This window comes from Rhodoferax sp. (genome assembly GCF_028689305.1).
GTDB lineage: Bacteria > Pseudomonadota > Gammaproteobacteria > Burkholderiales > Burkholderiaceae_C > Rhodoferax.
In genome coordinates this window covers 1-41,592 of record NZ_JAQTWM010000005.1, presented here as the reverse complement: position 1 = coordinate 41,592, position 41,592 = coordinate 1, and the positions used below count along the sequence as shown (strand labels likewise).

Here is a 41,592-nt window from a genome sequence, read left to right as displayed (position 1 = left end):
TGGCCGTGACACTGGCCTCCACCACGCCGACGGTCTGTACTGTGAGTGGCACCACATTGACATTGGTGGCAGCGGGAACCTGTACTCTCACGGCCGATCAGGCAGGTAATACGGGCTATGCTGCTGCACCCCAAGTGGTTCGCAGCTTCACCGTGGCTGCGGCACCCGTCGTCGTGGCACCTTCTGCCACCAACGGTAAAGTGCTCTACAACACAGCGTTTAACGGCAGCAGTTGCGCCAGCTGCCACTCCACCATGCCTTCGTTGAACTTGAGCAAGGTGTTGAAAGGGGCCAATTCCCCCAGCACCATTCTCAATGCCATCAATCAAAATAAGGGAGGCATGGGGGTGCTGGCCGGCAAACTCACCACACAAAACCTGGACGACATCGCCGCTTATCTGGCGCAGCCCACGCTGTAACGCACTGAATCAGCAAAATCCGAAAGCCCATCCTCGTGATGGGCTTTTTTAATGCGCAAGGGTCAGCGTTTCAGGCCGCCAGCGCTGCCTCAATATCCCGGGTCAAGCTCTTCGGTGCATCGGTGGGGGCATAACGTCTGATCACAGCCCCATTGCGTCCCACCAGAAACTTGGTGAAGTTCCACTTGATCGACTTGCTGCCCAACAGGCCAGGCGCTTCATTGGCCAACCAGCGGTACAGGGGATGCGCCTGTTCACCGTTGACATCAATCTTGGCCATCATGGGAAAAGTCACGCCATAGTTGCGTTGGCAAAAACCGGCGATCTCAGTATTGCTGCCGGCATCCTGGGCACCAAACTGGTTGCATGGAAACCCCAGAACCACCAATCCCCGGTCAGCATAACTTTCATGGAGCTGCTCCAGACCAGCGAATTGCGGGGTGAAACCGCAGGCACTGGCGGTGTTGACAATCAGCAGCACCTTGCCCTTGAACTGTTTCAGCGCGACGTTCTTACCGTCAATCGACAACGCTTCAAAGTCTTCCATAGTGGTCATGACAAACCTTTCGATTGGAATTCAGGCTGGCATCAGCCGTGTGATTTATCGTTGCGGGCAATCGCCAGCAAGCGCTCCACCTCCGCACCATGCTGTCGACAATTGCGCGCATGCCACTGTCTGATCAAAAACATGAAGCCAGCAATCGTCAAGCCAAACAGGGTGATAGCGCCAAAAGTCGGCAAGCCAAGCCCGGTGGACAAACTATAGAGTGCCCCCAGCACCAGAATACAGGCCTGTTCATTAAAATTCTGAACGGCAATCGAACGCCCTGCACCCATCAGGTTATGACCGCGGTGTTGCAGCAAGGCGTTCATCGGCACCACCAGAAAGCCGCCCAGCGCCCCCAGCAGAACCAGAAACGGTGCAGCCACCCACACATTGGTAATGAAAATCAGCAGAATAATCAGCAGGCCCATGCCAATGCCCAGGGTCATCACGCGTGGCCCATCTTCGAGCCGCATGCGCATCGACGCCACCACGGCGCCCACCGCCATACCGATGGCCACCACCCCCTGCAAGGCCGAGGCCTGCGTCACGCTGTAACCCAGCGCTGCTGCCGCCCAAGCCAGCACAATAAAACGCAAGTTGCCCGCCACACCCCAGATCAGGGTGGTGGCGGCCAGGGATATCTGACCCAATTTGTCACGCCACAGGCGCCCGTTGCACGACCAGAAATCGGGCAGCAGTGACGCCATGTTTTTCGGCAGCGGGCGCATCAGCACACCGGTCAGAGGAATATTCGTGTTGAACCAGGCTGCCAGCAGATAGACAAAAATCAGCACCGAAATGGCAGCTTCGGCCGGGTTATTGATACCGGTATTGAGGAAGGGCACATCCAGTGCCAGCAGCTTGTTCGCCAAGTGGGGGGCCACCAACTGCCCCCCCAGCAACACCCCCAGAATGATCGAACCAATCGTCAGCCCTTCAATCCAGCCGTTGGCCCTGACCAATTGGGAGGCCGGCAACAACTCGGTCAGGATGCCGTATTTTGCTGGCGAATAAGCCGCCGCCCCCAACCCCACCACAGCATAGGCCAGCAACGGGTGGGTGCCAAACAGCATGAACAGGCAGCCGCCCACCTTGATGAAATTGCTGATCAGCATGACACGCCCCTTGGGCATGGAATCGGCCAAGGCACCGACAAAAGGCGCCAGCACCACGTAGAACAGCGCAAACATCGGCACCAAGGCCGCTTGTTGCCACTGCGCAGCGTGGCTTGAGCGCAACAGCTGCACGGCAGCCACAAACAGGGCGTTGTCGGCCAGCGAGCTGAAAAACTGCGCCGCCATGATGGTAAAGAAGCCGCGTTTCATGTAGAGCAGATACACCCGGGGAAGGGGTGCTGGTGATTGTGATGTGTCTCCAAACAGTGCCGGGTTATAGCACGTCGCGGCAATGTCAAAATCGCACTTCCTCAATGCCCTGATTCACCATGCCACGTCCGATCCTTGCCACCATCCATCCTGCCGCACTGCAACATAACCTGTCCCGTTGCCGTCTGGCTGCGCCAGATGCCAAAGCCTGGGCGGTGGTAAAGGCCAATGCCTATGGGCACGGCATCGAGCGGGCTTATGCCGGGTTGTGCGGTGCTGACGGTTTTGCCTTGCTCGACCTGGAAGAGGCCCAGCGGGTACGCGATCTAGGCTGGCGCGGCCCCATTTTGCTGCTTGAAGGGGTGTTCGAGCCCCGTGACCTGGAGTTGTGCTCGCGTCTGAACCTGTGGCACACGGTGCATTGTGATGAACAAATCGACATGCTGGCCGCGCACAAGACCAATGTGCCACACCGGGTGTTCCTGAAAATGAACTCGGGTATGAACCGGCTGGGCTTCACGCCGGAGCGTTACCGCACCGCCTGGGCACGTTTAAATGCACTGCCACAAGTGGATGAAATTTCTCTGATGACGCACTTCAGCGACGCCGACGGTGCCCGTGGTGTGGCCTACCAGATGCAGGCTTTCAGCCGTGCCACCCTTGACTTGCCCGGCGAGCGCAGTCTGAGCAACAGCGCCGCCACCTTGCGCAACAGTGCGCCAACCAGCGACGCTGCGCTGTCGCCAGAAGATGTTGTCACCTCTGACTGGATTCGTCCCGGCATCGTGCTGTACGGCAGCGCACCCGATTACCCACAACACACCCGCACCGACTGGGGCTTGCAGCCTAGCATGACACTATCGTCAAAAATCATAGCAACACAGTCAATCAATACGCGGGATAGCGTTGGATATGGCTCTACATTTGTGGCAGAAAAGCCAATGCGCATCGGGGTCGTGGCGTGTGGTTACGCTGACGGTTACCCCCGCGTTTGCCCGACCGGCACGCCGATTCTGGTGGCGGGTGTGCGCACCCGGTTGGTCGGACGTGTCAGCATGGACATGATCGCTGTCGACCTGAGTGTGCTGGACGACGCCGGTGTCGCTGTGGGCATGGGCAGCGAAGTCACCTTGTGGGGGCGTGCCAGCCAGGGCACCGTGCTGGACATTGACGAAGTCGCCCATGCCGCCGGCACACTGGGCTACGAACTGATGTGTGCACTGGCTGCACGTGTGCCGGTTGTCACCGAGGCATGTTGACCTACCTCCCGATTCCCTTGCATCTGGTCCGCAACGGCCAGGTGCTGCCAGTGGATGCCTGGACACCTGATGGCAGGCTGTTGCTGCGCCGCGGCCAGCGCCTGGCATCGGAGGCGCTACGTGAGATGCTCAGCGCCCACCACGCCAGCATGACCGAAACCGATGCCCAGGCCTGGCAGAGAAGCCGCGAACGACACCTGCTGGCCTTGCGACTGGCCGGAAAGCCGCTGGCCGAGATCGCCCACATGCCCATGCCCGATGTCATCCTGGACACCGATTACCTCGAAGGTCACCAAGTGGACGGCGGCTGGCTGGATTTGCAGGACATCCTGCGCAGCCTGCTTTATCAGGGGGCACAGGCCACCTTGCCGCTGCCCCGGATTGAAGGCCTGGTACAAAAAGCCTTGTCGCTGCTGCGCCAGGACCCTGACGAAGGCCTGTTTGTCCTGTTTCAGGCCCTGCCTGATCTGAACATGGGTTATTGCGCCACCCATGCGCTGTTGTGTGGCGTCATCAGTACCCTCGCCGCAGAACGGTTGGCACAGGCTGAAGACAGTGCGCCCATGCTGCTACGCTCGGCTCTGGTCATGAACATCGGCATGGCCCAGCCACAAGACAATCTGGCGCGCCAGCGCACACCGCCCAACCCGATGCAACGCCAGATCATTGCCACCCATCCACCCACCAGCGCCGACATCTTGCGTGGTTTTGGCATGCAGGACGAAGCCCTCCTGGCACTTGTGCACTGGCACCACGCGCCACACGCCGCCGCCTTGCCGGCCACCCAACAAACCGGGCTGCACCTCCTTAGTCTGGCCGACAGCCTGGTCGCCAAAATGGCGCCCCGGGTGTCCCGCCCCGCCATGACACCGCTGGGTGCCGCCAAATCATTGGTGTTGTCGTCCTGCGCCGACACCAGCACACTGCGTCCGGCCATGGCCGCGGTACTGGGGTTTTACCCGCCGGGCAGTTATGTGGAGCTGGCCAACGCAGAGACCGCCGTGGTCATCAAGCGGGGCGCACGCGCCACCACCCCTCATGTGGCCAGCATCATGAGCGCCAGCGGCATGCCACTGAGCAAATACATCTACCGCGACACCCGGGATGCCCGGTGGGCCGTCAAGAAACCGTTGGAGAGGAGCGTGAACATTCACGTCAACCTGGACAAGATACGCCACCTGCGTCAGCAGCACGGGGTTTGAACCATTCCAGCACCAGCATCAGCAACACGCCCAGTGCCAGTGCCACCCCAAGCCAGGGCCAGGGCAAGTAGGCGAACTTGAACAAACCGGCCAACCACGGCACATACAAAGAGAACCCCAACAACAACAAAGCTGCAGCGCACACGAGCCACAACGTGTGATTGGGCACCCGCAGACTTTGCAGCAACGAGCCCCTGCACGCACGATTGGCCAGAATGAGCGCCAGATTGCCGGCCACCAGCATGGCAAAGGCAAACGCCCGGGCGGCGCCTTCACTCAAGTGGCCCAAGCACCACCAGGTCGCCAGCAGCACCAGCGCCAGCGATCCCAGACCCTGCGCCAGCGCCCACGCCAGGGTCTCGCCACCCAATAGCGGCGTGTTCACGTTGCGCGGCTGGCGCTGCATCAGACCGGGTTCGTCCGGCTCGTTCTCAAAAACCATCGAACAGGCCGGGTCAATCACCAACTCCAGGAAAGCAATGTGCAGTGGAAACAGCATGGTCGGCCAGCCCAGCAGAACCGGCAGCAAAGCCATACCGGCAATCGGGACATGCACCGCCAGAATGTAGGACATGGATTTGCGCAAGTTGTCAAAAATGCGCCGTCCCAGTCGCACGGCATGTACCAGTGCGGCAAAGTTGTCATTGAGCAGCACCACCGAGGCGGCTTCACGCGCCACATCGGTCCCACGTTCGCCCATGGCGACGCCAACATGCGCGGCCTTCAGTGCCGGGGCATCGTTGACACCGTCGCCGGTCATGGCCACCACTTCACCATTGGCCTTGAGTGCCTGCACGATGCGCAATTTCTGCGTTGGCGCGATACGTGCACACACGCTCACAGTGGTCATGCGCTGCTGCAGTTGCACATCGCCCAGTTGCGACATGGCCTCCCCCGTCAACAGCCATGCCCCGGCCTCGTCGGGTTTCCGGAAAGGCTCGGAGTCCCGGTGCAGCCTGGCCTGGCGCGCAATGGCAGTGGCCGTCGCGGGGTAGTCCCCGGTGATCATCACCACCCGGATACCGGCCGCATGCGCCTGCGCCACTGCATCGGGAATCTCAGGGCGCAGCGGGTCGGCCAGCCCCAGCAGGCCGACAAAGTCGAACTCGAAATCATGCTCAATGGCCGGCCAATCCACCCCCTCAAACCGCGCCTGTGCCACCCCAAGCACACGCAGACCCTGCGCCGCCATGTCATCCACTGCAGCCGCCACACGCGCCTGAGCGGCAGCATCCATGTGACACAAATCCACAATAGCCTCAGGCGCCCCCTTGGCCGCCACCACATGCGCCGACCCGTCCACCGCCTTCCAGACATGTGACATCGCCCGGAGTTCCTGGGTCAGTCCATATTGCTGCAGCAAGGTCCAGTCACGATGCAGGTGCTCGGTGTCTCGCAAAAAATGCTGACCCAGACGATGAAACGCCTTTTCCATCGGGTCAAACGGGGTACTCACACTGGCCAGGATCGAAAACTCCACCAAGGTATGAAAGGTCTCGGGAAGTTCAGTGGTGGTGGCGTAGTCAACAGCCATGCTGCAGCCCTGCACTTGGCCATCTGGCTGAGCAGCCACTGACGAAGCGGGAGCTTCGGCATACAGTCGCACCACCGTCATGCGGTTTTCTGTCAGCGTGCCGGTCTTGTCCACACACAACACGCTGGTCGCCCCGAGCGTCTCAATGGCGGCAATACGGCGCGTCAACACTTGGTGTTTTGACAACCGCCAGGCGCCAAGGGCAGGAATCACGGTCAGAACCACACTGAATTCCTGCGGCAGCAAGGCCATCGCCAGCGCAATGCCCGCCAGCAAAGCCCCTAGCCAATCACCACGCTGCAAACCAAAAGCCACCACCAGCATCACGCTGGCCACCACCGCCACCACCGCCAGCACCTGTACCAGTTGTGCGGTCTGCCGACGCAACGGCGAAGGTTCAGCTGTCAAACTATCCAGCGCAGCCCCGATACGGCCAATTTCGCTATGAACTCCGGTTGCCAACACACGTGCCATGGCCTGGCCACGTACCAGCAGCGTGCCGGAAAACAGTGTGGACTTCACTGACTGCGACGGGTGGTCATCTGAGCTGGCCGCCATTGACATGACCACCTTGTCCACCGGATGCGGTTCACCCGTCAGCAAAGATTCATCCAGCTGAACGTCCGTACCACGGATCAATAGTGCATCAGCGGCCACCCGGTCCCCTTCGGCAAGCAGCAAGATGTCACCCCGCACCACGTCACGGCCGGCAATACGCACCGGCTTGCCGTCACGCACCACCAGCGCGCGTGGACTGGTCAGATCACGCAGGGATGCCAGCGCATGCTCCGTCTTGCCTTCCTGGTACAAAGTGAGCGCCAGCACCACCAGCACCAAGCCCATCAGGATCAAGCCTTCCTGCAGATCACCCAGCAGAAAGTACAACACACCGGCCCCCAACAACAGGGCAAACATGGGGTCTGACAGGGTCTCCCTCGTAATGGCCCGCCAGCCCCGCTGCCGATCGGAGGGCAACACGTTGGGGCCATCTTGCTGCAGGCGCTGAGCCACCTGGGCCGTACTCAGCCCCGCTGGGTCCGTGGGGGCCACATCAGAAGATGCCGGAATCACAGTTGTTGGAGAGGTCATATGTGCTGCCTGTAACAAATAGGACCGGTGTGCCAATCTGCACAGCCGTAAGCATTGAGTCAGTTGTTGCGAAATTTGTGACTATTGGTAACTTTTGTTATGGCAAACCCCTACTTTCAATCAGCCTTAAGACATTTAATATTTATCAGCATTCAACCAACAAGGAGACTTTGATGCCACTTTCATCCTTCACCAAACTCCGGCTTACGCAAATGGCCAAAGCAAGCTGTGTCGTTGCAGCCTTGGCCGCTGGCTTCGCCAACACGGCATTGGCTCAAGAAAAACACCGCATGACCCTGGCTGAACAAATGATCCAGGACATGAAGGACGGCAAGGTCGGCCCGGCCGGCGCTGACGATCACGTTGTTCAGGAGCTGATTATCAAACGCAGCATCCCCATCACCTACAAATACATCAATACCCTGATGAACACACCCAATGCCTTTGGCCCGGGTGTGGCGTGTACCACCTGCCACAACTCCACTGACCCCAGCAAGAGTTACCGCGGCCTGGATCTGTCGACCTGCAAGGGCATGATTGAAGGCTCCACAGAAAAACCCAAACGCAAACTCTTCACGCCAGGAACCGACCCCAAGCGCGACGTTCTGGTCCGCCGACTGCGCAACAACCGCATGCCTCTGGGCCAGGGATTTGAACACTCCACCTTCACCCCCAACCACATGCTGGTGAAAAACTGGATTGCCGACGGTGCGAAGAACGACGACCATTTCAACAAGAATGTCTTGCCTTTGTTCAAGACACCCAATGCCTTCGGTCCTGATACACCGGCCTGCACGGCCTGCCACATGTCCAACCAGGAACCTCCAAGCTTCCACGAACTGAACCTGAGTACCCATGCGGGCATTCTGCTTGGTGCAGATTCGGTGGCCAAGGGTGTGGACAAAGCCACCAAGGTGATTGTGCCCGGCGATCCGGAAAAGAGCTTTGTCTGGCAGCATTTGTCAGAAGACCGTATGCCCCCCGGCATCAGTCCATCCGAGCCACGTGACCATCCAAACACCACCATCCTGAGTGCGTGGATCAAGCAAGGAGCCAAGTGCGATTGATGGCAACCGACATCCGTTTGTCTCGGCGCCACCTGTTGGTGGCATTCTCCGCAGGTGGGCTCTTGCCCACCTTTTCTGTTTCTGCGGCCACTCGGACGCCCAGCGTATTGCGACGCTGGGCCAGCGGCAACAGCACGCTGGCACCGTTGGCCCTGCTGAATGAGCAGATTTTCTTCAACGGCGACAAAACCCTGGGCCGCATTGCACCGGACAGTGCCGCCCCAGTGTGGAATGTGCCCCACCATCTGAGCAGCAACGCGGTGTACCGACCACGCGCAGCCGGGCAGTCGGTGATCAGTGGAGGTCAACGTGAACTGGGCGCCTGGCAGATGGCTGACGGCCAACCACGTTGGGTACACAAAGCCATTTTGCAGGTCGGCACACCTTTTGTGGACGCTGACCGGACCTACGTAGGTGATGGCCACTGGTTGTTGGCACTGAGCAACCAGTCCGGCGCCATCGACTGGCGCTTTACCCCGGACACGGACGATTGCACGGCCTCCTACGCACCCACCGTGGCTGGCGAGACAGTGTTCTTTGGACCCGGCGATGGCAAGTTGTACGCGGTAAACGTTGCCGATGGCAAGCTCAAATGGAAGCTTGATGAAAGCAAAAACTGGCAATACATCCGTCAGATGTATGTCACGGGAAACGTGTTGGTGGCGGGCACCTACACTGAGCTGCTGTATGGTATTCACGTTGACACCGGCAAAATCAAGTGGACCTTCAAGGCCGGCAACTTCATCAATTCACATCACGTGGCAGGCGACACCGCTTACCTGTGGTCCCCCACCGGCTGGATCTATGCCATTGACGTGGACACCGGTGCCGTACGCTGGCGCCATCAGACCACCCGCTACGGCAACAGCACCGCCAACTGGGGCCCAATGATGGCTGAGATCGTCACGTCTGAGAATAAGGTGTACTGCCTGGACATGAACCAGATGCTGCATGTGCTTGACGCCGACAGTGGTCGAGAGCTGCTGCGCATTCCTTTTGAACACGACCTGCGCCCAACGGTAAGCCCCCTCAAGGATTCCCGCGCCGTCATGGCCACCGAATCGGGCGAGATTCAATTGGTACGTTGGTAGACACCAACTCAAGGTGCATTGGCATGGCGGGACGTTGATCTGTAATTTTATACAGTAACATCCCGGTCATGGCCAAAGAAAAAACCCACTACGTCTGCTCTGATTGTGGCGGCATCAGCCCCAAATGGCAGGGCAAATGTCCGCATTGCAACGCTTGGAACACACTGGTTGAAGCGGTGCCGGAAAACGTCGGCCCCACCAAAAACCGCTTCACCTCCCTGGCCAAAACGGCCGAACTCACCGTACTGGGAGACATTGAAGCCGTAGACATGGCACGAACCCCCACCGGGCACGAAGAACTGGATCGAGTCCTCGGCGGCGGCATGGTCGAAGGTGGCGTTGTGCTGATCGGCGGTGACCCGGGCATTGGTAAATCCACTCTGCTACTGCAGGCACTGGACTCGCTGCAACGCAGTGGCCAAAGCACTTTGTATGTCACCGGTGAAGAAAGTGGCGCACAAGTGGCGTTGCGGGCGCGCCGGCTGGGGTTGGAAGGCTCACAGGTGAAGGTGTTGGCCGAGATCGGGTTGGAAAGAATCCTGGCCACACTGGAGAACCAGCGCCCCCACATCGCGGTGATTGACTCAATCCAGACTGTCTATTCCGAGCAGCTGACATCTGCCCCGGGCTCGGTGGCGCAGGTGCGTGAATGCGCCGCCCATCTGACGCGGGCCGCCAAGGCCAGTGGTGTTTGCGTGGTGCTGGTAGGCCACGTGACCAAAGAAGGCGCGCTGGCGGGCCCGCGCGTGCTGGAGCACATGGTGGACACCGTGCTGTACTTTGAGGGCGACACACATTCGAGTTTTCGGCTGGTGCGCGCCATCAAGAACCGCTTTGGTGCAGTCAATGAAATCGGCGTGTTTGCCATGACCGAAAAAGGTCTCAAAGGAGTGAGCAACCCGAGTGCGATATTTTTAAGCCAGCATACCGAGCCGGTGCCGGGTAGCTGTGTGATGGTCACGCTGGAAGGCACGCGCCCCATGCTGGTGGAAATTCAGGCACTGGTGGACAGCGGTGGTCCGTCACCCCGGCGTCTGAGTGTGGGCCTGGACAAAGATCGGCTGGCCATGCTGCTGGCCGTGTTGCACCGCCATGCCGGCGTGGCGTGTATGGATCAGGACGTGTTTGTGAACGCGGTGGGTGGCGTGCGTATTTCCGAGCCGGCAGCCGATTTGGCAGTCATGCTGGCTATCACCTCCAGCTTACGTGGCAAACCCCTGCCCAAAGGTTTTTTTGCCTTTGGTGAAGTGGGACTCGCCGGCGAGGTACGGCCAGCTCCACGCGGTCAGGAACGCCTGAAAGAAGCGGCCAAACTGGGTTTCAGCGTGGCCGTGGTGCCCAAGGCAAATGTGCCGAAAAACCCGAAGACCAAAGATTTTGACGGCCTCACGATCCACGCAGTGGAACGGGTTGAGCAGGCCATGGAAGTGGTCCGTGGACTAGGTCAATAACGGATCACCGTGGTGCCTGAATTCCTGACAGTGTCTCCCACAGACAGCCCAGGGTCATTGGCAAATTCGAAGCTGGCTATCTGGCCATCGGTATAAGTCACTGTGACCGTCCAGACCTTGCGGGCATTCATGTTTTCCTGGATTTTTTTCCCGGCATAGGCGCCACCAACTGCACCGGCAACAGTCGCCAGATCTTTGCCGAAACCACCGCCCACCTGATGCCCCAATACCGCGCCAGCCACACCCCCGGCGATCATGCCAACAGCATTGCTGTCACCCGCCTTTTCCGCAACTGTCACAGCGGTCACACGACCACAGTCGATACAGGCCACCTGTGTTGGCCGCGTGCTGTAACTCCCTCTGGCGGCGTTTGTCGCCAGCGCCTTGTCATAAACGGACTGTGCATCACGACGACATTGCAGTCGGGCCTCGGCCGAGGACTCATCAGCACAAAGTTTTTTGTCAGCCTCAAAACGTGCCCTGGCCGCTTCCAAACTGTCATCCGCACGTGGGACGGACGACCAGGTGGTTTGTGCCTGGCTACCCAAACTCAGGTATCCCAGCAATACGACCCCCATCAACCGTGGGACTCGCTTGCCTGGAATGGAAATGGTGGTCATGAAATTCTCCGCGAAGTGATCAGGCGGCCTGGAGCCGATGGATTGAGGATACTGCGAACCTCCCTGGTCTGCGCACCCATTCATCGGGATGCGTCTACCTCTTAAGGATCTCTTAATTTTCAAGGCCACAGCGACTTAACATCATCCGAACCTCGATCGAGGTTAAGAATCACTTAATCTTGCGCCAATACATTAGCCACACCTGTATGACAACGGAGTTGCTTCATGACGCATTTTTCCCTCACGCTCAAGACCTTGTTGGCTTTGCTGATGGCAGCGAGTATGGTCCACAGCGCTCAGGCAGATGACCATGGCGATTCCTGGTGGAGCTGGGGCAAAAAAAGTCACAGCGAATACAAGGCCTCAGGCCACAGTGATCGCAACGGCGACAGCCGCGCCGGTATGGCCTCGACGCCGCCCAAATACCGGGAAGAATGTGCTGCGTGCCATGTCGCCTATCCGGCGGGCTTTTTGCCAGCTGGTTCATGGCAACGCATGATGAGTCATTTGAACAAACATTACGGCACAGACGCCTCTCTGGATGACGTATCACTCCGTGAAATCACCGCCTACCTGACCAGCCAGTCCGGCACCTACAAGCGGGTCAGCGAGATGCCGGTCGATGACCGCATTACCAGCACTTATTGGTTTCAACGCAAGCATGGTGAAAAACATGTCCCGGCAGGCACCTGGAGTCGCCCATCCATTGGCAGCCCCTCCAAATGTGAAGCTTGTCATCAAAACGCCCCGCAAGGTGTATTTGACGAACATGACGTTCGCATTCCCCGCTAGAAGATGACTGAAACCAAGACACGGATTCTGGTTTGGGATACGCCCACGCGGGTATTCCACTGGATGTTCGCGCTTTGCTTCGCCGGCGCCTATGCCACATCAGAAAGTGAACGGCTGATCGGTGTACACACCACGCTGGGCTACACCATGGCGGGCCTGGTGATGTTTCGGTTGATATGGGGATTGATTGGCCCCCGCTATGCACGTTTTACCAGTTTTCTTCGGGGGCCAGAGACCATCGCGCATTACGTCAACGCCCTATGGTCCGGTAAGTCTGAACACCCCGTGGGTCACAACCCACTAGGGGCCATTTCGATCACGCTGATGTTGTTGTCAAGCCCTATCATCGTGTACACGGGCTGGGTGTACTTCCATGGAGGTTCGCACATCATCAAGGAAGTGCATGAGAGCGCCGCCGGTCTCATGTTGGCCATCATCAGCGTCCATGTAGCCGGCGTGCTGCTAGCCTGTGTGGTACAGGGTGAAAACTTGATCGCCTCCATGATTCATGGCTACAAAACGGGTTCACCTACCGCAGCGATTCGCTGGACCTGGTGGCCCATCGCCGCATTGGTGCTAGGGTCAGTGCTGGGATTTTGGTGGCTGCAATGGCAAAGTCCGCCGAGCGCAGCGCCAACCAGACAGGATGGCAAAAGCCAGCGTCACCATGGTGAACACGAACGCCACGGCAAATTATCCAAACACAGCGGGTACAACGGGCATGATGACGGCGATTAACATCACTGCCACGAACCACAAAGGGACAAATCATGCGAATTTTGTTGGCTGAAGACGATCCCATGCTGGGTGATGGTTTGCGCGCCGGGTTGCGCCAGCAGGGCTTTCAGGTCGATTGGGTGCGCGACGGCATGGCTGCAGAGCGTGAGATTACCAGTGGCGACTATCAGGCCGCCGTACTGGATCTAGGGCTACCCCACAAAGACGGTATGGATGTGCTGCAAGCACTGCGCAGCCGCAAAGTGAACACCCCCGTGTTGGTACTAACGGCACGTGATGCCATACCGGATCGCATCAAGGGGCTGGATCTGGGCGCTGACGATTACGTGCTCAAACCCGTTGACCTGTACGAATTGGGTGCCCGTTTGCGCTCGCTGGTTCGCCGCTCACACGGCCAAACACAGGACGTCCTGACATGCGGCGCCGTACAGATGAACCCTGCCGCCCGGCAAGTGACCCTGGATGGGCAGCCCGTGCTCCTGTCGACCCGTGAATTTGACCTGCTCCACGCCCTGCTGCTGAACGTGGGGAGGGTATTGTCGCGCGAGCAACTGGAGCAACAGTTGTACAGCTGGGGGCATGAGGTCGAAAGCAACGCGGTCGAAGTCCACATTCATCATTTGCGCAAGAAACTACGCGCCGACCTCATCCAGACCGTGCGCGGCATTGGCTACACCATGCTGCGGCCTGATGCCTGATCACCATGCACCTACGCCCTTCACTCAAATCCTTGCAGGCACGCCTGCTGGCGCTGCTGTTGCTGCTGGTGACACTGATCTGGGGCGGCGCCGCTGCGCTGACCTGGGTGGAGGCCAGCCATGAACTGGATGAATTGCTGGACGGGCACCTGGCGCAGTCTGCCGCGTTGTTGATCGTGCAGCAGACCGGCCATGGCACCGAAAACACGGCCGGCCAAGATCAAAACCACCATGAGGACAAGGTGGAAGATGCCCCTTCATTGCACAAATATGCGCCACGTGTGGCCTTCCAGGTGTTTCATGAAGGCAAGCTGACCATGCGTTCAGCCAACGCTGGCGACACCCCCATGGCCACCCAGGATCGAGGCTTTTCCACCATCACACTGCCCAATCGCAAGCAATGGCGGGTTTTTGCGACGCAAGGCAACGAAGGGGATGTGCAAGTCTTTGTCGGCGAGCAAGTCGATTCACGCGACTCCATCCTGTGGGCGGTGCTCAAAGGGGTGCTGCTGCCGCTGATGTATGCCCTGCCACTGCTGGCCGTGGTGGGCTGGTTAGCCGTTCGTCAAGGCCTGGCTCCGCTGCGACTGCTCAGCCGGGCACTGTCACAGCGCCAGCCACAGGCGCTGGAACCGGTGGTGCTGACTGATGTGCCGTCCGAGATTGAGCCAGTCGTCCACTCACTCAATGCGCTCTTTGAACGTATCCAGACCATGATGGCCTCCGAGCGGCGCTTCACGGCCGATGCTGCGCATGAGCTACGCACGCCGATCGCGGCCATTCGCACCCAGGCGCAAGTGGCACTGGCCGCCGGCACCGACATCGAGGCACGGGAACATGCCCTGCAGTACACCCTTGCCGGATGTGATCGGGCCACCCATCTGGTAGCGCAATTGTTGACCCTGTCGCGGCTGGAATCATCCAGCGCCGACGCCCCCACCGGACAAGTGGATGTGAGTGCAGTGGCGCAGCGCGTGGCGGCTGATCTGGCGCTGGCGGCATTGGGCCGCGGGCAGGAGTTGACACTGGAAGCGCCCGCCCCCTGCTGGATTACTGCGGATGACACGCTGACCGGTGTGTTGATTCGCAACCTGCTAGACAACGCCATGCGTTACAGCCCCAAGGGAGCCAGGGTAAGTCTGTCTGTCACCTGCACAGACACACAGGTTGTACTCCAGGTGGACGACAGTGGGCCGGGCTTGACGGATACCGAAATCGCCCACCTTGGCGAACGCTTCTTCCGCGTGCTGGGGACCGAGCAAACCGGCAGTGGGCTGGGCTGGTCGATTGTGCGGCGTATTGCGGCGGTATACCAGGCGCAAATCCATGTCCGCCGATCAGAACCGCTCGGTGGTCTGTGCGTGGTCGTGCGCTGGCCGGCTTGCGGCTCGACTTGACCCCGTTCTGATTGCGCTGGGCACGCGACCCAGCCAGAACCGGTTACCCCTCCTTACCAATCGCTACAGACAGTCACGACACATCAGCACAGACTGATGTTCGTGTCTTCGTTCGTTTGCTGTCTACACGAAAGGTTCACCATGCTTCCTCATCTTCGCTACACAACCGGCATTGTTGCCTGTACCTTGGGCTTGAGCCTGGGTGTACAAGCCCAGACCGCTCCACCCGCCGGGCGCCTGCTGGCTTCCAACTGTTTTCAGTGCCATGGCACCAATGGCAAAGGGCCCGGATTCGACCAGCTGGCCGGTAAATCTGCGTCTGAAATCTACAAAGACCTGAAGGAGTTCCAGTCGGGCAAGGAAGGCAACGGCATCATGGCGCGCCACGCCATGGGCTACACCGACGCCCAGCTGCTTTCGCTCTCCAGCTGGCTCTCGACCCAGCGCTAACCCCTTCACCATCAGGAGCACCACCATGGATAGACGTTACTTCCTGTCAAAAAGCGGCCTTTTGTTGGCTGCAGCCAGCCCACTGGCCTGGGCGTCGGATGATGAAAACACATCCAGAAAGAAAAAAGACCGTCACCACGACGATACCAAACCAACACCCCAACCGCCTCCAGGCGGGACTGTCAAATCACGGGTGATCGTGATCGGGGGTGGCATGGGTGGGGCCACCGTGGCCAAATACCTGCGTTTGTGGGGTGATGGCATTGCCGTCACGCTGGTGGAGCGCAACAGCAGCTACATCTCCAACATCATGAGTTCCATGGTGCTCACCGGCCAACGGACCATGTCCAGCCTGACCTACAACTACAGCAAACTGCTGTCCGCCTACGGTGTCCAGGTGGTCACGGACGACGTGGTCGAAATTGACCCGGTGGGCGTCAAGGTCCGCCTGGGCTCTGGCACGATCCTGAGTGCTGACCGCATTGTGCTGGCGCCCGGTGTCGACTTTGACACGGTGCCCGGTTTGGGAACCTCGGACCGCATGCCTCACGCCTGGAAAGCAGGCACCCAGACCACCTTGCTGGCCAGTCAGTTGGCCGCCATGACCGATGGGGCACCCGTGGTGCTGGCCATCCCCAAGGCGCCCTACCGCTGCCCACCCGGGCCTTATGAACGTGCCTGCCTGATCGGCGACTGGCTCAAAACGCGCAAACCCAAGTCCAGACTCACGGTGTTGGATGCCAACCCCGCCATCCTGACTGAAGCCGACAACTTTACCCAGGCTTTTGCATTGCACGGCATCACCTATGTGCCCAATGCCAGCATCACCAGCGTGGACCCGGCCACCATGAGTGTCTTCACCAGCGTAGGCGATTTCAGAAACAACGGTGTCGTCAACTTGATCCCAGGCCAGCGCGCGGGCGGTCTGGTGGCGGCCACCGGCCTCAACAACGCCACCATGCTGCCTGGGGATACAACGTACCGTTTTGCAGGCGTCGACCAACTGACTTATGCCAGCACCGTGTCTGGCGCCGGCAAGGTGCACATCATTGGTGACGCCAGTGCCACTGGCCAACCCAAGGCGGGTCACATTGCCAACCAGGAGGCCAAAATCTGCGCCGATGCCATCGTCCGCTCACTGGCAGGCTTGCAGCCAGACCCGGCACCGGTCACCAATTCAGCCTGCTACTCGACCATCACCATGACCCAGGCATCATGGCTGACTGCTGTGTTTCAGTACAACGCCAGTACCCATGCCATGGCCGCCACCACAGCCGGCTCCGGTGCGTCAACGGGTTGGAGCGCCGAAAACTTCAAGGAAATGAACACTTGGTTCAACGCCTTGATGGCCGACAGCTTCGCCTGACTTTCAGGCCCGTTCGCGGGGCTAGCCGAGTTGAAGCTGGCCCCGTAAAATGTCGGTTTTGACCTTCAGCGCAACGCTGACTTTTAAGGAACAACCGATGACCCCCCTGCCCCCAGCCCTGTCTGATCGCGATGGAAAAATCTGGATGGATGGCCAGATGGTGGATTGGCGCGATGCCAAGATTCACGTGCTGACCCATACCCTGCACTACGGCTGTGGCGTATTTGAAGGGGTTCGTGCCTACAAAACGGCTGATGGCACCGCTATTTTTCGGCTCGAAGAACACACCCAACGGCTCCTGAACAGCGCCAAGATCCTGCGTATGAAAATCCCGTTCACCCAGGAACAAATCATGCAGGCACAGATTGAGGTGGTGCGCGCCAACAAGCTGGAATCGTGCTACCTGCGGCCTTTGAGCTGGATCGGCAGCCAGAAACTGGGCGTCAGCCCCAAGGGCAATCCGATTCACCTGATGGTGGCGGCCTGGGCCTGGGGCGCTTATCTGGGTGACGAAGGCATGGCTCGCGGCATTCGCGTCAAGATTTCCAGCTACACCCGGCACCACGTCAACATCACCATGACGCAGGCCAAGGCCGTCAGCAACTACACCAACTCGATTCTGGCCAACATGGAGGCCCTGGACGATGGTTACGACGAAGCCATGCTGCTGGATGCCAATGGCTTTGTCTCTGAGGGTTCTGGCGAAAACGTGTTTGTGGTGAAAGATGGTGTGGTCTACACCCCGGACCTGTCAGCAGGCGCGCTCAATGGCATCACCCGCAATACGGTACTGCACATTTGCAAGGATCTGGGGCTGGAAGTGGTGCAAAAGCGCATCACCCGCGATGAGATCTACATCAGTGATGAGGCCTTCTTCAGTGGCACAGCCGCTGAAATCACCCCGATTCGTGAACTTGACCGTGTTGAACTGGGCAAAGCCGGCTATGTCGGTAGCCGCGGCCCGATCACCGAAAAGATCCAGAGCGCGTTTTTTGACATCGTCAATGGCCGTAATCCGAAATACGCCCACTGGCTGACCAAAGTCTAAGCCTTGTGAGACAAGCAAGATGAGCAAAACAAGCGTCGAACTCCTGGCCAAAGACCTCAATCACGCTGGCGGTGTCTACTGCCCGAACCCACTGGCCGACATGAAACTCTGGAACAGCCATCCCAAGGTGTATCTGGATGTTGCCCATACCGGTCAGGCCAAGTGCCCGTATTGCGGCACGGTTTATCAGCTCAAAGACGGCGAGCATTTCCACGGCCACTAAGGCGCGGGGGACAACGTCAACCCATCTGGTGATGCCATCGAACCGTTGGCCAATTTGACGCGCGCGCTCATCATTGCGCCCCAGTGGATTGGTGACGCGGTCATGACCGAGCCCTTGCTGCGCCGCCTGAATGCGCGTGGCTTGCGGCTCACCGTCGGCGCCTTGCCTTGGGTGGCACCGGTGTACCGGGCCATGCCACAGGTGGCGGAGGTGATTGAATTTCCCTTCGCCCATGGAGGTCTGCAGTTGCGTGAGCGCCGCCAGCTGGCGCGGAAACTTGGCGGCCAGTTTGATGTGGCCTACATCTGCCCCAACTCCCTGAAAAGCGCGTTGCTGCCGTTTCTGGCTGGCATTCCCGAGCGCGTGGGCTACCTGGGTGAGGCCCGTGTCGGGCTGCTGACACGCCGCCTGAAAAACCCGCCCAAGGGCCAGCGCCCGCCGATGGTGGCGTTTTACTCGGCGCTCAGTGGTGAGCCGGATGTGGCCCGCGACCGCCCTCAACTGCAGCTCAAGGCCACCGAAGTGGATGCCATCCTGAGCCAGTTGGGCCTGCAGCGTGGCAACTACCATGTGCTGGCACCAGGTGCCGAATACGGCCCGGCCAAACGCTGGCCCACACACCATTTTGCCGAGCTGGCGCGACATCTGGCACGGCCAGTCGTCCTGCTGGGGTCTGGCAAGGAAGCGGACTTGTGCGCCGAGATTGCCCAGGGCGTCGCTGCGGGCAACGCGGCATCGCACCTCTTCAACCTGGCCGGGAAAACCTCGCTGGCGCAAGCCTTGTCGTTGATCAGTGCTGCCCAAAGCGTGGTCAGCAATGATTCCGGACTGATGCATGTGGCCGCCGGTTTTGGGGTGCCACAAGTGGCTATTTTTGGCTCCAGCAGTCCGCTGCACACCCCACCATTGAACGACGCCGCACGTGTGGTGTGGCTCAAAAACGATCCGACCTACCAGCCTGCACTGGACTGCGCGCCGTGCTTTGAGCGGGTGTGTCCCCTGGGGCACACCCGCTGCCTGAATGACATCCGCCCGGCCCGGGTCCTGCAACTGCTTTCTTGATTGGCTTGGCCCGCATGAACATCAGCCGGAAAACTGCGGTCGGTCTGCAATGGCTGCTCCTGGTCGCCTTGCTGGTGGGAACCCAGATGCCCGGGGCTTGGCGCCATGCCGTTGAAAGCAGTCTGCATGGTCCACAGGGGCTGTCCAGCTGGGCTCATGCCATCACCTTCGCCCTGATGGCCTGGCTGGCCCGGGTTCCCCCTTTGGCCTGGCCATGGCGCCGAGTGCTGCTGCTTGCTCTGGCGCTGGCCTTGTTGACCGAAGGGCTGCAATTCCTGGCCATGGAGCGTCATCCGCGCTGGATCGACGTGGTGATCGACATGGCCGGTGCGCTCGGCGGCGTCACGTTGGCTGCCCTGCGCCGCCAGAGCAAACGTCCATCGCGTTAGCCATCTCCCCTGTCAAAGTATGCCCATGCCCCACATCGCCGCATTCCTGTTCATCACCTTGCCGTGGCTCAATCCGTTTTCACCCGGCCCGGCACCCCAGGCCGGGCCGCTGCTGTTTTCCTGGGTGTGTGCCGCCGGAGTGTTCGGGGTTCTGGCGGTGGACCGCCAGCGCGGAGAAGACGTGCACATGGTGCGGGCATTGGCATTGGCTTGGGTAACGGCCGCGGTCTTGAGTGCTGCCATCGGCCTGCTGCAGTATTTTGAGGCCACCGCGCGGTTTGGCGTCTGGCTCAACCACACCGAAGCAGGCCAGGCTTTTGGCAACCTGCGTCAGCGCAACCAGTTTGCCACGCTGTTGAACATGGGGCTGGTGGCCCTGGTGTGGCTGGCCACCAGGTCGGATGCGGCACTGGGCCATACGCCACAGACCAGCCAGAGCCGCCGCTGGCTGCTGCCCTTGTGGCTGGCAAGCGCTTTGGTGAGTGCCGCCAACGTCGCCTCATCATCGCGCACCGGACTGCTGCAGCTGGCGTTGGTGACCGCCCTGACACTCTGGTGGTGGCGCAGGTCAACCCAGGCCCCGGTACACCAGGTCCGCCACGTGCAGTTGGTGGTGTTGTCGGCACTGGCCGCTTATGCGGTTGCCACAGTTGTCCTGCCCTTGCTGGCGGGCCTGGACCCGTTTGCCAGCGGCGCCTGGGCGCGACTGCGCGCCGGTGACGAGGCCTGTTTCAGCCGCCTGACCCTGTGGCGCAATGTGCTGCACCTGATTGCCCAGAAACCTTGGCTGGGCTGGGGCTGGGGGGAGCTGGATTACGCCCACTTCATCACGCTGTACCCCGACACCCGGTTTTGCGACATTCTGGACAACGCCCATAACCTGCCCCTGCACCTCGCGGTGGAAGGTGGCGTCCCGCTGGCGCTGCTGGTTGTCGGCACCAGCCTGTGGTGGATCTGGCGCCAACGGCCATGGCGTGAACGCCATCCCACCCGCCAACTGGCATGGGGACTGCTGGCCGTCATCCTGTTGCACAGCCTGCTCGAATATCCGCTGTGGTACGGACCGTTTCAAACCGCTGCTTTGTTGAGTGTGTGGCTGCTGTGGTGGCTTCCCGGACCTGTTGCGCCCGCTAAAAACAAACAGCCTTTGAGACCTCTAGCCCGGTATTTATATACCTCTTTAGCTATCGTAATAGTAGCGTATTGCGGGATCGCCAGCTGGCATTACCAGCTGGTCAGCCAGATCTATCTGGACCCCAGCCAGCGTATGGCCGCCTACCGTGATCACACCCTGGAAAAGCTCCAAGGCGTGTGGCTGTATCAGGATCAGGTGCATTTTGCCGAGCTCACGACCACCGAGCTGAGCCCGGACAACGCCCCCTTCGTCCATGCTCTGGCCCAGGAGATGCTGCATTTTTCACCGGAAGCTCGGGTGGTGGAACTGCTGCTCGACAGCGCCCGATTGCTCGGCCGCACCGATGAGGTGGCGTTTTACAGCGCACGTTATCAGGCGGCGTTTCCGGCGGCCTATGCCCTCTGGGCCGCCAGGAGCCAGTGAGCCCGACCGGGTACTGCCGGGTTTAACGCGTGGTCCAGGCGTAATAGGCTGTGCCTTCGTAATTGAAGACGGGGTAAGTCGCTATCACGTAGTCACGCTCGGCCTGGTTCATGGTGTAGAAGTGGGCGCCGGTCGAGGTGTTGAAAAACCGGAACAACGGGCTGTTGGTGCCATCGGCAGCCGTTTTGGCGTACCAGACGGCCCCTTCGTAATTGAAGACTGGGTAAGTTGCGATCACGTAGTCACGCTCGGCGCTGTTGGCCGTGAAAAAGTGTGTGCCGGTTTTGGTGTTGAAAAAACGATAGACGGCAGTGAGTCCGGTGCCCGCACTGGCATAGGCGTAAAACGCCTCGCTCTCGTACTTGAATTGCGGGTAGGTGGCAATCACATAGTCACGTTCGGCGCTGTTGGCGGTAAAGAAATGTGCCCCCGTTGCCGTGTTGTAAAAACGGTAAATCGGCGTGCGGGCCGCGCTGGCATTGTCCAGCCACTGGTACAGGGCCGCACGATAAGCCACATCAAACCGGCCATAAAACTCGCTGCCCGTCGGATTGGTACAACTGGAGACACCACCCCGCAATTGCCCCACCAGATAGTGATTGCCCCCACTGGTCAGGTACAACGCAGAACCGCTGCTGCCCCCTTCGGTCACGCCGCTGGACCAGTTGACCTGCAGGTAATTGCCAGCGTCCGAGCTGACATTGACAAAACAGCTGAAGGCAGAGCCGTCAGACGCTGCGCAACTGGCAAAACTCAGCGCCTGGCCAAGACTGACTTTCTGCAAATCACCTTTGGGGTGATGCACGCCACCGACATCACTGCCCATGGTCATCAGGTTGCTGCTCCAGCCGTTGAATGACACACCCGCTGGCGGCGTGCTGTTGAGGCGCAGGAAAGTAGTGTCGGTGGTGGTGCTGGTGTAGAGCAGTGTTCCGCCGCCGACGCGCGTCTGGGAGCTGGCAGACAGCGCGCCACTGCCACAGGCGCTGGCCCGGTAGAACCAGAAGGTTTGCAGGGTTGACGCCGAAGCCTGGTCAGCGATGCAATGGTTGGCCGTCAGGAAATAGGGGGTACCACTGCTGGCGCGGTCATTGAGCAAGGTGCCGGTACACAGATAGCTGCTGCCCGTGTCAGGTCGGGAGTACAACATGCGGGCCACGCCATTGGCCGTGGACATCCAGTCACTGCGGCAGGCCACATCCACCTGACAAGAGCCGGATTCGCCAATTTTGAGCATCAACTCGGCCGTCGGCGAGGCCAGCAAATGGGACAGGCGCGGCACATAAAACCCTACGGCCTCCGGGCTCACGCCAGCGGGCAACTCAATGTCAAGCGTCACGTCGTCACCCTCGACATAGGGGCCAAAGTAGATGCGACTCAACGGATTGCCTGGATCTACCGCCAGGTTGCGATAAATCGTGTCAAGCACCTCCCGCCCGGACACTTGTGTTAACACCGTTGCATTCTTGCCATAAAACCGCAGCTGTGTCCGCGGGTCAAGATCGGTCACCTGCAAGGCCAGTCGGCTGCCCGCGGCCTGGGTTGAGACAAAACGCATAGCCGCCTGCAGCCCGCCGCTGCTGCTAGGTGTCCAGGTCAGGCGCTTGGCCAAGTCCTGGGGCGATTTCAGCTCACCAATCACCCGCCCAAAGCCAATTTGCTGCGGTTGCCCCATGGCAGCCCTGGCCAAAGCCTTCTCGCTGCCAAGCTGGCCCAGCACAATCGAAGCCGACGGCTGCGGCCGTTCGGCGCGCACCAACGGCACGGCGGCACGCTCATCGGCGCTAACCCGCTCAGGGGTGAAGGATTCGACCTGCCCACCCAGAGGTCCGGCAGACGCTGCCGAAACAAGCGCGGACTGGCCGGCGATATCGCTGCCACCGCAAGCCGCCAGACTGACCGCCAGCCCCACTGCGATCAGGGAACGGAAAACATGGCCCAGCGCAGGGATTCGACAGCTCACAGTTGGTATTTGGCGCATAAGAGATTGTGGTTGATGCCATCGCCGCGCGATGGGCGCTTTTCGATTATCCACCCCCGAATGAAGCAAGGCCAGTGTTGCCCCCAGCTTCACCGAGGCGCTTAACGGTTGACAAAACTGCCCGACTTACCGCCATGTTTTTCAAGCAGTTGCACGCCCGTGATCACCATCCCCCGGTCCACCGCTTTGCACATGTCGTAAATGGTGAGCAGCGCCACCTGCACCGCTGTCAGCGCCTCCATCTCCACACCGGTGGGACCCACGGTTTCCACCGTCGCCGTACAAGCCACAGCATTGGCCCGACCGGTATCGGCCCGGATCACCTCAAACGCCAGCGCCACCCGGGTCAGTGCCAACGGATGGCACAGTGGGATCAGGTCGCTGGTCTTTTTGGCCGCCATGATGCCGGCAATGCGTGCAATCCCCAGCACATCGCCCTTCTTGGCGGTGCCGGACTCAATCAACGCCAGCGTGCTGGCCTGCATCTCGATGCGACCACCGGCCACACCGATGCGGTGAGTGGCCGCCTTGGCAGCCACATCAACCATGTGGGCCTGGCCCTGGTCGTCAAAATGGGTAAGGGTATTCATGGCAACAATCATTTCAAAAGAGCTTGTGCCGGCCCGGCGGATTTACCGAACCTTTACGCACGGCTGGCATCATACGGGCATGATTGCTTGTCCGGCTTTGTTCATCCACTGACAGCGAACCTCATGTCACACCTTTTTTCGATAAAAAAATGGCCTCTTCCCCGCGTATATAAAGGGATTATAGCTACCATAATGATAGCAATTTGTGCTTGGCTACCCGCTGCTCTGACGGCGCAGGTTCCCCCCAGCTCGAGCTTGCCATTGCTGGGTGATGGCAGCGACATGACCAGCGCCAATGAGCGCCGCCTGGGTGACCGGATTGCACGCGAGCTTTACCGCGACCCAGACTACCTGGACGACCCGGTGCTGGCAGACTATGTCCAAGGCATTTGGCAGCCGCTGCTGGCCGCAGCTCGCCAGCGTGGTGACCTGAGTGCCGAACTGGACGAACGCTTTGCCTGGCAAATCCTGTTGGGCCGCGACCGTACCGTCAACGCCTTTGCCCTGCCCGGTGGGTACCTAGGCCTGAATCTGGGACTGCTGGCGGTGGTCAGCAGCCGAGACGAACTGGCGTCGGTACTCGGCCATGAGCTCAGCCACGTCACCCAACGCCATATTTCACGGCTGATTGCCAAAGACAGCCAGCAAACGCCTTGGGTTATTGGCGCCATGATTCTGGGCGCTCTGGCCGCCAGCAAAAACCCCGACGCGGGCAATGCCCTGATCGTGGGGGGTCAGGCATTGTCGGCACAAAACCAGTTGAACTTTTCGCGTGACATGGAACGCGAAGCCGACCGTGTGGGTTTTGGTGTCATGACCCAGGCTGGCTTCGAGGCCCGGGGTTTTGTCACCATGTTTGACAAACTGCAGCAAGCGGCCCGGCTCAACGACAGTGGCGCTTATCCATATTTGCGCAGCCACCCGCTCACCACCGAACGGATCGCCGACATGCAATCACGCCTGCCCCTGGGCAGCGTCCACTCGCCCCAGGTGATGACACCGACCACGCTGCACGCCATGATGGCTGCTCGCGCCCAGGTACTGTCCAATCCCGGCGTGGACGCCTTGCGCAGCTGGCAAACCCTGGTCAACGACCCCGGCTTGCCGGGGCAGCCCGCCGCGCAGCAGGCCGGGGCCTTGTATGGCGCAGCCTTGGCAGCCATCCGCCTGCGCGACAGTGCCGTGGCGCGGGGTGACTGGCAGCGCCTGCAAGCGCTGGTAGGCACCGACCCCGGAGCAGCACAGGCGGTGCGGTGGCTGGGCGCCGAAATTGACCTGGCTGCCCGCGACCTGTCATTGCCCCAGACGCGCGCGCTGGCAACATCGCTGGGTCTGGACCAGACCACCGCTGACCTGCGGCGTCCCGAGCTGATTCTGCAGGCCCAGGCGGCCATGCAGATCAACCAGGTCGACACCCTCAACACCGTGGTACAAAATCTGCAGCGCTGGCTGGCAGCACGCCCCAAGGATGCTCTGGCCTGGCAATGGCTGGCGAGTCTCTACGCGGCACAGAACCAGAGTTTGCGCGCCCTGCGGGCTGAAGCGGAAGCACAGGCCGCCCGGCTGGACTACGCTGGTGCACTGGACCGGCTCAAGGCGGCCCAGGAACATGTTCTGGCCAGCGGTGCGTCCAGCACCTCGGCCAGCCACATTGACGCGTCCATCGTTGACACGCGTCTGCGCCAGATCACCGCCTTACTTAAGGAACAAACGCTCGATCACTGAGTCGATCACCACGCCCAGAACCGAATAAATCAGTGAGCCCAGCAAGGCCGCGCCAAAACCACGCACATAAAAACCGTCTAGCAGCCCGGCCGCAGCCCAGAACATCAGTGCGTTGATCACAAACAGGAACAGGCCCAGCGTGACCACGGTCACCGGCAGCGTCAATACCACCAGCACCGGACGCAAGATCATGTTGAACAGCCCGATGAAAAAAGCCGCCATCAGGGCCGAGCCAAAGCTGGCGACCACCACCCCAGGGTAGACATAGGCCACGCAGAGCAGGGCGGCAGCGCTCAACAGCCAGTTGATGATCAGTTTCATGGGCAACAGGTTAGCACGATCAACCGGCCGTCGGTTCACCAGACACTTTTTGGCGCTTGTGCCACCAACCCGCACCGAGCACGCCACCAATGACCAACACATAGGTGAACCAACGAGCCGCTATCTGCATAGGCTCATGCGGTGTATCGGTGACACGGGCAGCGCCAAAAATGCTGCCCAGCAGAGGCTCGCTGACCATCATCTTGGCAGCGGTAAAGGCCAGCACAGCGCCCCCCGCCTGGATGATGATGGGGAACCGTTCAACCAGTTTCAGCACCACAGAGCTACCAAACACCACAATCGGCACACTGATCAACAAACCGATGACGACCAGGTCAAACGCGCCGTGCGCCGCACCAGCCACGCCCAGCACGTTGTCAACCCCCATCAGGGCATCGGCCACGATGATGGTCTTCATGGCACCCCAGAACGTGTTGGCCATGGGGCCGCTATGTTCGTCGCCATCATCATCCGCAAGCAATTGATAGGCGACCCAGACCAGACCCAGCCCCCCTATCAGCATCAGCCCGGGAATCTTCAGCAACCAGACCACACCGAGGGTCATCAAGGAACGCACCACAATAGCACCCAGGGTGCCCCAGATAATGGCTTTGGTTTTGAGGTGTTGCGGCAAATTACGGGCCGCCAATGCAATCACAATGGCGTTGTCACCCGCCAGCACCAGGTCAATCAACACAATGGCCAGCAACGCAGACCACCAGGCGGCAGAAAATAATTCCATAAAAAACCCCGTTTAATCGTCTTTGAAAGTCGCACGGACACGGGCAACGCATTCAGGAATGTTGGGCACCCCTCGCGCATTGCACAGGCGTCTGTACACGGCGAAGGTCTTGCTCGATGCGCCATGGCACATCGGGTGAACCGGGTCAGTGGCAGTGTTCCAGCGACCGTATTGACGACTCACCCACCAGGGAGCTACTCCCCTTCATGGTTCTATTACAACACAGCGCTACAAACCCTATGACGTCCGGTGCTTTTCCCCGGCCCGGCTATCATGCGCGCCCTATGGCCACCATTCACATCACCGACATTGAATCCGCCATCAATTACTGGCGCATCCAGCAGCCGCCGACAACCGGTCTGCCATTGGCTCAGCCCTTGCAAGCGCTGGCTGAAGTGTATGGCGTCATGGTGTTTGAACGACAGGATGGCATCGAAGAGGCACGCTTGCCTGACGAAGCGCTGCAGGCCTGGCTGGCCTGGTATGTCACGACCCCGGACACACCGTGTATTGCCATTTGCTCTACCAGCCAGGGGGACGAGGTGTGCAAAGGTTGTGGCCGCAGCTTCGCCGAGGTGCAATACTGGACCCAGATGACCCCGGTGGAAAAACGCGCCACCTGGCGGCGCATCACCACCGATGGCAACGCCTGGCGCTTCAGCAAATACGCCGAGCGGGCCACCGAGTGCCTTCTTTTGCCTGCCACCACCACGGCCTGAGACGGTGTGGTGGCACGAGCGGTTCAGAGCGAAATGCCACCCGAGACTTCGATGACCTCTCCGTTGATGTAGCTGGCCTCGTCACTGGCCAGGAAGGCATAGACGTTGGCGATTTCTTCCGGCTTGCCGACACGGCGCAAATGCACCTTGGTGCTGAGATCCTGCAACACTTTTTCGGGCATGGCCGCCACCATGGGTGTGCTGATGAAGCCCGGGGCCACAGCATTGACACGCACCCCCTTGGGGCCAAGCTCACGGCTCCAGGTCTTGGTGAAACCAATGATGCCGAACTTGGTGGCCGCATAGTTGGTTTGGCCGAAATTGCCATAGAGTCCCACCACCGAACTGGCGCTCAGAATCACGCCGCTACCCTGCGCCACCATACCGTCAACCACCGCCTGGGTGCAATGAAACACGCCACGCAGATTCACATCAATGACACGGTCAAACTGTTCCAGTGTCATTTTCTGCAGGCGCGCGTCCTGGGTAATACCGGCGTTGTTGACCAGTACATCAATGCGACCGAATTGCGCCTTGACCCGGGCCACCACGTCGTCCACCATGGCGCGCTGAGTCACATCCATCACAAAACCTTCGGCCGTCGCACCAAGGGCGCGGCACTGGGCGACCGCATCATCCACCCCGGCCTGCTTGACATCACAGACCACCACAATCGCGCCTTCCTTGGCGAACTTCAGCGCTGTGGCCAGACCAATGCCCTGTGCTGCACCCGTGATGATGGAAACCTTATTGGAAAGACGTGCTGTCATGTTGATCCCGGTAAGTTTGTTAGTGAAAACCCTAGGGATTTTAGGGCTCGGACATTGCGCGAAATTGACACCGGGGAACTACTGCAGCATGAAAGTCTGGTATTCCAGCTTGTCGAGTTTCCTGTTCAGGATCCACACGCCGGTCAGCACCGTGACCAACATCGCCAACGCAAACCCATAGCCAAACCATGCAGCCCCCAGTTTCAGGGACAGGGCGGTGAACACCACATTGGTCATGGGCAGCATGATGGTCAACAACAAAACGGCACGGCGCTGGTCCAGATAAAACAGGACATTCAAAATACCCAGCAGAACCACTTGCAGGGCAGCCCCCACCACGTCCACATACAACAACGGCAAATACAGGCTGGAAATACCGATCCATCCCAGCAACACATCTCCCAATGCAAAAGTGACCAACACGGCAATCGACTGGATTTTGGCGATGTCAAACAAACCGCGTTGCACGTGGTAGACCATGTGGTTGCGCATGCGTTCGATATAGTCCAGCGTGGCCCCCTCGCGTACCGCATCGTAGAACTTGATGTAGAACTCGACAAAATCGGTCTCGATACGCACCAGGAACACCGCCATCCCCGGAATCACCGACAGGTAGGACAAGAAGATGGGGAAATCGTAAATGACTGACGCATTCAGCGGCCCGATCACCGGCTGTCCGGTCGACGGGAAATACCAGAACATCAATTTGTCGACCCATGCCCCCAGGTTAAAAAAGAAACCGGTGGCCATCAGACTCAGGTACATGGCACCGGGTTTCCAGATGTCAAAGGCGATGAACAGGTCCGAGTGATAGTTGCGATAAACCAGCCAGATCATGCCCATCAACAGCAAATAGTGGCCCAGCACAAAACCCAGCAGCAACCCATCCATCCCCAACCAGGGCTTGAACAACAAGGCCAGACCCAGTGTGGCGCTATAGCCCAGCAGAAAAATCAACACAATCGCCCGGTAGTGTTTCATGCCTGTGAGAAAAACAGTGGCAATCCAGATGGATGACATCACCGCCAAACCCATGACAAACAGCATTCGGAATAGTACCGTCTGCCCGGTAAAGGAGAAGGCGGCAAACGGTACGGCAAGCAGCAGGCTGACCGATACCGCGACCAGAATCAGACCGTTGAAATTCGGCAGGATCGCCGCCTCATTCTTGTCAAACGTGCGATCTGCCACAAAACGGGTAAACGACAGCTGCACCAGACCGGTGCCAATCAGCGAGATCAGGAACAGGTAGGTCACCGTCACCTGAAACTGCGATATGGCCTCCTTGGGCGCAATGCTCCCCAGGCTGAACAGACCGATCAGCATGATGCCGATGATCGACAGCACCCACGGGCCGGAGCTGATCAGGCCGGCAAACGCATAGGCCTGCAACAGGCCGGAGTAGGTCTGTTTCTTCAGCAGTTTACGCAGCTCGAACCCTATGCCCGCCATGCGAAATTCTTCTGGTACAGCGCCCGATAACGAGCAAACATCATGTCTTGTGAATAATAGGTCTCGACACGCCGGACCGCTGCGTTACTGGCACGCTGCCACTCATCCGCATCCCCGAGCAGCTCCAGCGCGGCCAGGGCCAGGGCTTGTGGATCGGCAATACGGACCACCCGTCCAGAAGACCCGATATCTGCATCTTCACCGGGCAGGCCAAACACCAGTTGGCGGCATGAACCCACATCGGTGGACAAGGTCGGCACCCCGGCTGCGTAACCCTCCAGAATCACCAGCGGCAGGGCCTCACTGATGGAACTCAACACCACCAGACCCACCTTGGGCAGCAATTCGGTGAGCTTCTGGAAACCCAGAAACTTCACCTTGCCGACCAGGCCCAGTTGCTCGGCAATTTCGTGGCATTCACGTGCGTACTCGGGCGCCTCATCCTCCGGACCGGCAATCCAGGCCTGGGCATCAGGAAGATGATTGGCAACAATCCGCATGGCACGGATGAAGGTTTTGATGTCCTTGATCGGTACCACACGTCCGATCAGGCAAAGCACCTGCGGAACCTGAACCGGACGCTGGGCGCGCAACGGCGCAAACCTCGCGACGTCGATGCCATTGGGAATGTTGGCAGTGCGCTCCGGCGGAGCCCCATCCTGCAGTTGCCGTTGCCGGTTGGCTTCGTAAAGCGCAATGATGTCGTCGGCCGCCTGGTAGGTGACATAACCCAGGTGCTCAAAAAACCGGATCCAGAGCTGGCGAAAATAACTCACGCGCGAGGGATCGCGCTCAAACACGCTGCGGTTGTCCTTGAGCCACTGCGCCTGATACAAATCGATCTTGCGCTCCTTGACATAAATGCCATGCTCACTCAGCATGAATGGCCGTTGATTGCGGTGTTTGAGCAATACCCCCAGAATGCCGGCATAACCCGTCGACACCGAGTGGTAGATTTTGGCGCGGGGACAAGCCACCGCCACTTCACGCAAGCGCCAAAACGGGGTATGAATGGTGCGAATGGTCCAGAAATAGTCAACAAACGACGGGTCCGTACTGCGTCTGCGGTAACTTTTCTTGATCATTTCCCAGGCCGCTTCGCTGTACAAGAAAACCTCATGCCCGAGCAAACCATCCGGTCCGGCCTGATTCATCAGGTTGGAAAACAGTTTTTCGCAGTCTGGCGCACGCAGATTCGTTTCAAACCGGGTATGAACCTGTTCCACCAGCTGCATCGCCGCATCACTGGCAACCACCGGCCTGAGCGGTGGGTTGTCCTGGTCTTCAAACAGATAGATCACCTGAAGATGCACCAGGTTGTCGGGCAATGCGTAGCGCAGATCGCCGTAATCCTCAGGGCGGCTCCCCAGGAAAACGGCACCGAACCGGATGTCTGGAAAGCCGCGGATGATTTGATTGACCCAGCTGGACACCCCTCCTGCAACGAAGGGAAAGGTCCCTTCCAGCAGCAGCAGCACGTCAACCTCATCGGCGACTGGAAACTTGACCTTAGATGTGGGGGAGGTACTTGCGGTCACTGAAGTTGATCTCGTTATCACGGCTGACCCAAAAATCTTCAATGGCCCGTGTATGTGAAGCCAGATTGAGCGCAGCCAGTTGCGTCATGAGTTGCCTGACCTGTAAAAAATCACGCTTGTGAAAAGCAATTTCTGCCAAGTAAGGCAGTGTGGAGGTGTGCGACAGCCCCAGCGCCATGGCCTGTTCCATCGCTGCTTTGGCCTCCTCTGTCTGGCCTCGCTCCAATAACATCCGGCCACGCAGGAAGACCAGCCCGGCACCGGGAGGCACATCCAGTGCCAAGGCCGCATCAGCAAACTTGAGTGCCTGCCCCAAAATGTGCTGCCGCAGCTCCCCCTGCGCCAGACAGGCATAAACCAGTTCCCAGTTCAACTCGGCCAGATGACGATAACAGTCATAACGCTGCTCGCTATCCAGATCCCGTGTCAACCGCTCGGACTCAAGCCGGATCTGACTGGATATTTTCTTTTCTTCTGCGTCCAGCATGCCAAAGGCAACCAGACGCACATCGTCGGTACGATCACCCAGCAAGTCCTCCAGAATCGGGTTGGACACCTGGTTCGGAACTGCCTGTAACGTCAAAAGCGACTGCATGCGCAGGTCGCTGGGCACTTCCTGTCCGAGGCGTGAGCGAATTGCGCCCTGGCCGCTACGCGTCTGCTCTTTGGATTGGACGTCATACACCGGCAGAGGCAATGACACGGGTACGGCCACTCTGGCGCCCTCCAGCGTCTGCCGCAAATTGAGGCGAGTGATCAGCAACAGCCCGATGGCTCCCACCACCGGTGCCATGAATGCAAAGCAGAACATCAGCAACGTGACGGCCCCCCTTGGCTGACGAAAACGCCTGGGCAGCATCCAATAAGTCGCCAGTGCAGCAACCGCACAAATCCCGGCATGGACTAGCAAGATACCCCCAAACACCCACGATGAACTCGACAAAATCCAGGGACTCAGCAACAGGCTGACCTCCGCCAGCACCGCCCCCCAAGCCCAATGCAGCGGATTCATGAACCCCCCATGGCCTGAGCCAGTGCTGGCAAAGCGTCATCCGCCCCCAGTTCCACCTCATGCACGGCAATCTTCAGGGATTCAAAGTTGCCCTGAAATCGGCTGGCCAACCAGGCATCCATGCGCAGCAAAAATCCTTCATTGGCAGAAGTCGAGGCAAATGGCATCAGAATGGCCAGCACGGGCGTATCCTGCACGTAGGTCAACCAGTACAAATCCAAACCACGTTTGATGCGCAAGAACTCAGCAGGGATTTCTTTCTGGTGCGTACGATCACCTTCAAAACGCATCACCACGACCCGGCTGGTAATCCCGACCTTGCGTCCCAGGCGAATCATGCGCACCAACTCCTGCGCAAAAAGAACTGGTACGGAAGGTAACTGCATCTGGACCGCAATCACTTCCCGCGCTGAGCCCAGGTTGTCCGCGTAATATCCCAACATCACCAGCAGCATCTGAAGATTTTCAATATTCAGCGCAAAAAACGGCATGCGGTTAACCGCCAGCACCCCAATGAGTTCATCGTCACCCGCGATCAGCGGCGCCACCACCAACTGTGAGGTCTGTCGCTGTAGACTGAGTTCTTGGCTGGCGATATGCGCCAGACTCCCTTTTTCCAGCACCAACCTCAACAACTCGTCGTCGGGAGTCAGCGCCTCTGGCTCACCCAGTTGGGCCGCCAGTTGGCCCAGCCTATACCCCCCGCCCCAGGATTCAAGCGTGTAAAGCGTGGCTGATTCAATGTTGACATACTGCGACAGCAACTGCAGCAATTCGGTGGCACCCGGCAAAGATTCGGTCTGCCGGTCCGCCGCCATACTGATCGTGCGCAAGCGCGCCAATGCATCACGCAGGGAACCGGGCCGCGCCAACATTTCCTGCTCCAGTCGATCATGTGACAAATTCAACAGCAAATGCCTTTTTGTCAGACGCGACAGCCGCTCCGTGACGTAAAGGTACGTTTCCTCCATCCGTTTGTTCTTGTCGCGCCAGACATCACTGAACTCCCCACAGAGCAGCACCAACAAACCACCGCCGAACAGCGGCGTAGGCGAGAACTCGTCCGGAATCCGCCCCCATTGCAATGCCACCCAGGTATTGGCAATCAGCACCACACTGCCAAGCAGCCCGGGCATGACCCCATAACGCAAGGCAATCAACACAGGCGCCAGCCACTGCCAGGGGAAATGCGCCCGTGCCAGCGTCGGATCATCGGGCATGGCCAACCAGGACAGTGCGACCGAGCCCAGCGAGATCAGACCGATTTCAACCCACTGGGCCGGTGTAGCCGTCTCTTCCGGCGCAAAAGCCCATGCGCTGAAAACCGACTTCAGCCGGGTCATCAGATTCTGCGCAGTCATTCAACGCATCACAATGCCTGAGGCTGTGCACCCAAACGCAACCCTGCCATCAACTCGGTCAGCAGGTTCTGCGCCACTGCCGATAATGCCTGACGGCTCCAGCCACTCTTGGCCCCGGAAGCACTCCACACCACTTGGCCGGAGGAAAGATCCAGCACCTTGATCGTCACGCCCACGGCGGGTTCACCATCAATGCCCACCTTGTAACGCCACTCCTCGACACTGCCCAAGACACCATAACGGACACCCTGGTCCTGTGCCCACTTTTGCGCCTCTTCAGTGACCTTGCGCTCTGTGGGTTCAAACAGACTGTCACGCGTCATGCTGGCCGGGTAATGCGCCACATCCTGAATACCGTGCATGCGCAGCTGATGCTCCAGCATGGCCTCCGCCGACAAACCGGCCTGTGGCGTGTCGGTGTTATTAACCATCGGCAGGATGGCCCATTTCGCCTGCGTCGCCAAAGGTACCGGACCACTGGTGGACTGCATCACCGTGGTGCAGCCTGCCAACAACCAAACGACCAGGCCCAGCCACAGTTTGTGCAAGTTCATCATGATTTTTCCTCAGAAATAGCGCCGATAGCGAGCAAGCAACGTATTGGCAGGGGCACCGCCAGAGCCCGTGCCATCACTGCTTTGCCACTGCAAAAGCAGATGATCTTCACCGCTGACAGAGCCGGCAATGCCCAGCACGCCGCTGACACTCGAAGTATTATGGTTGAAACACAAATCGCCGAAAGCTCGCCAGGCGCGCGAATAGGTTTCCTGCAGGTTCTGTCCCCCCAGGTTGTCCCCCATCCCCAGGCAGGCTCCCCACACCACATTGCCGGTGGGCATGAAATAAGCCACCGGATCCAACGCGTTGTTGGCAATGGCACTTTGCACCGCCACAGGCAACCGGGCGAGTGATTCGGCACTGAGCGTGGTGGCCGATGAAAACCGCTGCCAGCTGGCAAATGTGCGCACACGCCAGTCAGGATATTCGGTGCGAAACCGATAACCAACTTCCAGATCCAGCGCCTGCCCGCTGCCCAGCAAGTCCCCCCATTGCGTTTCATAACGCGAGAACCGCGGGGCCACACGCACATACTCCCGCTTGCCCAGCGCGTAATTCAGGCTGCCAAAAATGCTGCTCTCATAACCGGCCAGCCGCAAAGGCTGGCTGGCGGTTGAATCCACCCGAAAATTCAAGCCCGCATCCAACGTCAGACGGCCACTCCACTGGTGACTTTGCGTCAAACGAAAGCCGGTCAGGTCCGTCTGGCCGGAACGCCGCAGAAGCGTCAGGCTGGTAGCCCCGTGCGGACCCTGCCATTGGATCTTCGCACTACCCAGCTGATCAACAGACGGCGCCAAGCCCGACAGCAGCGGATCGGTGCTGGTTGGCTGCTGCCGGGACCAGTTCAAGACCAACTGCAAGCGGGAGTTGATGACCAGGCGAGTTTCAAACTGCAAGGCGTGGCTGTCCAATGCCCCCTGCCGATGAACCTGCCCCCCGATCTGAAGGTAACTGGCTTGCGCCGGCGCATGCTGCCGAAACCGGTCATACAACGGTTCATCATCCTGCGCGGACATCCCGGCAAACGCCATGCTCAACGCCTGATCCACATTGCCCAGCTCGCGGGCGATGTCATAGCGGTTGTAGATGGGCAAGGCGTCTGCCTGCCGTGTCAACAACCGGTCCATGGTGTCGGTCTCCCTGAGCTGCAGGGCCGTCTGACTCTGTCCCCACAATGGCGCTGCCTGATGGGCCTGCCGGACATAACGCCGCCACATCCAGCTGCGTGCGTTGCCAAACTGCTCTTTCACAATGGCCCAACCCAGCACCAGCGCCAGCGTTTGCTCATCCTGCCCGGCAGCAGGCACACCGCGCAACTGGCTGACCAGCTGGCGCACCAGTGCCAACCCCGGGTCCCCTGGCTGATTCAGCAAACTCAGGCGCGCCAGCGCCAACAATTCGGCGCCAAGTTTGCCGTCCTTTGGCAACTCGGGCTTGGGATACTTATCCCGGACCAGCAGCCAAGCGTGACGCCGTACCCGGTCTGCCATGCCGGTCTGCCTGATACGCTCCAGCGTGTCGGCATAGTTCAGCAGCAGCAAAGGATCATTGTCTTGCGTGCGGGCCAGTTTGCCGTACCAATGCGCTGCGTCACGGTGCTGTTCCAACACCTGATGACCCGCCGCATAAGCAGCCCAGTACTCCGGTGTCGACCCGGCACGGGTGGCGTATTGCGCCATCAGCGCAGATAACAAATCGGTTTTCTGGTTATCAATCAGGAACCAGAGTGCCGCCAGAACCATCTCCTGGTCTTGTGGGTTCAGGCGCAACGCCCGGCTCAGGTCCGCCCAGGCCAGCTCGTGCTCCTTCTGGCGCTGATGAAACTGTGCGCGCAAGGACAGAAAGCGCGGGTTCTGGGTCAAAGCGTCCAGACTGTCCGAACTCAAGCCAGCAAAGACGCGCGCTTGCGCCGGCACGTCCTCGACGTCGGCATACAGCTCCAGGCTCAGCATCAACATTTCGGTTGAACCAAACCGGCGATAAGCCTCCAATGCCAGATCCGCCGCCTGCCCGGGGTGTTCCCGTCGCACCAGGTACACCAACCGCGACCAGTCGGCCGCCACAGCCTGTGGCAAACGGACATAACGCGCATACGCGTCACGTGCGCTGTCATAGGCGCGCAACTCCCAGGCCACTTGGCTGAGCAATTGCCAGAACTCGGCATGGCTGGCATCCACCTGGTGTGCCTGTGCCTGCATCAACACCAAGGCCTGCGACAGCTGGTTACCACGAATCAGGCTGACCACAGCGCGCAAAACCGTCTCCAGCGAAAACGGCATGAGTTGAATCCGCTGCAGATAAAGCTGCTGTGCTCGCGCATCGTCACCAGCATGCTCGGCCAGTATCGCCGCGTACTCCAGCAGTTTGGTGTTCTGAGTGTGGGCAAACTGGTCCGCAAAATACACCGAGCCGCGTGCGGGTTCGGCGGCATTCTCATAGAGGTTGTACACGTCCTGCCATTGGGCATCGGTCAGAGGTTTTTGGCGGGCAAGCACGGCCCAGGCTTGCAGCGCCACCATCGGCTCGTCAATCAAGGGGGCCAGACGCAACACGGCCGAAATCGCCTCGGCAGAGTGATCTCCTGCCTTGAACAGCACCAGCCATTGCGCCACCGCCACTTCCGTGTTGTCAATCCACTCACTCACACGGGCGAGTTTTTTGCGCCAAACCAGATCATTCGGCAGTTCAGCGACGGCTTTTTGGGCCACCAGAAAAGCACGTTGCAAGTCACCCGCCCCCACCAGTACATCAAACGCCAGCGAAAAATCACCCGGGTGAAACGCACGCAGGGTATCTTCAGCAGCATGCTTGGGAGCACCCACCGGCTTGGCGGCTGGCGCAGCCTGCAGCATCAGCGGCAGACCCAGGCAGCCGACCAGGCACATCCGAAACAGTTGGCGCATCATGTCCGAGCTTCAGTGAAACACCAGCTTGCGCACATAGTCTGCGGCCACCTCGGCGTCACCAGCGGCCAAAGCAGTCTCCGACAGAAAGCGCAGCGTTGCCGGGTCTGACGCCAGATCACCCACATACTGCCGGGCCGCCTCCAGCGCGGGCTCAAACAGGCTGGCCGCCATCAGGGTGTTGATGCCCTTTTGAAACAACCGGCTGGCTTCTTCCCGCGTGAGGGCACTGTTGCGAGCCTGTAAAAAATAGTCGGCCGCCTCGGTATAGTGCCCCTGCCCCAGAGCCAGATCGCCATACTTTTCCAGAACAACGGTGGGGTTACCGACATTGAGACGGCTGAAATACACCAGGCCCAGACTGGTTTGCCCCAAGCCAAACGCCCGTGCCGCAAACTGTCTGGTCATGGCTTCTGGCAGTTCATCTTCTTTGGCTTGTTGCATCAGCTCAATGATGCGTGTCGTCCAGCGTGCCTTGTCCGCGGCGGAGGGGTGTTGGGACAAGACCCGGTCATACCCGTTCATCAGGATAGAGCGCGCCTCGGTGCGCTGGCGCAAGTCCCCGGCGGTGGCGAACCGCCAGAGAATCTGATCCAGTTGTTGAGTACTCATTTTGTCCTGTTGAGAGCGAGCCAGCAGCAAAGCCACGTCAGCATTTTTTTCATCCGCACGGTACAGATTCTGGATATAGGACAAGGTCAACTCGTCCAGCGTTTCCTGCTGATAAAGTTTCTCGACCAGGGTCTTGCGGGGGAAAATGACCACCAGCAGCGTCAGCACCAACAGCGCAATCAGCGCCAACTGCCAGTTGGCGGCCAACACCAGGCGTTCGATCTCGCCATCAACCCCGGCATAACGTTTCGAGCGGTCTGGCAACATGGTCTTTGATCTCGAATTCACTCACATCCCCGTGACGCCGCACCGGGGTCACCACCCGACCGGACACGCGAACCTGACACCCCTGGCTGTTGGCCAAAGTGAATTTCAGAGGCACATAGCCACTCAAATCCCAGCGATAGCCCCCGGCCATGGGCTCAAAATGGTCGATGCGAGCGTTTGCCGAAGCCAATCTGGGGCTGCTCTCCCGGATCTGGGTCAGTACCAGTTCAGCCTCGTCACCACTCAGATGCACATAACGCTCACCTTGCAGGCTGTTGTAACCGGCAACGGCACGACTGGCGGCCAGGTCGGGCCAGCCCATGGTTTCAGGAAAACGCAACGTGCGTGCATGTCCGGCACCGCGCACACGCCAACCGCCCGGCGTGCGCGCCACCACCAGACTCTGAAAGTCCAGCACCTGGCGCGCGTAGTCCGCCACATGCACCGGCGTGTTGTCTTGCGCCAACGCATAAGCAAACACCTTGTCCAGCGACTTCATACCTGCTGCTTTGGTTGTGATGTAGGTATGAAAGTAGATGTCCATGGGTTTGAGCCGACGTGGTTTTTCGGTGAACTCAAAGGTTTCGATGACCCGTTCATAACCATAAAACGGCCCGCGCCACTCATGGGTGTAGACGTTCTCGTTCTGGTTGGGCGCATAGACCTGGAAGCCGGTCTCACGCGGCACACCCAGCCCCTCTACTTGCGTCACCGTCGGTTGTGAACGGGTGGCCACGGTGTCACCACCGTTCATGTTGAAAACGCCCAGTTTCTGGGTCCACGCCAGCGCGTCACTGCCGGGCACACAATTCCCGGTCCACAGGAACACTTCCACCTTTTTGCCCGGCGGCGCCAGTTGCCGCTCCATATAACGAATGGAGCCCTCAATTTCACGCTGAAGGTCAAACCGGTAACCTGGCAGGCGCAGGTTGTAGCCTTCATTGCCGTCGGACTGTGCGACGGCACTCCACACAAAGGGATGCGAATAACTGTGTGATGCCATGGCCACGTGCGTTTGACTGAAAATGTTGCGCGCGATTTTTTCGGCAGCGCGCGACATGTCAGCATACAAGCCCTGGGCTGATATTTCTGCCTCAATGATCGACATCGTCATGGGAATCGGGTACTTTTTCACAACCCGCTCCAGCACCAGTTCACCGGCCATCGGATTGCCCGGCAACTCGGAATGACTGACAAACCCGTCCCCATCCATGTGCACCATCAGCATGCGTCGCCCGGACTCTGTCGTGACATCAGGTACCGGCATGGCTGGTAACCGCAAAGCCTTTTGAAAAAACGCAAAGGGGTTGATGACCCAGCGGTCGCCAGTGTCACCCGGCAGGGTGAGCACCGAAAAATCGCCCAGCACGTAGCCGCCCCAGGGTGTCAGGGCAGCAGCCACCTGCTCCTGTTGTCCCTGCCTGATGGTCAACAAGGGCTCGCCCTGTAACAGCGCCAACGGCGTCAGGTCACCCGGTTCCGGTTGCGGCTTGACTTCAAAGCCCATGAGCGGACTTTGTTGGCTGATTTCCAGCGGGGCCTTGGAGACGCGTGACGGCCCCAGCTTGAGTCCCAGTGTCCTGGCCATCGGACCATGCCACAGAAAATCAGGCGGGCTCACCAGCGCCACCGGCACGGTGGCCTGAATCTGTGCCGTCAGCCAGTCCATCAGACGCTGGCGCTCGGCCATTGCGGGCTCATCGCTCAACCAGACCAGAATCCCGGCGTAACGTCCAAGCAACACCGATTCGGGCAGATGCGCCACATCCACGTACTCTGGCACATACCCCAGGTAATTCAAGGGCAACGCCCCCAGACGTGCGGCTTCGGTACCTCTCAAGGCGTATTCGTCTGGCAGCACGCTGTGCACCACCAACACCTTGCGCGGCATGACTTCAAGGGTCCCGACCCCCAGGGTCCCCAGATCGGGCGTCGCCACCCAGGGCGTAAAGCCCAGGTTCAAAATACGCTGCGCCGTGCTGCGAGCCAGCTCCCGCTGAGAAACCGGCACGTAATCAATCACGGTGACGGCCAGCTTGTACTCGTCCCTGGCGTGACGCAGCTGCCCCAGCAACCATTCACGGTCCGCCTCCGGGACTTCCCGGTATTTTTTCTTGCCGGCGTCATAACCCCGAAACAGCGACTCCGCCACCACCATTTCCACATGCGGGTGAACTCGCGGCAGGATCTCGAAGCCGCGATTGAAGATCAGTTTGATCTCCGGGTAACGCCGCTTGAGGGTTTCCACCACACTCACCATCCCGGCTTCCTGCACTGCCTTCTGCTCCGGCGTTTTGGCAAACAAATGGTAGGAATCCAGGGTGTCAAGGAAAAAGGTACGGTAGCCCTTGCCCCACAGGGGCGCTACCACCTGGTCGGTAAAAAAGCGCGGCCACTCGGGCCGGGACTGGTCGATCAACCGGCTCCCCCAATCCTTGTTGTCACCCATCAACCAGGCTTTGGGAATCGCCGGCGCATAGGCGCGCGAGGGCTGGACTTCTCCCAACGCCACATAGGCGGCCAGTCGCGTCCGGCTCAAGGCCGGCGCCTTGGGGTCAGGCACGTGATCAGGGTCCACCACCACCAGATCAAACGCCTGCAACTCGCTCCATGGCGGTTTGGCCCCATAAAAAAAGGCCATCGCCGTCACGTCCGTGCCAGCAGCCATCGCCCCCGCTCCCAGCACAGCCAGCCATAGTGCCAGCAAAATTTTGTTGATCAAATCAGGTTCCAGCCCGCTTAATATATGCAAATATAGCTATATTTTATATAGCATAATCCACGATGACAGGGGCATGGTCCGAAAACTTTTCCCCTTTGTATATCGCCACTGAACGGGCGCCGGCCGCCAAAGTCGGTGTGGCCAGGTGGTAGTCGAGCCGCCACCCGACATTCTTGGCGTAGGCCTGACCCCGATTGCTCCACCAGGTGTAAGCCTCATCCGTCGCATCCGGGTGCAACTGGCGATACACATCCACCAGCTGGCCCTCATTCAGCAAACGTGTCATCCAGGCCCGCTCCTCAGGCAAAAAGCCGGAGTTCTTCAAATTGCCCTTCCAGTTCTTCAGATCAATTTCCTTGTGGGCAATATTGACGTCACCACACAGAATGAAATCACGCTGCGCCTTGAGCTGCTGCAAATGCGGGTAAATCACATCCAGGAAGCGATACTTGGCCTGCTGCCGCTCTTCACCGGATGAGCCGCTGGGAAAATAGCAGCTGATCACGGAACGCTTGACCCCGGGCCTGTCAAAACGCAGCTCCAGGTAACGCCCCTCGGCATCAAACTCCGGCACGCCGAAACCAACCACCACCTCGGTGGGCTCTTCGCGGCTATAAATCCCCACACCGGAATAGCCTTTTTTCTCGGCAAAGTGAAAATATCCACGCAAACCGGCCAACTGGTCAAACCGACCGGTCACATCCACAGCCTGCGCCTTGACTTCCTGCACACAAATACAATCAGGTGCGACCCGGTCCACCCACGACGCCAGCCCTTTGTTGCTGGCAGAACGAATACCATTGAGGTTGAGGCTAATTAATTTGAACAAGGAACACCTCATGAGAGAGCACGACGGCATGCAAGCCTATCAAAATCCGGCCAACAACACCTTGGCCCTTGATTTTGTGCAGTTTGCGGTGGATTGCGGGGTGCTGCGCTTTGGCGAATTCAAAACCAAGGCGGGTCGCATGAGCCCCTATTTTTTCAATGC

At 59.4% G+C, this 41,592-nt stretch carries 37 protein-coding genes and 1 pseudogene; 20 read left to right on the top strand and 18 right to left on the bottom strand.

Annotation, left to right across the window (positions count from 1 at the left end; genetic code table 11):
• A partial coding sequence (locus PHW99_RS02100) for a cytochrome c (RefSeq protein WP_300173346.1) occupies window positions 1–419 on the top strand: 419 nt, incomplete at its 5' end.
• Between the two features lie 70 nt (window positions 420–489).
• On the opposite strand, the gene PHW99_RS02095 is transcribed toward PHW99_RS02100, so the two are convergent.
• Window positions 490–975: a glutathione peroxidase gene (locus tag PHW99_RS02095; protein WP_300173344.1), complete on the bottom strand. Its 486-nt coding sequence runs from the start codon at window positions 973–975 to the stop codon at window positions 490–492.
• Window positions 976–1,007: 32 nt separating this feature from the next.
• Window positions 1,008–2,291 carry a lysophospholipid transporter LplT gene (lplT, locus tag PHW99_RS02090; protein WP_300173408.1) on the bottom strand — a complete coding sequence of 428 codons (1,284 nt, stop codon included), beginning with the start codon at window positions 2,289–2,291 and terminating at the stop codon, window positions 1,008–1,010.
• A gap of 119 nt (window positions 2,292–2,410) precedes the next feature.
• On the opposite strand from lplT, the gene alr reads away from it, so the two are divergent.
• Together alr and PHW99_RS02080 are read left to right on the top strand one after the other, a co-directional pair.
• Window positions 2,411–3,550 (top strand): alanine racemase, encoded by a 1,140-nt coding sequence (gene alr / locus PHW99_RS02085; protein ID WP_300173342.1) that lies wholly within the window; start codon window positions 2,411–2,413, stop codon window positions 3,548–3,550.
• Window positions 3,544–4,752 (top strand): hypothetical protein, encoded by a 1,209-nt coding sequence (locus PHW99_RS02080; RefSeq protein ID WP_300173340.1) that lies wholly within the window; start codon window positions 3,544–3,546, stop codon window positions 4,750–4,752. The genes alr and PHW99_RS02080 overlap by 7 nt, the downstream gene beginning before the upstream one ends.
• Here the strand turns inward: PHW99_RS02080 and PHW99_RS02075 are convergent.
• Window positions 4,706–7,336, bottom strand: coding sequence for a cation-translocating P-type ATPase (locus PHW99_RS02075; RefSeq protein WP_300173338.1), 2,631 nt, complete (start codon window positions 7,334–7,336; stop codon window positions 4,706–4,708). The two genes, PHW99_RS02080 and PHW99_RS02075, sit on opposite strands and share 47 nt — an antisense overlap.
• A gap of 8 nt (window positions 7,337–7,344) precedes the next feature.
• On the opposite strand from PHW99_RS02075, the gene PHW99_RS02070 reads away from it, so the two are divergent.
• From PHW99_RS02070 to radA, 3 genes are all read left to right on the top strand, one after another.
• Window positions 7,345–8,442, top strand: a complete 1,098-nt coding sequence (locus tag PHW99_RS02070; protein WP_300173335.1) for a hypothetical protein — start codon at window positions 7,345–7,347, stop codon at window positions 8,440–8,442.
• Between the two features lie 62 nt (window positions 8,443–8,504).
• The gene (locus tag PHW99_RS02065; protein ID WP_300173332.1) at window positions 8,505–9,533 is read left to right on the top strand and encodes a PQQ-binding-like beta-propeller repeat protein; all 1,029 of its coding nucleotides are present in this window, start codon (window positions 8,505–8,507) and stop codon (window positions 9,531–9,533) included.
• Window positions 9,534–9,601: 68 nt separating this feature from the next.
• The gene (gene radA / locus PHW99_RS02060) at window positions 9,602–10,984 is read left to right on the top strand and encodes a DNA repair protein RadA (RefSeq protein WP_300173331.1); all 1,383 of its coding nucleotides are present in this window, start codon (window positions 9,602–9,604) and stop codon (window positions 10,982–10,984) included.
• Here radA and PHW99_RS02055 read toward each other — a convergent pair.
• A complete protein-coding gene (locus PHW99_RS02055) occupies window positions 10,978–11,604 on the bottom strand; it encodes a glycine zipper 2TM domain-containing protein (protein ID WP_300173329.1) in 627 nt (208 codons plus the stop codon). The genes radA and PHW99_RS02055 overlap by 7 nt on opposite strands.
• Window positions 11,605–11,829: 225 nt before the next feature.
• On the opposite strand from PHW99_RS02055, the gene PHW99_RS02050 reads away from it, so the two are divergent.
• The 11 genes from PHW99_RS02050 (at window position 11,830) to PHW99_RS02000 (ending at window position 21,325) form a co-directional block, all read left to right on the top strand.
• The gene (locus tag PHW99_RS02050) at window positions 11,830–12,396 is read left to right on the top strand and encodes a diheme cytochrome c (protein WP_300173327.1); all 567 of its coding nucleotides are present in this window, start codon (window positions 11,830–11,832) and stop codon (window positions 12,394–12,396) included.
• A 3-nt stretch (window positions 12,397–12,399) separates the two neighbouring features.
• A complete protein-coding gene (locus PHW99_RS02045; RefSeq protein ID WP_300173324.1) occupies window positions 12,400–13,134 on the top strand; it encodes a cytochrome b/b6 domain-containing protein in 735 nt (244 codons plus the stop codon).
• Between the two features lie 32 nt (window positions 13,135–13,166).
• Window positions 13,167–13,832 (top strand): response regulator, encoded by a 666-nt coding sequence (locus PHW99_RS02040; RefSeq protein WP_300173322.1) that lies wholly within the window; start codon window positions 13,167–13,169, stop codon window positions 13,830–13,832.
• A gap of 5 nt (window positions 13,833–13,837) precedes the next feature.
• Window positions 13,838–15,229: an ATP-binding protein gene (locus PHW99_RS02035; RefSeq protein ID WP_300173319.1), complete on the top strand. Its 1,392-nt coding sequence runs from the start codon at window positions 13,838–13,840 to the stop codon at window positions 15,227–15,229.
• 141 nt (window positions 15,230–15,370) lie between these two features.
• Entirely contained in the window at window positions 15,371–15,679 is a 309-nt protein-coding gene (locus PHW99_RS02030) for a c-type cytochrome (protein WP_300173317.1), read from the top strand.
• A gap of 25 nt (window positions 15,680–15,704) precedes the next feature.
• Window positions 15,705–17,045, top strand: coding sequence for an FAD/NAD(P)-binding oxidoreductase (locus PHW99_RS02025; RefSeq protein WP_300173314.1), 1,341 nt, complete (start codon window positions 15,705–15,707; stop codon window positions 17,043–17,045).
• A gap of 97 nt (window positions 17,046–17,142) precedes the next feature.
• A complete protein-coding gene (locus PHW99_RS02020; RefSeq protein ID WP_300173312.1) occupies window positions 17,143–18,093 on the top strand; it encodes a branched-chain amino acid transaminase in 951 nt (316 codons plus the stop codon).
• Between the two features lie 19 nt (window positions 18,094–18,112).
• A complete protein-coding gene (locus PHW99_RS02015; protein WP_300173309.1) occupies window positions 18,113–18,316 on the top strand; it encodes a zinc-finger domain-containing protein in 204 nt (67 codons plus the stop codon).
• Between the two features lie 54 nt (window positions 18,317–18,370).
• Complete coding sequence (waaF, locus tag PHW99_RS02010) at window positions 18,371–19,378, top strand: lipopolysaccharide heptosyltransferase II (protein WP_300173308.1); 1,008 nt, start codon at window positions 18,371–18,373, stop codon at window positions 19,376–19,378.
• Window positions 19,379–19,392: 14 nt separating this feature from the next.
• The gene (locus PHW99_RS02005) at window positions 19,393–19,767 is read left to right on the top strand and encodes a VanZ family protein (RefSeq protein ID WP_300173305.1); all 375 of its coding nucleotides are present in this window, start codon (window positions 19,393–19,395) and stop codon (window positions 19,765–19,767) included.
• A 25-nt stretch (window positions 19,768–19,792) separates the two neighbouring features.
• Window positions 19,793–21,325 (top strand): Wzy polymerase domain-containing protein, encoded by a 1,533-nt coding sequence (locus tag PHW99_RS02000; RefSeq protein WP_300173302.1) that lies wholly within the window; start codon window positions 19,793–19,795, stop codon window positions 21,323–21,325.
• A gap of 22 nt (window positions 21,326–21,347) precedes the next feature.
• Here the strand turns inward: PHW99_RS02000 and PHW99_RS01995 are convergent, their stop codons facing one another.
• Window positions 21,348–23,288, bottom strand: a complete 1,941-nt coding sequence (locus PHW99_RS01995; protein WP_300173300.1) for a serine protease — start codon at window positions 23,286–23,288, stop codon at window positions 21,348–21,350.
• Between the two features lie 119 nt (window positions 23,289–23,407).
• Complete coding sequence (gene moaC, locus PHW99_RS01990; protein WP_300173297.1) at window positions 23,408–23,896, bottom strand: cyclic pyranopterin monophosphate synthase MoaC; 489 nt, start codon at window positions 23,894–23,896, stop codon at window positions 23,408–23,410.
• A gap of 282 nt (window positions 23,897–24,178) precedes the next feature.
• Between moaC and PHW99_RS01985 the strand changes: the two genes are divergently transcribed.
• Complete coding sequence (locus PHW99_RS01985; RefSeq protein ID WP_300173295.1) at window positions 24,179–25,621, top strand: M48 family metalloprotease; 1,443 nt, start codon at window positions 24,179–24,181, stop codon at window positions 25,619–25,621.
• On the opposite strand, the gene PHW99_RS01980 is transcribed toward PHW99_RS01985, so the two are convergent.
• Window positions 25,592–25,942: a phage holin family protein gene (locus PHW99_RS01980; RefSeq protein ID WP_300173292.1), complete on the bottom strand. Its 351-nt coding sequence runs from the start codon at window positions 25,940–25,942 to the stop codon at window positions 25,592–25,594. The two genes, PHW99_RS01985 and PHW99_RS01980, sit on opposite strands and share 30 nt — an antisense overlap.
• Before the next feature lie 19 nt (window positions 25,943–25,961).
• Window positions 25,962–26,684 (bottom strand): TerC family protein, encoded by a 723-nt coding sequence (locus PHW99_RS01975; RefSeq protein WP_300173290.1) that lies wholly within the window; start codon window positions 26,682–26,684, stop codon window positions 25,962–25,964.
• 284 nt (window positions 26,685–26,968) lie between these two features.
• Here PHW99_RS01975 and PHW99_RS01970 point away from each other — a divergent pair, with 284 nt between their 5' ends.
• Complete coding sequence (locus PHW99_RS01970; RefSeq protein ID WP_300173287.1) at window positions 26,969–27,403, top strand: DUF3717 domain-containing protein; 435 nt, start codon at window positions 26,969–26,971, stop codon at window positions 27,401–27,403.
• A 23-nt stretch (window positions 27,404–27,426) separates the two neighbouring features.
• On the opposite strand, the gene fabG is transcribed toward PHW99_RS01970, so the two are convergent.
• From fabG to PHW99_RS01920, 10 genes are all read right to left on the bottom strand, one after another.
• A complete protein-coding gene (gene fabG / locus PHW99_RS01965) occupies window positions 27,427–28,173 on the bottom strand; it encodes a 3-oxoacyl-ACP reductase FabG (RefSeq protein ID WP_300173284.1) in 747 nt (248 codons plus the stop codon).
• A 78-nt stretch (window positions 28,174–28,251) separates the two neighbouring features.
• Window positions 28,252–29,625 carry an exopolysaccharide Pel transporter PelG gene (gene pelG, locus PHW99_RS01960; protein ID WP_300173283.1) on the bottom strand — a complete coding sequence of 458 codons (1,374 nt, stop codon included), beginning with the start codon at window positions 29,623–29,625 and terminating at the stop codon, window positions 28,252–28,254.
• A complete protein-coding gene (pelF, locus tag PHW99_RS01955; protein ID WP_300173280.1) occupies window positions 29,613–31,163 on the bottom strand; it encodes a GT4 family glycosyltransferase PelF in 1,551 nt (516 codons plus the stop codon). The genes pelG and pelF overlap by 13 nt, the downstream gene beginning before the upstream one ends.
• On the bottom strand, window positions 31,135–32,175 hold the full coding sequence (locus PHW99_RS01950; protein WP_300173278.1) for a hypothetical protein: 1,041 nt from the start codon (window positions 32,173–32,175) through the stop codon (window positions 31,135–31,137). Before PHW99_RS01950 ends, pelF begins: the two co-directional genes overlap by 29 nt.
• Entirely contained in the window at window positions 32,172–33,536 is a 1,365-nt protein-coding gene (locus PHW99_RS01945) for a PelD GGDEF domain-containing protein (protein WP_300173275.1), read from the bottom strand. Before PHW99_RS01945 ends, PHW99_RS01950 begins: the two co-directional genes overlap by 4 nt.
• A gap of 8 nt (window positions 33,537–33,544) precedes the next feature.
• Complete coding sequence (locus tag PHW99_RS01940; protein WP_300173273.1) at window positions 33,545–34,093, bottom strand: penicillin-binding protein activator LpoB; 549 nt, start codon at window positions 34,091–34,093, stop codon at window positions 33,545–33,547.
• 9 nt (window positions 34,094–34,102) lie between these two features.
• The gene (locus PHW99_RS01935) at window positions 34,103–37,003 is read right to left on the bottom strand and encodes a tetratricopeptide repeat protein (protein WP_300173270.1); all 2,901 of its coding nucleotides are present in this window, start codon (window positions 37,001–37,003) and stop codon (window positions 34,103–34,105) included.
• Between the two features lie 9 nt (window positions 37,004–37,012).
• A complete protein-coding gene (locus PHW99_RS01930) occupies window positions 37,013–37,879 on the bottom strand; it encodes a hypothetical protein (protein WP_300173268.1) in 867 nt (288 codons plus the stop codon).
• Window positions 37,842–40,601 carry a bifunctional glycoside hydrolase 114/ polysaccharide deacetylase family protein gene (locus PHW99_RS01925; protein WP_300173265.1) on the bottom strand — a complete coding sequence of 920 codons (2,760 nt, stop codon included), beginning with the start codon at window positions 40,599–40,601 and terminating at the stop codon, window positions 37,842–37,844. The genes PHW99_RS01930 and PHW99_RS01925 overlap by 38 nt, the downstream gene beginning before the upstream one ends.
• 43 nt (window positions 40,602–40,644) lie before the next feature.
• Entirely contained in the window at window positions 40,645–41,430 is a 786-nt protein-coding gene (locus tag PHW99_RS01920) for an exodeoxyribonuclease III (protein ID WP_300173263.1), read from the bottom strand.
• Window positions 41,431–41,458: 28 nt separating this feature from the next.
• Between PHW99_RS01920 and PHW99_RS01915 the strand changes: the two are divergent.
• Window positions 41,459–41,592, top strand: a pseudogene (locus PHW99_RS01915) (orotate phosphoribosyltransferase); the annotation flags it as partial.

Excerpts from the sequence above, each read along its gene's own strand:
- PHW99_RS02095 (WP_300173344.1), bottom strand. The coding sequence starts at position 975 with ATGACCACTATGGAAGACTTTGAAGCGTTGTCGATTGACGGTAAGAAC.
- lplT (WP_300173408.1), bottom strand. The coding sequence starts at position 2,291 with ATGAAACGCGGCTTCTTTACCATCATGGCGGCGCAGTTTTTCAGCTCG.
- alr (WP_300173342.1), top strand. The coding sequence starts at position 2,411 with ATGCCACGTCCGATCCTTGCCACCATCCATCCTGCCGCACTGCAACAT.
- PHW99_RS02080 (WP_300173340.1), top strand. The coding sequence starts at position 3,544 with ATGTTGACCTACCTCCCGATTCCCTTGCATCTGGTCCGCAACGGCCAG.
- PHW99_RS02070 (WP_300173335.1), top strand. The coding sequence starts at position 7,345 with ATGCCGGAATCACAGTTGTTGGAGAGGTCATATGTGCTGCCTGTAACA.
- radA (WP_300173331.1), top strand. The coding sequence starts at position 9,602 with ATGGCCAAAGAAAAAACCCACTACGTCTGCTCTGATTGTGGCGGCATC.
- PHW99_RS02055 (WP_300173329.1), bottom strand. The coding sequence starts at position 11,604 with ATGACCACCATTTCCATTCCAGGCAAGCGAGTCCCACGGTTGATGGGG.
- PHW99_RS02050 (WP_300173327.1), top strand. The coding sequence starts at position 11,830 with ATGACGCATTTTTCCCTCACGCTCAAGACCTTGTTGGCTTTGCTGATG.
- PHW99_RS02045 (WP_300173324.1), top strand. The coding sequence starts at position 12,400 with ATGACTGAAACCAAGACACGGATTCTGGTTTGGGATACGCCCACGCGG.
- PHW99_RS02040 (WP_300173322.1), top strand. The coding sequence starts at position 13,167 with ATGCGAATTTTGTTGGCTGAAGACGATCCCATGCTGGGTGATGGTTTG.
- PHW99_RS02035 (WP_300173319.1), top strand. The coding sequence starts at position 13,838 with ATGCACCTACGCCCTTCACTCAAATCCTTGCAGGCACGCCTGCTGGCG.
- PHW99_RS02030 (WP_300173317.1), top strand. The coding sequence starts at position 15,371 with ATGCTTCCTCATCTTCGCTACACAACCGGCATTGTTGCCTGTACCTTG.
- PHW99_RS02025 (WP_300173314.1), top strand. The coding sequence starts at position 15,705 with ATGGATAGACGTTACTTCCTGTCAAAAAGCGGCCTTTTGTTGGCTGCA.
- PHW99_RS02020 (WP_300173312.1), top strand. The coding sequence starts at position 17,143 with ATGACCCCCCTGCCCCCAGCCCTGTCTGATCGCGATGGAAAAATCTGG.
- PHW99_RS02015 (WP_300173309.1), top strand. The coding sequence starts at position 18,113 with ATGAGCAAAACAAGCGTCGAACTCCTGGCCAAAGACCTCAATCACGCT.
- PHW99_RS02005 (WP_300173305.1), top strand. The coding sequence starts at position 19,393 with ATGAACATCAGCCGGAAAACTGCGGTCGGTCTGCAATGGCTGCTCCTG.
- PHW99_RS02000 (WP_300173302.1), top strand. The coding sequence starts at position 19,793 with ATGCCCCACATCGCCGCATTCCTGTTCATCACCTTGCCGTGGCTCAAT.
- moaC (WP_300173297.1), bottom strand. The coding sequence starts at position 23,896 with ATGAATACCCTTACCCATTTTGACGACCAGGGCCAGGCCCACATGGTT.
- PHW99_RS01985 (WP_300173295.1), top strand. The coding sequence starts at position 24,179 with ATGACCAGCGCCAATGAGCGCCGCCTGGGTGACCGGATTGCACGCGAG.
- PHW99_RS01980 (WP_300173292.1), bottom strand. The coding sequence starts at position 25,942 with ATGAAACTGATCATCAACTGGCTGTTGAGCGCTGCCGCCCTGCTCTGC.
- PHW99_RS01975 (WP_300173290.1), bottom strand. The coding sequence starts at position 26,684 with ATGGAATTATTTTCTGCCGCCTGGTGGTCTGCGTTGCTGGCCATTGTG.
- PHW99_RS01970 (WP_300173287.1), top strand. The coding sequence starts at position 26,969 with ATGGCCACCATTCACATCACCGACATTGAATCCGCCATCAATTACTGG.
- fabG (WP_300173284.1), bottom strand. The coding sequence starts at position 28,173 with ATGACAGCACGTCTTTCCAATAAGGTTTCCATCATCACGGGTGCAGCA.
- pelG (WP_300173283.1), bottom strand. The coding sequence starts at position 29,625 with ATGGCGGGCATAGGGTTCGAGCTGCGTAAACTGCTGAAGAAACAGACC.
- PHW99_RS01950 (WP_300173278.1), bottom strand. The coding sequence starts at position 32,175 with ATGAATCCGCTGCATTGGGCTTGGGGGGCGGTGCTGGCGGAGGTCAGC.
- PHW99_RS01945 (WP_300173275.1), bottom strand. The coding sequence starts at position 33,536 with ATGACTGCGCAGAATCTGATGACCCGGCTGAAGTCGGTTTTCAGCGCA.
- PHW99_RS01940 (WP_300173273.1), bottom strand. The coding sequence starts at position 34,093 with ATGATGAACTTGCACAAACTGTGGCTGGGCCTGGTCGTTTGGTTGTTG.
- PHW99_RS01935 (WP_300173270.1), bottom strand. The coding sequence starts at position 37,003 with ATGATGCGCCAACTGTTTCGGATGTGCCTGGTCGGCTGCCTGGGTCTG.
- PHW99_RS01930 (WP_300173268.1), bottom strand. The coding sequence starts at position 37,879 with ATGTTGCCAGACCGCTCGAAACGTTATGCCGGGGTTGATGGCGAGATC.